The 57671-nt window shown below is 61.8% G+C and carries 46 protein-coding genes and 1 pseudogene (2 of these 47 cut by a window edge); 22 read left to right on the top strand and 25 right to left on the bottom strand.

Annotation, left to right across the window (positions count from 1 at the left end; genetic code table 11):
• Both P0D87_RS18950 and P0D87_RS18945 read right to left on the bottom strand, forming a co-directional pair.
• On the bottom strand, positions 1–1021 hold the start of the coding sequence (locus P0D87_RS18950) for a KGGVGR-motif variant AAA ATPase (RefSeq protein WP_053860287.1). 1280 nt of this gene lie to the left of the window's left edge; the window shows 1021 of its 2301 coding nt (coding positions 1–1021); the start codon lies at positions 1019–1021; its stop codon lies beyond the left edge, outside the window.
• A complete protein-coding gene (locus P0D87_RS18945; protein ID WP_149029243.1) occupies positions 1018–1692 on the bottom strand; it encodes an ArsR/SmtB family transcription factor in 675 nt (224 codons plus the stop codon). The genes P0D87_RS18950 and P0D87_RS18945 overlap by 4 nt, the downstream gene beginning before the upstream one ends.
• Before the next feature lie 899 nt (positions 1693–2591).
• Between P0D87_RS18945 and P0D87_RS18940 the strand changes: the two are divergent.
• Positions 2592–3865, top strand: a pseudogene (locus tag P0D87_RS18940) (IS110 family RNA-guided transposase).
• A 1137-nt stretch (positions 3866–5002) separates the two neighbouring features.
• Here the strand turns inward: P0D87_RS18940 and P0D87_RS18935 are convergent.
• A complete protein-coding gene (locus tag P0D87_RS18935; protein ID WP_053860285.1) occupies positions 5003–6277 on the bottom strand; it encodes a tyrosine-type recombinase/integrase in 1275 nt (424 codons plus the stop codon).
• Between the two features lie 221 nt (positions 6278–6498).
• Complete coding sequence (gene ribA / locus P0D87_RS18930; protein ID WP_053860284.1) at positions 6499–7149, bottom strand: GTP cyclohydrolase II; 651 nt, start codon at positions 7147–7149, stop codon at positions 6499–6501.
• A gap of 336 nt (positions 7150–7485) precedes the next feature.
• On the opposite strand from ribA, the gene P0D87_RS18925 reads away from it, so the two are divergent.
• Entirely contained in the window at positions 7486–7926 is a 441-nt protein-coding gene (locus P0D87_RS18925) for a CBS domain-containing protein (protein WP_006053012.1), read from the top strand.
• A 331-nt stretch (positions 7927–8257) separates the two neighbouring features.
• Here P0D87_RS18925 and P0D87_RS18920 read toward each other — a convergent pair whose 3' ends face one another.
• Positions 8258–8602 (bottom strand): DUF4148 domain-containing protein, encoded by a 345-nt coding sequence (locus P0D87_RS18920; protein ID WP_053860283.1) that lies wholly within the window; start codon positions 8600–8602, stop codon positions 8258–8260.
• Between the two features lie 272 nt (positions 8603–8874).
• A complete protein-coding gene (locus P0D87_RS18915; RefSeq protein ID WP_029968764.1) occupies positions 8875–9522 on the bottom strand; it encodes a DNA-3-methyladenine glycosylase in 648 nt (215 codons plus the stop codon).
• 426 nt (positions 9523–9948) lie between these two features.
• On the opposite strand from P0D87_RS18915, the gene P0D87_RS18910 reads away from it, so the two are divergent.
• Both P0D87_RS18910 and P0D87_RS18905 read left to right on the top strand, forming a co-directional pair.
• Positions 9949–10311 carry a BON domain-containing protein gene (locus P0D87_RS18910; protein ID WP_006053015.1) on the top strand — a complete coding sequence of 121 codons (363 nt, stop codon included), beginning with the start codon at positions 9949–9951 and terminating at the stop codon, positions 10309–10311.
• 193 nt (positions 10312–10504) lie between these two features.
• Entirely contained in the window at positions 10505–11587 is a 1083-nt protein-coding gene (locus P0D87_RS18905; RefSeq protein ID WP_053860282.1) for a calcium:cation antiporter, read from the top strand.
• Between the two features lie 29 nt (positions 11588–11616).
• On the opposite strand, the gene P0D87_RS18900 is transcribed toward P0D87_RS18905, so the two are convergent.
• Positions 11617–12510: a LysR substrate-binding domain-containing protein gene (locus P0D87_RS18900; protein ID WP_053860858.1), complete on the bottom strand. Its 894-nt coding sequence runs from the start codon at positions 12508–12510 to the stop codon at positions 11617–11619.
• 332 nt (positions 12511–12842) lie between these two features.
• On the opposite strand from P0D87_RS18900, the gene P0D87_RS18895 reads away from it, so the two are divergent.
• The 3 genes from P0D87_RS18895 to P0D87_RS18885 are packed head-to-tail and all read left to right on the top strand — an operon-like array spanning position 12843 to position 15114.
• Entirely contained in the window at positions 12843–13667 is an 825-nt protein-coding gene (locus P0D87_RS18895; protein ID WP_053860281.1) for a transporter substrate-binding domain-containing protein, read from the top strand.
• A 41-nt stretch (positions 13668–13708) separates the two neighbouring features.
• Complete coding sequence (locus P0D87_RS18890; RefSeq protein WP_029968756.1) at positions 13709–14455, top strand: amino acid ABC transporter permease; 747 nt, start codon at positions 13709–13711, stop codon at positions 14453–14455.
• A gap of 2 nt (positions 14456–14457) precedes the next feature.
• Positions 14458–15114, top strand: a complete 657-nt coding sequence (locus P0D87_RS18885; RefSeq protein WP_006053020.1) for an amino acid ABC transporter permease — start codon at positions 14458–14460, stop codon at positions 15112–15114.
• A 91-nt stretch (positions 15115–15205) separates the two neighbouring features.
• On the opposite strand, the gene P0D87_RS18880 is transcribed toward P0D87_RS18885, so the two are convergent.
• The 3 genes from P0D87_RS18880 to P0D87_RS18870 are packed head-to-tail and all read right to left on the bottom strand — an operon-like array spanning position 15206 to position 19226.
• The gene (locus tag P0D87_RS18880; protein WP_053860280.1) at positions 15206–16504 is read right to left on the bottom strand and encodes a cytochrome c; all 1299 of its coding nucleotides are present in this window, start codon (positions 16502–16504) and stop codon (positions 15206–15208) included.
• A gap of 12 nt (positions 16505–16516) precedes the next feature.
• Complete coding sequence (locus tag P0D87_RS18875) at positions 16517–18769, bottom strand: xanthine dehydrogenase family protein molybdopterin-binding subunit (protein ID WP_053860279.1); 2253 nt, start codon at positions 18767–18769, stop codon at positions 16517–16519.
• Position 18770: 1 nt separating this feature from the next.
• A complete protein-coding gene (locus P0D87_RS18870) occupies positions 18771–19226 on the bottom strand; it encodes a (2Fe-2S)-binding protein (RefSeq protein WP_006053023.1) in 456 nt (151 codons plus the stop codon).
• Positions 19227–19550: 324 nt separating this feature from the next.
• Between P0D87_RS18870 and P0D87_RS18865 the strand changes: the two genes are divergently transcribed.
• A complete protein-coding gene (locus P0D87_RS18865; protein ID WP_053860278.1) occupies positions 19551–19949 on the top strand; it encodes a hypothetical protein in 399 nt (132 codons plus the stop codon).
• Positions 19950–20348: 399 nt separating this feature from the next.
• Positions 20349–21167 carry an alpha/beta fold hydrolase gene (locus P0D87_RS18860; RefSeq protein WP_171800568.1) on the top strand — a complete coding sequence of 273 codons (819 nt, stop codon included), beginning with the start codon at positions 20349–20351 and terminating at the stop codon, positions 21165–21167.
• A gap of 30 nt (positions 21168–21197) precedes the next feature.
• Here the strand turns inward: P0D87_RS18860 and P0D87_RS18855 are convergent, their stop codons facing one another.
• The 3 genes from P0D87_RS18855 to P0D87_RS18845 form a co-directional block, all read right to left on the bottom strand.
• Positions 21198–22127 (bottom strand): peptidoglycan DD-metalloendopeptidase family protein, encoded by a 930-nt coding sequence (locus P0D87_RS18855; RefSeq protein WP_053860857.1) that lies wholly within the window; start codon positions 22125–22127, stop codon positions 21198–21200.
• Between the two features lie 474 nt (positions 22128–22601).
• Positions 22602–23018: a hypothetical protein gene (locus P0D87_RS18850; RefSeq protein WP_006053027.1), complete on the bottom strand. Its 417-nt coding sequence runs from the start codon at positions 23016–23018 to the stop codon at positions 22602–22604.
• Positions 23019–23151: 133 nt separating this feature from the next.
• Positions 23152–23907, bottom strand: a complete 756-nt coding sequence (locus tag P0D87_RS18845; RefSeq protein WP_053860856.1) for a DeoR/GlpR family DNA-binding transcription regulator — start codon at positions 23905–23907, stop codon at positions 23152–23154.
• 128 nt (positions 23908–24035) lie between these two features.
• Between P0D87_RS18845 and P0D87_RS18840 the strand changes: the two genes are divergently transcribed.
• Both P0D87_RS18840 and P0D87_RS18835 read left to right on the top strand, forming a co-directional pair.
• Positions 24036–24623: an NUDIX domain-containing protein gene (locus P0D87_RS18840; RefSeq protein ID WP_053860277.1), complete on the top strand. Its 588-nt coding sequence runs from the start codon at positions 24036–24038 to the stop codon at positions 24621–24623.
• 204 nt (positions 24624–24827) lie between these two features.
• Entirely contained in the window at positions 24828–25178 is a 351-nt protein-coding gene (locus P0D87_RS18835; protein ID WP_171800569.1) for a hypothetical protein, read from the top strand.
• A gap of 28 nt (positions 25179–25206) precedes the next feature.
• Here P0D87_RS18835 and P0D87_RS18830 read toward each other — a convergent pair whose 3' ends face one another.
• Positions 25207–26367 carry a porin gene (locus P0D87_RS18830; protein ID WP_053860276.1) on the bottom strand — a complete coding sequence of 387 codons (1161 nt, stop codon included), beginning with the start codon at positions 26365–26367 and terminating at the stop codon, positions 25207–25209.
• A gap of 502 nt (positions 26368–26869) precedes the next feature.
• On the opposite strand from P0D87_RS18830, the gene P0D87_RS18825 reads away from it, so the two are divergent.
• On the top strand, positions 26870–27979 hold the full coding sequence (locus tag P0D87_RS18825; RefSeq protein ID WP_053860275.1) for an OpgC domain-containing protein: 1110 nt from the start codon (positions 26870–26872) through the stop codon (positions 27977–27979).
• 77 nt (positions 27980–28056) lie between these two features.
• Entirely contained in the window at positions 28057–28929 is an 873-nt protein-coding gene (locus tag P0D87_RS18820) for an alpha/beta hydrolase (RefSeq protein ID WP_053860274.1), read from the top strand.
• Between the two features lie 49 nt (positions 28930–28978).
• Here P0D87_RS18820 and P0D87_RS18815 read toward each other — a convergent pair whose 3' ends face one another.
• Positions 28979–30097: an AI-2E family transporter gene (locus P0D87_RS18815; protein ID WP_029968728.1), complete on the bottom strand. Its 1119-nt coding sequence runs from the start codon at positions 30095–30097 to the stop codon at positions 28979–28981.
• A gap of 347 nt (positions 30098–30444) precedes the next feature.
• On the opposite strand from P0D87_RS18815, the gene P0D87_RS18810 reads away from it, so the two are divergent.
• The 3 genes from P0D87_RS18810 (at position 30445) to P0D87_RS18800 (ending at position 35192) form a co-directional block, all read left to right on the top strand.
• Positions 30445–30732 (top strand): DUF3331 domain-containing protein, encoded by a 288-nt coding sequence (locus tag P0D87_RS18810; RefSeq protein WP_029968727.1) that lies wholly within the window; start codon positions 30445–30447, stop codon positions 30730–30732.
• A gap of 272 nt (positions 30733–31004) precedes the next feature.
• The gene (locus tag P0D87_RS18805; protein ID WP_053860273.1) at positions 31005–33584 is read left to right on the top strand and encodes an adenosylcobalamin-dependent ribonucleoside-diphosphate reductase; all 2580 of its coding nucleotides are present in this window, start codon (positions 31005–31007) and stop codon (positions 33582–33584) included.
• Between the two features lie 129 nt (positions 33585–33713).
• The gene (locus P0D87_RS18800; protein ID WP_053860272.1) at positions 33714–35192 is read left to right on the top strand and encodes a sensor domain-containing diguanylate cyclase; all 1479 of its coding nucleotides are present in this window, start codon (positions 33714–33716) and stop codon (positions 35190–35192) included.
• Positions 35193–35211: 19 nt separating this feature from the next.
• Here P0D87_RS18800 and P0D87_RS18795 read toward each other — a convergent pair whose 3' ends face one another.
• Positions 35212–36210 (bottom strand): AraC family transcriptional regulator, encoded by a 999-nt coding sequence (locus P0D87_RS18795; protein ID WP_044022026.1) that lies wholly within the window; start codon positions 36208–36210, stop codon positions 35212–35214.
• Positions 36211–36551: 341 nt separating this feature from the next.
• Between P0D87_RS18795 and P0D87_RS18790 the strand changes: the two genes are divergently transcribed.
• Together P0D87_RS18790 and P0D87_RS18785 are read left to right on the top strand one after the other, a co-directional pair.
• Positions 36552–37604, top strand: a complete 1053-nt coding sequence (locus P0D87_RS18790) for an NAD(P)-dependent alcohol dehydrogenase (RefSeq protein WP_006052910.1) — start codon at positions 36552–36554, stop codon at positions 37602–37604.
• Between the two features lie 826 nt (positions 37605–38430).
• Positions 38431–39387, top strand: a complete 957-nt coding sequence (locus P0D87_RS18785; protein WP_006052911.1) for a LysR family transcriptional regulator — start codon at positions 38431–38433, stop codon at positions 39385–39387.
• A 57-nt stretch (positions 39388–39444) separates the two neighbouring features.
• Here P0D87_RS18785 and P0D87_RS18780 read toward each other — a convergent pair whose 3' ends face one another.
• A complete protein-coding gene (locus P0D87_RS18780; protein ID WP_006052912.1) occupies positions 39445–40581 on the bottom strand; it encodes a nucleoside hydrolase in 1137 nt (378 codons plus the stop codon).
• A gap of 162 nt (positions 40582–40743) precedes the next feature.
• Positions 40744–41715 carry a hypothetical protein gene (locus tag P0D87_RS18775; RefSeq protein ID WP_053860271.1) on the bottom strand — a complete coding sequence of 324 codons (972 nt, stop codon included), beginning with the start codon at positions 41713–41715 and terminating at the stop codon, positions 40744–40746.
• A gap of 125 nt (positions 41716–41840) precedes the next feature.
• Here P0D87_RS18775 and P0D87_RS18770 point away from each other — a divergent pair, with 125 nt between their 5' ends.
• From P0D87_RS18770 to P0D87_RS18755, 4 genes are all read left to right on the top strand, one after another.
• Positions 41841–42686 (top strand): M15 family metallopeptidase, encoded by an 846-nt coding sequence (locus P0D87_RS18770; RefSeq protein ID WP_044022024.1) that lies wholly within the window; start codon positions 41841–41843, stop codon positions 42684–42686.
• 270 nt (positions 42687–42956) lie between these two features.
• Positions 42957–46817 carry a type VI secretion system membrane subunit TssM gene (gene tssM, locus P0D87_RS18765; RefSeq protein ID WP_053860270.1) on the top strand — a complete coding sequence of 1287 codons (3861 nt, stop codon included), beginning with the start codon at positions 42957–42959 and terminating at the stop codon, positions 46815–46817.
• Positions 46814–47806: a type VI secretion system-associated protein TagF gene (tagF, locus tag P0D87_RS18760; RefSeq protein ID WP_006052916.1), complete on the top strand. Its 993-nt coding sequence runs from the start codon at positions 46814–46816 to the stop codon at positions 47804–47806. The genes tssM and tagF overlap by 4 nt, the downstream gene beginning before the upstream one ends.
• 4 nt (positions 47807–47810) lie before the next feature.
• Positions 47811–48779, top strand: a complete 969-nt coding sequence (locus P0D87_RS18755; protein ID WP_408636989.1) for an OmpA family protein — start codon at positions 47811–47813, stop codon at positions 48777–48779.
• Positions 48780–48878: 99 nt separating this feature from the next.
• Here the strand turns inward: P0D87_RS18755 and tssA are convergent, their stop codons facing one another.
• The 7 genes from tssA to tssC form a co-directional block, all read right to left on the bottom strand.
• Entirely contained in the window at positions 48879–50009 is a 1131-nt protein-coding gene (gene tssA / locus P0D87_RS18750; RefSeq protein ID WP_053860269.1) for a type VI secretion system protein TssA, read from the bottom strand.
• 35 nt (positions 50010–50044) lie between these two features.
• Complete coding sequence (gene tssH, locus P0D87_RS18745; protein WP_053860268.1) at positions 50045–52720, bottom strand: type VI secretion system ATPase TssH; 2676 nt, start codon at positions 52718–52720, stop codon at positions 50045–50047.
• 33 nt (positions 52721–52753) lie between these two features.
• Positions 52754–53848: a type VI secretion system baseplate subunit TssG gene (tssG, locus tag P0D87_RS18740; RefSeq protein ID WP_006052920.1), complete on the bottom strand. Its 1095-nt coding sequence runs from the start codon at positions 53846–53848 to the stop codon at positions 52754–52756.
• The gene (gene tssF / locus P0D87_RS18735; RefSeq protein WP_053860267.1) at positions 53812–55650 is read right to left on the bottom strand and encodes a type VI secretion system baseplate subunit TssF; all 1839 of its coding nucleotides are present in this window, start codon (positions 55648–55650) and stop codon (positions 53812–53814) included. The genes tssG and tssF overlap by 37 nt, the downstream gene beginning before the upstream one ends.
• Before the next feature lie 108 nt (positions 55651–55758).
• Positions 55759–56238 (bottom strand): type VI secretion system baseplate subunit TssE, encoded by a 480-nt coding sequence (tssE, locus tag P0D87_RS18730; protein ID WP_006052922.1) that lies wholly within the window; start codon positions 56236–56238, stop codon positions 55759–55761.
• Between the two features lie 87 nt (positions 56239–56325).
• Entirely contained in the window at positions 56326–56829 is a 504-nt protein-coding gene (locus P0D87_RS18725; RefSeq protein WP_006052923.1) for an Hcp family type VI secretion system effector, read from the bottom strand.
• A 72-nt stretch (positions 56830–56901) separates the two neighbouring features.
• Positions 56902–57671: the 3' portion of a type VI secretion system contractile sheath large subunit gene (tssC, locus tag P0D87_RS18720; protein WP_006052924.1), read on the bottom strand. The gene runs 721 nt beyond the window's last position; the window shows 770 of its 1491 coding nt (coding positions 722–1491); its start codon lies beyond the right edge, outside the window; its stop codon occupies positions 56902–56904.

Below are 57671 nucleotides of genomic sequence, written 5' to 3'. Positions count from 1 at the left end.
CATGACGTGGCTGCAATCTTCTTTTGACCGTTTCAAGCCAGTTCGCTGGAAAGGCGGGAAGATCCGGGAAAATACCAGTCAGGGAATCGGTTAGTTTCGCATAGCTGAGACTCAGCACATCTGCGCGGGGATCAACGGCTGCCAGAACAGACAGTGTCTCGTAAAAAGGTACGTTTTCCGCGGCAGGAATTGCGTTCCTGAAGTCATCTGTTGCCGCCTCAATCCGGAACCCCCCGACGCGCACCAGTTCAGTAATGGCGCGAGCACGCGCATCATCCTCTTCGCTGGTCCCCTGTCTAGCCACTCGCATTGGAACGGCGCGCAATTGCACGGCGTCTTTACGCACAGAGCGGACCGCGGAGGCTACCTTTGCAACCCCGTCGATATTCTGGCGATTCAGGGCAAAACACAGCGCAACCGTGTCTGGCAATTGCATGGTGCAGATACCGGAGACGTCAGCCATGCCCGTGCGGCTGTCCACCAGAACAAGGTCATAGTGCTTCTTGGCCCAGCGCCGCAGGGAGTCCAGAAAAACGCCACCGCCGAGCTCAAAGAATCCAGACCAGGAGAAGTTCGCAAGTGCGTCTTCGTAAGGGCTGTTTGTCGCTTGGTTATGACTGCGTCCCGGACCAATGTAATGCAATTGGCCACCATTCGGTATGCCGATCGAAGGCGAAATGGCGCGCGCGCAGCGCTCAAAATATTCGTCTGAATCCACGAATTTGGCCACGGCGTCGTCGCTTCGGCCTGACTCCTTGCTCACTGTCGCGGTCCACTCACACAACAGATCCAGCACGCCCGGCGCCTGGCGGATCTCCCGGGCGTTGACTGGGTCAAGCAAACCTCTGTAGTAATAGTGCAGGCCCGGCGCCTCAAGGTCCCAGTCCATGATCAGCACGCGCTTGCCGCTCCACGCCGAAAGAAATGCCACATTGGCCAAGGCCATCGTCCGTCCGACACCGCCTTTGAAGGAATAAAAGGTGACGATCCGACCTTTCTTATCCGTCGCTATGTCTGTCATGCCACTGCCGCGAAAGGATCACTCGCGCCTGAGAAAATCTGTCGCTGGTTCATGTGAGGGGCCAGATTTTTTTGCCGCTCTCGCACGCTGCTCGGAAGTATGGCCTGTTTGGGCTCTAGCGCCACGAGACCCAGTTGCCGGGCGACTGTTCCGGCCGGCGCTGTGAGGAAATTGATGGTGAAAGTGCCTTCGCGCCGGAAATCGGTGATCCCAAGCTGACGGAGAACTCGCAGTTTTCTGCTCACTGTCTCGGGCGCCTCCTCGATACGGCCGCCCAGCTCTGTATTTGACAAATCGTCATCTAGGAGCGCGCGGACATAGGACTGGTATTGACGGTCCTGCATAGTCGGAGCAAACAGATCATCGGCCCGCGAGAAGAGTGCCTGTGAGAGCAGATGTTGAGCCGAGCTTAGTCGCCCGAGGACGTAAGCATCTCTCAACTCAGCCCCGTCGCCGTCCTCCGGAACTTGTATGGCCGACTGGACCCGCGACGTGGCATTGCGGAAAAATCGCTCCGACATCGCTGCCACGGTCGCATTTAGATTTTCGATTTGCCCCCTTTTTGAAGACAGGAGTGCTCGCTCTATGCGCTTGTTTAGCGTGGTCCACCAGTGTCGTGGGATGTCACGGGCAGCAGTAGCTGTGGCCGTTACGGCATCGAAATTGTCCATCTTGCTCTCCATCAGATCAAGTATTTATCATTGATCGGAGTTTGATTCTACGTCAATTCTTGGCTTTTTATCGAAACCTATTTGATTTTTGATTGATTATCTCTCCCCATCACGGGTACGAATTGTATGTATACACAGTATTCTGATGGGTCCGACCTGTGGATTGGATCGGTCTGTGTTGAGACGGTGGTGCGCGCGGGCAGTTGCGATCTACGGGCCAAACCAGACGTCCATCGTGCAGAGCACGATAGACGGATTAGTCTCTGCCACATGCTCCCGGAATTCATGAAGCATCACTGCGCCCATGACGCCGGCGGTTGCCCGTGTCGTACCGACACAGCAGGCGGATCGAGCACGAGGCTGAGGTGGGCGGATCGCACCCTCGGCGGAAGTCGGTAGTTTGAGTCTTGAGTCGTTAGCGCAAAGCTTGCGAACGACCGTTGTCCGGGTAGGCCCGAAAGCTGCCATTGTCGTCGCACAAGCTCCAACGGCGGCTCAGTGTCGCCTGGACTCGTCCCGCCATTGCGGGAAACCGTTTGCGAGTGACAGCAATGCGACACACAGCCGCCGTAAAGTGCACGATCTGCGACCGTCAGCTATGGCCGACGACTTGCCGGCCGATATGCCGCGCGAATGGCCGTTCCAATTTGCAACCGGCCATAGGCCTCGCGTTGGGTCGACAGGCAGTTCAGGGTCGACAAGCGTCTCTCGCCACATCACCCACGCCCCGTTACTATCTTCATGCCCCGATAATCGGGGCTTTGGCCAGCCAGGCCCGGCATGATTCTCGCCCCCAGTCGCAGTCATGATCCGGGGGGTGTTGTCACCGGGCCTGGTGGGTGGCTGGTGATCGCTAATAGGGGCTCGGCCAGAATATCTTGAGGCCGTCCGTAACGTGGATGCCGAGACTTGCCACCGTTGTTGCAGGCCAAACCGTTCAATCTGCAAATCAACAGCAAAACCTTCGATGCAAGAAAACCAACAACATAGCTCCGTCGATGTATTCGTCGGCGTCGATGTCGGCAAAGGCCACCATCATGCCGTCGCTCTCGATCGGAATGGCAAGCGCCTGTACAACAAAGCGCTGCCCAACGATGAGGCCAAACTGCGCGCGCTCATCTCCGAACTCAAGGCGCACGGCCAACTTCTGTTCGTCGTCGATCAGCCCGCCACCATTGGCGCGCTGCCCGTGGCAGTCGCCCGTGCTGAAGGTGTCCTGGTCGCCTATCTGCCGGGTCTGGCTATGCGCCGCATCGCCGATCTGCACGCCGGTGAGGCCAAGACCGACGCCCGCGATGCCGCCAACATTGCAGAAGGCGCCCGCTCGATGCCGCATACGCTGCGCTCGCTTCGATTGGCTGATGAGCAACTCGCCGAACTCACCATGCTGTGCGGTTTCGATGACGACCTCGCCGCGCAAATCACGCAGACCAGCAATCGCATTCGCGGCCTGCTCACCCAGATCCATCCTGCACTCGAGCGCGTTCTCGGACCGCGCCTCGACCATCCGGCCGTGCTTGACCTGCCCGAGCGATATCCGTCGCCGGCCGAGCTCGCGGCCGCCAGCGAGAAGACTCTCGCTAACCGCCTCACCAAACTCGCACCCCGCATGGGCAAAAGCCTCGCGGCCGAAATCGTTCAGGCGCTTAGCGAGCAAGCGGTAGTCGTGCCCGGCACGCAGGCCGCGACCATCGTCATGCCACGTCTGGCCCAGCAGCTCGCCGCCTTGCGCAAGCAACGCGACGAGGTCGCCAACGAAGTGGAACGCCTGGTGCATGCACACCCTCTTTGGCCGGTCCTGACCAGCATGCCGGGAGTCGGCGTCAGGACCGCTGCCAGACTCCTCACGGAGGTCGCTCACAAAGCCTTCGCCTCGACCGCGCATCTTGCCGCCTACGCCGGCCGTGCACCGGTGACACGACGCTCCGGTTCGTCCATCCGTGGCGAACATCCGTCCAGACGGGGCAACAAGGTGCTCAAGAGAGCGCTCTTCCTCTCGGCCTTTGCCGCCCTGCGGGACCCGGTCTCACGGGACTATTACGCCCGCAAGGTCCAGCAGGGCAAGCGCCACAATTAGGCGCTCATTGCTCTCGCCAGACGTCGTTGCGACGTGCTGTTCGCGATGCTGCGTGACGGCACCTTCTATCAACCGAAATCCGCCCCTAATGCTTGACGAATCACATAGCCCCCCCCCCCGAGAACCCCCGCTCCGGAAACGCTCGACATGCAGGCGTGCGCGCCGACAGTCACCGACGCTGTAGCGGGACTGGGGCGCTCCGCGAGGATGCCCCGTCATGACAGCAGTGTCCCGCTGCCCTACCCTGCCTTGGCGCGAGTGATCAACGCGAGCCCGATGGCCGCAAGCGTGGCCGCTAGTTAACTGTTTATCGACTGCGAAGGCCCCTCACTGTTTCTTGAGTGAAGCGGACACGCCGCAACCAAGAGGTCGGCTGAGCGTCGTGCACAAGCGACGACCACCCGCGCGTCGTAGTCACAAAGTTAGTTGACGACTAGTGACGAAATTAGTTGTGTGAGCGGCATTCGTGTTAGCGCCGATGTAAAAATGACCCCGTGGGGCTGCTCCAGTGCTGCAGCGCATTTGCTCGACGAACAGGCGATCAGACTGAAAGGTGCAGCCTCCGTGTTAAGGGTTACCTGTCCGGGGCCCGCAGTCGCAAGGGCGACGACGCGCGTAGAGGTCGAATTCTAAAGGCGCCGCAACCGTCGGGAGACATGCAAATGCGAAGGCAACCGTTCTATTCGTCGCCCCCCGGAGGGACATGGCGGGGAATATCCGTCGATGCGGTCGACGGGACATGCACGATGCATCGATTGGTACCGGTTACGGTGAACGAAGGTTCAGCGAGTCGCAGGCCTTGTCCCGATAAAGTATCAGCGTCCCTTGTGACGTTAAGAGGGCTAGATATTGGCTGTTTCGATGTTCTTCGCCATCCCGGGTCCCGGAGGCAACGCTCCGCTCGGATCTTAACTGTCCGCCGATGCAGCGACGCGGGAAGTGCATTTTCCCCGTACTTCAGGACAATCTCACAGAAGATTGATGACTCTTTCTGCGATGCAACTGCTGACCGATCAGCTTCCGCAGAATGCAAAGCGCTGTGACGGCCTGAACAGGGGGTACACGACGACTACGCAGAACGTCGGTAGCGCGCTCACCACGGGCGGCAGCCCCCACTACCGTTTCCGGGCACGACACACGCTCGTCGATACGACGGTGAAGGCGGGCGGAAATGTGACGATGCCGAGCGTGAACCACCTGCTGAGGAACGAGGGAGTCAGGCGGCGGCGAAGGTTACCTCTTTGCAGAATATGTCGCCGCAATTTCTTCCAGCCGATGTGACAGTTTCGTGAGCCACTCGCGTCGCTCTCTGTCGTAGTTATGCCGGTTATAGATACCGATGATTCCCGACTGGGCATGGCCAAGCACGGCCTCGGCGATTTCGTTCGGACAACCAAGTGTGGCAAGAAGTGTGCGCGTAGTGCGTCGAAGATCGTGGGCTGACCAATGCGTCACAGGCAATCGCGGGCGATCATGGTTGGGTGCGATTTTGCAGTACGGCTGATGATAGTAGACGCCGTGCTGCACCACGGTCTGCTCCATCGCCTTCCCACGCGACGAAGGAAACAAGACAGTTCCCTTGGCCTGATCGAGTCGTCGCCGCACAACCACTTCGGCGCGGCCCACGAGCGGCACACGCAGATCCGTTGCTCTTTCGTTATGAAGCCCCTTTGTCTTCTGTTTGGGAATCGTCCACCAAAGACCATCGCTTTCGTCCGCGATCTCGGTGCTCTCCATAGCGACAATCTCGCCCCCTCTCGTGCCAGTCCAGAGGTAGAGCGTCAATGCGTCAGCGACGGTCAGGCTGAAGTTCGGAAGCCATCGAATCAATGTGCCGAGTTCCTCTACCGAGAGTACCCTTTTCTGTGTTCCAGTATATTGGCCCTCGACCTTGCGCCCTTTGCTCTTCAATCGCCCTCTTAGAACTACCTTCCACCAGTTAGCGGTGTTTTCAGGAAGACGACCGGCATCGAGCGCGTAGTGCCAGGCACAGCCCAATTCCATGCGAAGGCGGGCTGCGAGCACGGGAGTGGACCGATATGATTCGAGCAGATCGAAAGCCTCGGCGCGCGTAATGGTAGTCGCAGCCCGATCCGCGATAGGCCCTAACATCGCTTTGAATATACGTGCGACCTCGACTGCACCTTTGGTCTTCCGGTTGACTTCTACATACCCTTCCAGATAGTCGCGGCACAACTGTCTGACGGTGTAATTGTCCGGTGATGGACGAGTAGCCTCTGCCTGCGTCATTCGGCGCCGTGCCGAAAGCTCGGCGCCCGAATCTCTCTCGACGCGGCTCTTCTCCCACGCAGCGATGGCTCCGGCAAACGACATTGCTGGCCATTCACCGAGCTTGACTTGCCGCATGCGGCTATCGACCGGTGACTTGTAGCGGTACGTCCACGATTTCCGGCTCGTAGACGCCTGCAGGCGCAGTCCGGGAAATCCATCGAAGGTCATGTGATCGCCGCTCGGCAGTCTGGCCGCGGCGCGTGCATCGAAGCGCATTCTTCCCTCGGCGTAGGTTTTTCTGAAGGAAGAATATCCGGCGTAGGTTTTCCTGGCAACGCCGAAAAAACCTACGCCAGCGTCGCAAGTGTAGACATGCGGAGACAAGTGCAGGTGACCCGACTAGAGTCCTCGATGCGGATAATTTTTATTTTATTTTCAATCAGTTATGGACTACTTTGGCTCACCTTGGCCGCCTGCGGACAGATATCAAATTGTCGCTATTCGTTCTCGTCGAAGTAATGCCCAAACTTCAACTGCTTCGTGCGGATATAGCGCTCGTTTTCCTCGCGCATCGGAATCGCGAGCGCGACGCGTTCGCACACCGGAATGCCGTGCTTGGACAGCGTGTCGAACTTCTCGGGATTGTTGCTCATCAGCCGGACCGAGGTGACTTTCAGCGTGCGTAAAATGCCCGCCGCCGAATCGTATTCGCGTGAGTCGTCCGGTAGGCCAAGATCGAGATTGGCCTCGACCGTGTCGCGCCCCTGCTCCTGCAGCGCATAAGCGCGAATCTTGTTCGAGAGGCCAATGCCGCGGCCTTCGTGGCCGCGCAGATAAAGCAGCACGCCGCAGCCTTCGGCGGCGATATAGCGCAGCGCGAGATCGAGTTGCTCGCCGCAATCGCAGCGATATGAGCCGAGCACGTCGCCCGTCAGGCATTCGGAGTGCAAACGGGTCAGCACCGACGACCTGTTCGCGACGTCGCCCATCACGAGCGCAAGATGTTCGGCGCCGCTGTCGACCACGCGAAACACATAAGAGGTGAACGTGCCGTAGCGCGTGGGAAGCGTGGCGGTGGCGTCGAGAACGACGCATTCGCCGTTGATTGCGCCGTCTGCCGCAGGCGACGGATCGTGAGACGTGAGCATGGCGTTAGACAGTGGTGCTGGACATGAACCCGATGAAACCGGGGATAAGGTACGGACAGGAGTTTACCGCTAATCGGCGCACCGCACCCGGATGCCCATGCATGGCGCACGGTTCTTGCACCACCAAAGCGCAAGCGCGAGACGCAACGCGCAATACGCTTCACGCGATTGCAAAGCGCGCGCAAAACCGCGCGCTACATGAATTGCGTGCGTTGCGCGCTCCAGGTATTCCCGGACACACTCGCTGGCGCGTCGCGCCTATACTGGAATCGCCTGTCACCGACAGCCCGCCGCGCCGGCGTGCTGCACTGCTGCACTGCGAAAGGGAGCCGCTCCATGACAACCGTTGCACAGCTGCTAAAAACCAAACCAAACACGACCGTTTATACGATCGGAGCCGACGACTCCGTCTATGAAGCGATCAGGCTGATGGCTGACAAAGGCATCGGCGCACTGGTCGTGACGGACGGCGACAGCATCGCGGGAATCATCACCGAGCGCGACTACGCGCGCAAGGTCGTGCTGATGGACAGGTCGTCGAAGGCCACGCCGGTACGCGAGATCATGAGCAAGGCGGTGCGCTTCGTGCGCCCGGATCAAACCACCGACGACTGCATGGCGCTCATGACCGAGCGGCGCATGCGCCACTTGCCGGTGATCGAAAACGACAGGCTCATCGGCATGGTGTCGATCGGCGACCTCGTGAAGAACATCATCGCCGAGCAGCAATTCACTATCCAGCAGCTCGAGTTCTACATCCACGGCGAGCGTCCCTGACGGGCCACGCTTCTCGCCTACCCGCCGGTTTTAGCCGCAAAAAAAGCCCAATCGCTGAACGGTTGGGCGAAGCTACCTTGCGGCAGCGGAGGTTCTCGCATTCTGGTCAGCCCATTTGAACAAGGGGCTATAGGGATCGTGTGTCTAGCGCCTGCTTCTGCAAGCGCCAAAGTGCGCTCACGTATGCGCGCTGGGCGAACTGAGATCCGCATCGCTAGCTGCGGCGCGCCGCTTTTATCGCGGCGCGCTCGCTGCTATCGCAGATGACATTTCTACTGCCACCAGCGCAAACCAGCTACGAACTCAACTTCCGAAACTTAGTGGCCGAAACTTAGTTGCCGAAATACACCGACTTCGCGCCGGTCATCGACTCACGCACGCCGCCCGATTGCGACGAGCCGCTCGTCGTGCCGCCATAGCCGCTCGTGTCCGCGACCGGCAACTGCGTTTGCGCCACTGCCGGGTTTTGCTCCTGCACGCGGCGTTCCGCGGCCTGAATGTCGGCCGGATAGTACGGGTCGTTGCTGACCGACGGGTTGTAACCCGCGCGCTCCAACTGAATCAGTTCGTTGCGCACTTCGGCGCGCGTGACCGGTTGCTGGCTCGACTGCGCGAACGACGCGACCGGAGCGGCGAGAACGGCTGCAATGGCGACTGCCTTGACAAGCGATTTCATGATTATTACCTCCAGACCTGGTTTTATTTGCCGCGCTTGCCACACCATGTGGAAGCGAGTGATTCCAGTCTAGTCATCGATTCACCAAGGGAAAACACCTATTTGTGAGATACATAATTGTCGTCACTGAAAAAGTGCGGCGAAGTTTCCGGCGATAGCAATGCGCGGCGCATCGACCGCGTAATAATTGGGCAGCGCGTAGCCGCGTGTAGCCTTCGCTTTGGAACAAGCGCGCCGACGTGCAGACCTTGCCGCAACGGCTTTGCACGCGGTCAGATTTGCGGACCGTCGCCGAGGTCCGCGTGCGGCGCAACCAGCAGCTTGCGCGGACCGCTCACGAACGCGCTGCCGGGCTCGAAAAAGCGCAACGGCCGATGCATCTCGCGCGACAGGCCAATGCGCGTCGTCACGCCGACCGGCACGTCGCCTGTCTCGATGACGCCGATCCACAAATCGCGGCCGGTGCACAAATCGCGGCCGTCGAACGATTGTCCGATGCCGAGCGCCACAGTCAGCCGGCCGGGCCCGCGCGCGAGATCGCGCAGCGGCACGCCGGGGCGGCGCGCTTCCATCAGCGGCAGACCTTCGAGCGGCTCGATCGCGCGGATCAGAATGCCGGCGCCTACGTCCTCCGCTTCGGCGGACATGTTGAGCATGTACGAGAGACCATAGGTGAGCCGGACGTACGCATAGCCGGGCGCGAGGAACATCGAGCCGTTGTGCGGACGCCGTCCGATAAACGCATGGCTCGTCGAATCGCCCACCGGATACGCCTCCGTCTCGACGATGCGGCCGCTCATGCGCCCTTCCGGCACGTCGTGAACGAGATACTTGCCGATCATGAAGCGCGCGAGTTGCGTCGCGCCGACGGGCAAATCGTCACGCGACAAGGGGATGATGGGAAGCGACGGTTTGCGCATGCATTGGGCCTTTGTTTTTGCGTCGGTTTTTGCGTCGAGTTTTGCGTCGGTCGGTGCATCGGTGGGTGCGTTCATTTATGCCCCGATTCGCGCATCTTGCGCAAGCACCGGGCAGCAAGCACCATCTCAGAGCGCCAGACCGTGCAGTCACACATCGCGGCCCATCGTCGCGAGCGTTGTAGCGACGCCTCACTTCCAGGCAGCGGCAGCCTCATTCTGGAACCAATTGGAGTATCGTGTCTTTCGGCCCGCAGTGCGCCTCGCCGGCCGCGCGCTTCGGCCGCATCCGCAGCATCCAGCAGTCTCTGTCAACCTGAAGCATCCGCAAGACCCGCAGCAACGTCCTTTCCGTTCCATTGCGCTTTACCGTAGTCCAGCACACGTTCCCGCAAGGGGACGAATTATTCACGACAAGGAGAAATTCGCATGAAAGCATCCACGGCAATGAAGATGGTCGGCGGCGCGCTGATCGTACTGGCATCGCTCAACGCATCCGCGCAAAGCAGCGACGCGGCGGCCGCACCGGCAGCGGCGGCATCATCGGCGACAACCGGCAAGCAGGCCAAGGCCGCCAACCGCGCGCTCGGGCGCAAGGTGCGCAGCGCGCTCGCCAAGACCAAGGGCGTCAGCGTCGCGAACATCAACGTCCGTGCACGCGGCGGCGCTGTGACGCTGGCCGGCACGGTGCCGGACCAGTCGCAAGTCGACCTCGCCACGCAAGCGGCGCAAGGCGTGGCAGGCGTGACGTCGGTCAAGAACGCACTGACCGTTCGGCCGGTCGGGCAGTAAAGCTCGGGCCGGCGCGTGATCGCGCCGGCAGTCGCATGGACGGATGCCCACTTCCGGTTGCAGGGACGTTGGCATCCGCCAGACCTGAAGCCTCGATTGCATCGCCCGCGTCTTTAGAATCGCATGCTGTTCCGCGGGCCGGGAACACTCACAGAAGTCACAGAAATCACCGAAGTCACAGACCAACCAGCCGATGACCATGTCTGCAACCGTCTTGCCCCGCTGGACTCTGGCCGTGCCGTTCGTCGCGTGGATCGTGCTCGGCGCGTCCTACGCGTTGCCGGGCAACGGGCTGCTGCTCGCGCTGGTGGGCATCGCGCTGTGCGCGGCGGTATTCGCGGCCGTGCATCACGCGGAAGTGGTCGCGCATCAGGTCGGCGAACCCTTCGGCACGCTGGTGCTCGCGATCGCGGTGACCGTGATCGAAGTCGCGCTGATCGTGTCGGTCATGCTGACAGCCGGTCCCGAGAAAGCGGGCCTCGCGCGCGATACGGTGTTCGCCGCCGTCATGATCGTATGCAACGGAATCGTCGGGATGTGCCTGCTGGTGGGCGGCATTCGCCATCGCGAGCAGGATTTTCAGATTCGCGGCGCGGCTGCGGCTCTCGCGGTGCTCGCGTCACTATCGGTGCTGACGCTCGTCATGCCCAACTACACGACGACCAACGTCGGCCCCATGCTGTCGTCGTCGCAACTGGCGTTCGCGGGCGTGTCGTCGCTGGTGTTGTACGGCGTGTTCGTGTTCGTGCAGACGGTGCGGCATCGCGACTATTTTCTCGCCGACGTGGCCGACGAAGACGTGCATGCCGCGCCGCCTGGCGCACGGCTCGCGCTGACGAGCGGCGGCTTGCTGCTGGTGTGCCTCGTCGCCGTCGTGCTGCTCGCCAAAGTGCTGTCGCCGGTTGTCGAGACGGCCGTTGAAAACGCGGGCGCGCCGGCGGCGGTGGTCGGCATCGTGATCGCCGCGCTGGTGCTGCTGCCCGAAGGCCTCGCCGCGGTGCGCGCGGCGCGCGCCGACCGCTTGCAGAACAGCCTGAATCTCGCGCTCGGCTCGGCGCTCGCCAGCATCGGCTTGACGATTCCGACGGTGGCCGCCGTGTTTCTGACGACGGGGCAACCGCTCGTGCTCGGCATCAACGGCAAGGAAACGGTATTGTTGGTGCTCACGCTGCTGGTCAGCACGCTGACGATCAGCACCGGCCGCACGACGATCCTGCAAGGCGCCGTGCATCTGTCGTTGTTCGCCGCCTACCTGTTTTTATCGTTCGCGCCCTGACACACGCCGTCGCGCGACGGCGCCCTCGCCTACTCTTCCCAATGCGCCGCGATCCAGTCGCGAAACAGACTCAGCTTGTGCTGATGCGCGACTGAATCCGGATAGACGAAGTAGTAGCGCCAGCCGGTCTTCAGCACCGTATCGAACGGCCGCACGAGACGCCGCGCGGCCACGTCCTCGTCGATCAGCGCGAGGTCACTGATCGCCACGCCGAAGCCTTGCAACGCCGCGTTGGTCGCCATGTCGAGCGTGTCGAAGCTCGGGCCGTGCTCGGCGTCGATCGCGCGCGCGTCGGCCGGGTCAGCTTCGGCGACCCTCGCGAGCCACATCTTCCAGTCGCGATGATCGCGCGTCGGATGCAGCAGCGTATGGCGCGCGAGATCCGCGACCGATGCCAGCGGCTTGTCCTTCAGCAGATCGGGCGCGCAAACGGGCGTTAGACGCTCCTCGAAGAGCGGCACGGACTGCACGTCCGCACCCGGCGACGATCCGTAAATAATCGCCGCGTCGAACGGTTCGAGCTGGAAGTCGACGTCGTGCTGCCACGTCGTGGTGATCTGCACATGCAGCTCGGGATACTCGGTCTGAAAGCGCATGATCTTCGGCAGCATCCAGCGCATCACGCAGGTCGGCACCTTCAGCGCGAGGTCCGTGCGCTGCCGCGTGAGCCGCAGCGAAATCTCCTCGATACGCGCGAAGCTTTCCTTCACCGCGGGCAGCAGCAACTCACCCTCGGCGGTGAGCGTGAGGCCCTTCGCGTGACGCTTGAAGAGCGGAAACTTGTAGTAGTCCTCGAGCGCGATGATCTGCCGGCTCACCGCGCCCTGCGTGAGACACAGATGGTCGGCCGCGCGCGTGAAGCTGCGATGGCGCGCGACGGTTTCGAAAATTTGCAGCGCGTTGAGCGGCGGAAGACGTCGCATCGACATATCGGGATCAGAAAAAGTCATTGAGGCGGCGCGGCGAACTGCTGTCGGGACACGCCTTCCAACCCCACAGGATACGCGATCGCGCGTCGCGCCACGAGTTGCGGCGGACCCTGGCTGCATGCACTGTGCTCATACGTCCAACGATTCATCGCGCCGTTCGCGTCGCCGCGCAACTGCCGGCGGGCGATGCGGCGAGCATGAGCTTACGTCATGGCCTCCATGCGCATATTTCGTTTGTTGAGGGATTTTGGCAAACCTAGAGTCCACTTCATCCTTCCACCTCATCCATCTCACTCCAATAAGCGTTTTTCGACAGAGGACACACCATGAACCAGCACCAGCCCGTTCAATCGACCGCCCGCCGCGCGTTCGCCACGCTCGCCGCGGCCCTCGCGTTCACCGCCGCGGGCGCGCTCAGCGCGTTTTCGCCCGCCGCGCATGCCGATGCGCTCGACAACATCGCGAAGACGGGCACGGTGCGCATCGGCGTGTTCATGGACTATCCGCCGTTCGGCTCGATCGGTCCGGACATGAAGCCGATGGGCTACGACATCGACGTCGCCAATCTGATCGGCCGGGCGCTCAACGCTAAAGTCGAACTCGTGCAGGTGACGGGCGACAACCGCATGGCCTATCTCGCGGACCACAAGACCGACATGCTGCTGTCGGTCGGCCAGACGCCGGAACGCGAGAAGGTGATCGACTTCTCGAAGCCCTACGCGCCGTACTACCTCGCCGTGTTCGGCCCGAAAACGCTGCCCGTGAAGAACGCCGCCGACCTCGCCGGCAAGTCGATTTCGGTCGCGCGCGGCACGCTGGAAGACCTGAGCGTGACGAAAATCGCGCCGCCCAGCGCGAACATCAAACGTTTCGACGATCCCAACGGAGCAATTTCGGCGTTTATTTCTGGTCAGGTACAGTTGATGGTGGTTGGCAACGACGTCGGCGCCACGATTCTCGCGCGTCATCCCGCGAACGATCCCGAGCAGAAGTTTTCGTTGTTCAGCTCGCCGGATCACGTCGGTTTGAACAAGAACGAGCCGCGTCTGAAGCAGAAAGTCGACGAAACCATCGCCAAGGCTCGCAGCGACGGCACCATGAACGCGATCTCGCAGAAATGGCTGCGCACGCCGCTGCCCGCCGATCTCTGAATTTACCGCCCGGAGTTTGACCTCACGATGAGCGCCACGCCATGACCTATGCGTTCGATTTCAGCGGCTTCGGCCTTTATGCGGGCATGCTCGCGCGCGGCGTCGCGGTCACCCTGGGGCTGACCGCGATCTCGACGTTGCTCGGCGCGCTCGTCGGCATCGCCGGCGCGAGCGTCGCGGTGGCCGGGCCGAAGTGGGCGCGCTGGGTCGTGGCGAGCTACGTCGAACTGATCCGCAACACGCCGTTCATCGTGCAACTGTTCTTTGTGTTCTTCGGCCTGCCGACGCTCGGCATTCATATCGACGAAATGCAGGCCGCGATTCTGGCGATGACAGTGAACCTCGGCGCCTATGCGATCGAGATCGTGCGCGCGGGCATCGATTCGATCTCGCGCGGCCAGGTACAGGCGGCGCAGGCGCTCGGCCTGCATGGACGCCAGGTGTTTCGCTATATCGTGCTGCCGCAGGCGCTCGCCAATGTGTTCCCCGCGCTGCTGAGCCAGGTGCTGATCGTGATGCTCGGCTCAGCGGTCGTGTCGCAAATCTCCGTGCCGGACCTCACGTACGCGGCCAACTTTGTCCAGTCGCGCAACTTCCGCTCGTTCGAGAGCTACCTGATCATCACGGCGACGTATCTGCTGCTGTCAATCGTGCTGCGGCAAATCCTCAACCGGTTCGGACGCGGTCTGTTCGCGGGACGCGCGGCGCGCGGCTCGGACAGCGCGCCTCGCGCCTGGCGCAGCCGCCTGATGTGGCGCGCCGCCCGCACTGTACCGACGGAGCGTTGATCATGGTCGAATTCACGCTGTGGGACATTGCCCGTAATCTGCTGCTCGCCGCGCGCTGGACCGTGCTGCTCTCGCTGATCGCTTTCGTCGGCGGCGGCGTCTTCGGATTGATCCTGCTCGCGATGCGCGTGTCGCCGATCGCCTGGCTGCGCCGCATCGTCGTGCTGTATGTGGAAGTGTTCCAGGGCACACCGCTGCTGATGCAACTGTTTCTCGCGTTCTTCGGCTTGCCGCTGGTGGGCGTGGACGTGTCGCCGTGGGTCGCGGCGACCGTCACGTTGACGCTGTACACGAGCGCGTATCTGGTCGACATCTGGCGTGGCTGCGTGGAAGCGGTACCGCGCGGTCAATGGGCTGCGGGCGCGAGTCTCGGCATGACGTTCGCGCAGCAATTGCGCTATATCGTCTGGCCGCAAGCGCTCAAAATCGCGGTCGCGCCGACGGTCGGTTTTCTCGTGCAGGTGGTCAAGAGCACGGCGCTCGCGTCGATCATCGGCTTCACGGAATTGACGAAGACCGGCACGATGATCACGAACGCGGCGTTCCGGCCGTTCCCGATCTACGGCATGGTGGCCATGATCTACTTCGCGATGTGTTTCCCGTTGACGTGGTATGCGCGTGTGCTCGAAAAGCGCAACAAGGTTGGTCAACACCGTTAGCCGCGTCTTTGCAAGCGACACAACAAAAAGCGTCAACCGCCGAAAGACGGTTGACGCTTTTTTCATGCACGGCCGGTTCGAGTAACTACTGCTAGCGGGCCGCTTGAGTCGACTTGCGCAGCTTCGTGACATCGGCTGCGGTCACGGCCGGCGCGCCGTTGTTCCAGCCGGCGCGCACGAACGTCAACACCTCGGCGATCTGCTGGTCGGTCAGCACCGGTGCGTACTTCGGCATCGGATACGGCGCGGGAATGCCGCCGATCACGAGGTCTTCGGTGCCGTTCAGCGTCACGTTGATCAGCGACGACGCATCTTTCTCCAGCACGTTCGGATTGCCGGCCAGCGGCGCGAGCATCGGCGCGAAACCGCGTCCGTCGACGCCGTGGCAATGCATGCAATACGCGGTGTAGACGCGCGCACCGGCGTCGTTCGCGGGACGGTTCAGCGACACCTTCGTCGCCTGCGGATCGTACGTGTAAGGCGGCGCGCCGTTGCCGCCCGCCGGCGGCAGCGATTTCAGATACGTCGTCATGGCCGCGATGTCGGTATCGTTCAACGCCTGCGTGCTGTTGTTAATCACGCTCGTCATCGAGCCGAACGCCGTAGCGTGACGATTCGCGCCGGTCTTCAGGAACGCCTGCAAGTCCTGATCGTTCCAGCGTCCCAGGCCGACGTTATGCTCGCCGGTCAGGTTGGTCGCGAACCAGCCGTCGAGCAGGCTGCCGGTGAGAAACGCGCTGCCGCTTTCGTCGAGCGCCTTCTCCTGGAACGCGATGCCGCGCGGCGTGTGACACGAGCCGCAGTGGCCGAGGCCCTGGATCAGATACGCGCCGCGATTCCATGCGACGTCCTTGCCCGGCTTGTTCTGATACACGCCTTTCTCGAGGAACACCATGTTCCAGAGCTTCAACGGCCAGCGCATGTTCATTGGCCATGCGATGTCGGCCTCGCGATTCGCCTGCTGCACTGGCGCAACACCGCTCATGAAGTACGCGTACAGCGCCTTCATGTCGTCGTCGTTGACCTTGGCATACGACGGATACGGCATCGCCGGATACAGGTTGTGCCCGTCTTTCGCGACGCCTTCGCGCATCGCCCGCGCAAAGTCCTGTTCCGTATAGCCGCCGATGCCGGTTTGCGAGTCCGGCGTGATGTTGGTCGTGTAGATCTGACCCATCGGCGTGTTCATCGGCAGGCCGCCCGCGAACGGCTTGCCCTTCGGCGCCGTGTGGCAGGCGGCGCAGTCGCCGGCCTTCGCGAGATAAGCGCCGCGCTGCACGAGCGCGGGATCGAAAGCGGATGATGTTGCCGCTGCTGCCGCCGATGCCTGCATCAGCAACGGCAGCGCCACGCTCAGTGCCGCGCCGAAACCCTTGAGTATGTTTTTCATGTCGGGCTCCCGTTAAGCGGTTTGCAACTGGCTGCCGACCGGCAAATGCCGCAGCCGCTTGCCGGTGGCCGCGAAGATCGCGTTGGTCAGCGCCGGCGCGAGCGCCGCCGTGCCAGGCTCGCCGATGCCGCCAGGCGCCTCGCTGCTCTTCACGATATGCACGTCGATAGGCGGCGTCTGGTCGATACGCAGCATCCGGTAGTCGGTGAAGTTGTTCTGCTGCACGCGGCCGTCCTTGATCGTGATCTCGCTGTAGAGCGCGCCCGTAATGCCGAAGATGATGCCGCCCTGCACCTGCGCCTCCACCGTGTTCGGATTGACGACCATGCCGCAATCGACCGCGCAAACCACGCGCTTGACCGCCACCTCGCCCTGCTCCACGGCGACATCGACGATGATCGCGAAGTAGCTGCCGAACGCATGCATGACCGACACGCCGCGCCCTTGCCCCTTCGGCACCGCGCTGCCCCAGTCGGCCGCCTGCGCCGCGACGTTGAGCACGTTCAGCGCGCGCGGCGTCTTGCCGAGCAGATCGCGCCGGTATTTGACGGGATCGACCTTCGCCTCGGCCGCGAGTTCGTCGATGAAACTCTCCACCACGAACGTGCTGCGGGTGGGACCGACGCCGCGCCAGAACGCGGTGGGAATAGCGTGCGGTTCCTGGCGCACGTAGTCGACGAGCTGGTTCGGCAAGTCGTACGGCAGGTCCGACGCGACCTCGACCGCGTCGGGGTCGAGCCCGTTCTTGAACGCGGGCGGCGCGAAACGCGCGAGGATCGACGAGCCGACGATCCGGTGCTGCCACGCGAGCGGCTTGCCGTTCGCGTCGAGACCGGCGGAGATCTTGTCGTAGTAGTACGGACGGTACATGTCGTGCTGAATGTCTTCTTCGCGCGTCCACAGCACCTTCACGGGCGTCGACACCTGCTTCGCGATCTTCACTGCCTGCGTGACCATGTCGAATTCGAGCCGCCGCCCGAAGCCGCCGCCGATCAGATGGTTATGCACGATGATCTTGTCGGCGGGCAAGCCGGTGACGGCCATCGCCGCGTCGCGCACGCGCGTCGGCACCTGCGAGCCAAGCCAGACTTCGCAACTGTCCGCGCGCACGTGCACCGTGCAATTGATCGGCTCCATCGTCGCGTGCGCGAGAAACGGCTGCTGGTAGATCGCATCGACACGCGTCTTCGCGTTCGAAAACGCGTGCACCACGTCGCCGTCCTTGCGCGCGACCGCGCCATTGCGTTGCGACGCGTTGGCCAGATCGTCGACGATCTGCTTCATCGACAGCTTCGCGTCCGCGCCTTCGTTCCACTTGATGTCGAGCGCCTGCAACCCGCGTTTGGCGGCCCACGTGTGATCGCCGATCACGGCCACCGCGTTGTCGATCTTCACCACCTGACGCACGCCGGGAATCTTCTTCGCGTTGGTATCGTCGACGCTCGCCAGCGTGCCGCCGAACACCGGACAGTTCGCGATGGCCGCGTAGACCATGTCGGGCACACGCACGTCGAGGCCGAACATCGCGGTGCCGTCCACTTTCTCCGGCGAATCGAGCCGCTTGACTGCCGTGCCGATGATCTTGAAGTCTTTCGGGTTCTTCAGCGGCACGTTCTGCGGTGCGGGCAGTTTGGCAGCCGCCTCGACCAGTTGACCATAGCCGATGCTGCGATTGCTCGCCGCGTGAATGACCTGGCCGGCCTGCGCATGACAGCTCGCGGCGTCGACCTGCCATTGCTGCGCGGCCGCGCTCACGAGCAGCGTGCGCGCGGTCGCGCCGGCGCGGCGCATCGGCTCCCATGCATAGCGGATCGACGTCGAACCGCCGGTGAGCTGGCCGCCGAGCAGCGGGTCGGTGAAAAGCTTTTCGTCCGGCGGCGCGTGGTCGAGCGTAACCGTGTCGAGCGGCACTTCGAGTTCTTCTGCAATCAGCATCGGAATCGACGTGTACACGCCCTGGCCCATCTCGACCTTTGGAATCACCAGCGTGACCTTGCCTGCCGTGTCGATCTGGATGAACGCGTTCGGTGCGAACACGCCGTTCTGCGGCGCGTCGTTCGCGTCGCCGCCGATCACCGACTTGCCGCTCTTCTGATCCTGACTGACGGCCGGCAGACTGAAGCCGAGCAGCAGACCGCCGCCCGCCGCCGCGCCGACGCTCACGCCGAACTTGAGGAACGTGCGGCGCGACACGCCGCGCGCTTCATCGGCTTCGGCTTGCGGGCGCATCGCGCCTTTGTATGCATCGAGCAATCCCTGGGACATGTCAGACTCCCTTCGCCGCGTGCTTGATCGCCGCGCGAATGCGGTTGTAGGTGCCGCAGCGGCAGATGTTGCCGGCCATCGCGGCGTCGATGTCCGCATCGCTCGGATTGGGATTGCTCGCGATCAGCGAGGCCGCCGACATCACCTGCCCCGACTGGCAATAACCGCATTGCACAACGTCCAGTTGACGCCATGCCTGCTGCACTTTCTGGCCGGCCGGCGTGTTGCCGACTGCTTCGATCGTCGTGATCTTCTTGTCGCCGACAGCCGCCGCGGGCAACACGCACGAACGCACCGCCACGCCGTCGAGATGAACCGTGCACGCGCCGCATTGAGCGATGCCGCAGCCGAACTTCGTCCCGGTCAGGCCGACGAGATCGCGCAGGACCCACAACAGAGGCATGTCAGGCGGCGCATCGACGGTATGCGTTTCGCCGTTGATATTGAACGTTGTCATGAGCGGTTCCTTGTCGAGTTATGTTTTATCAGCCTGTTTAGAACGGGACGCCGATCAAAACGCAACGACTTGCCGCGTTTATTCGAGAGCCCGGACTAATGCGCAATGCCGATGCGCGGCGTCGCCAATGCGTCGCCGCACGACTTCGGACCAGGCATTGCGCGAGTGTGCTGTGAGGGTCCGGCGATTGTAGCCGTGCATTAAGAAATTCGCCTGCACCCCGGCATGCGCCGTTGCGAAGGCGCCGAAGGCGGTTCGTCGCCCGCAATTTTGCTAGCATGACGCGACTGCACTGACTATCTGACTATCCGAAGGAGACGCATCATGAACGACCCGCAATGCACCCAATTCCTCTCGGACATCCGCAAGCCGCTGCTCGCGCTGCATAAGGCGATACTCGATCACGAACGCGCGGCCTATGAAAAAGAATTCGGCCCGGTCACGCCGGCGGCTTTTCTGCAGGTGCTGATCAACGGTTCGGGGTTTCGCTGGCTGACGCCGCTGTCCACCATCATTGCGAACGTGGACGAGATACTCGACGACAAGGAAGCCGATGCCGCCGACCGCCTCGCCGCGGTCGAAGCCGTCACCGGTCTCTTTTCCGCCGATCAGCCGAACAACAGTTTTCTGCCGCGTTATCTGCCGCTGCTGCAGGCCGATCCGGGCATCCTCCATCTGCATGGCCAGGTCTCGCAGGTATTGCGCGGGACGCAGACGAAGTAGGCTTGAGTTGAGCGCGCTGCGTTTGGGCTCCCGGATTTCCTCACCGTTAAATGTGGGTGAGTCTGCGGAGTTTGGGGCGGTGAGGCGTCGCGGTTTAGGCGCGGCCTTGGTTGTTGTATAGAGGATTACCAGGCTTTCTTCAATGTGCACGTGGAAAATCGCTGTATTTGAAGGTGATTCGTGCGCGATTCGTAAGGATCATCGAGGCTGTGTGTTCGTATGAGCATGCGGCCTGAGCGCAGCGAAGCATGTCATCGTCTGAATTGCCTGGTTTTGCTGAACAAATCAATGGTGAGCTTTTGCGGGAAGTGCTTGCGCGTTCGATTGTCCTTGGTGCGTCCTGCAGCCAATCACAAGCCCTGTTAAGGTAAGCGGACCTCGTCACCACCGATCACCGCCATGACCGACTGGCCGCTTCCCGAGACCTACACGTTCCGCGATCAAACCGCGCGCTTCAATGTGACGGGCACCGGGCCACCGCTCGTACTCGTGCACGGCACGCCGTTCTCATCGTACGTGTGGCATCGCATCGCGCCGCATCTGGCGCAGATTCGCACGGTGCACTATTACGATCTGCTCGGCTACGGTCAGTCGGAGATGCGTGACGGCCAGGACGTGTCGCTCGGCGTGCAAAACACATTGCTCGCCGCGTTGCTCGCGCATTGGCAATTGAAGAACCCGGATGTGATCGCGCATGACTTCGGCGGGGCGACTTCGTTGCGCGCGCATCTTATCGACGGTTGCGACTATCGCAGCCTGACGCTGATCGATCCGGTCGCGCTGGCGCCGTGGGGCTCGCCGTTCGTGCAGCATGTGCGCCGTCACGGCGATGCGTTCGCCGGCTTGCCGCCGTATATTCATGAAGCCGTGGTGAACGCCTATGTGCGCGGCGCGATTGCACGCGACATCACGGATGAAGAACTCGCGCCGTACGTCACGCCGTGGCTCGGCGCGACGGGACAAGCCGCGTTCTACCGGCAGATCGCGCAAATGGATCAGCGCTATACCGATGAAGTCGAATCGCGCTATCCGCAAATGCGTTGTCCGACGCAGATTCTGTGGGGCGAAGAGGATCAGTGGATTCCGCTCGAGCGCGGCCGGCGTCTGGCCGCGCTGATTCCTCACGCGCGCTTTCAGGCGGTGCCGCGCGCGGGCCATTTGATGCAGGAAGACGCGCCCGAGGCGATCGTCGCGGCGGCGCTGCGGTGGCTCGACTGAGGCCACCCACAGCACAGCCGCGCGCTGCGTTTAGCCGCGTCCTTGCGGCAGATACGGCATCGGATCGACCGGTTTGCCGTCGCGGCGCAACTCGAAGCCGACCGACACGCGCGAGTTGTTTTCGTCGCCCATCTCGGCGATCTGCTGGCCCTGTCGAACGATCTCGCCGGTTTTGACCAGCAGTTTGCGGTTATGCGAGTACGCGGTCAGGAAGTCCTTGTTGTGCTGCACGATGATCAGACTGCCGTAGCTGTTCAGGCCCGTGCCGGCATACATGACCTTGCCGTCGGCGGCCGCGCGAACCGGATCGCCCGCCTTGCCGCCAATCTCGATGCCGCGCGTCTCGCCCGGCTGGAAGGCTTCGACGACCCGGCCGCCCGCGGGCCATGCCAACGACAAGCCGTTTGCGTGACGCATGCTTTGTTGCGCGACTTCGCGCGCTTCGGCGGCACTGGGAGCGGGCGAAGGCTGCGCGATAACTGCCGCTGCCGCCGACGCCTGCGCGCCAGACGCACTCGACGCCGCAGCGGCATTAGCCGCAGCCGCATTAGCCGCATTAACCGCCTGCACGGTCTCCGGCGATGCAACGCGCAGCACCTGGCCATTCTTCAATCGCGACGACGCCTTCAGGCCGTTCCATGCCTGCAACTGCTTGACGCTGCAGTGATGGCTCTGCGCGATGCGCGCGAGCGTGTCGCCGCGCTTCACCCGATAAACGAGCGGCGGCGCCTTTTTGAGGGGCGCAGCCAGAGGCGTGTCGCCCGAAGCGGCCGCACTCGCCGACGCGGACATCCCCGCCGTGCCTTGCAGATTCGCCGCGCCTGCCGCGGACACACCCGAAGCGGCTGCTGCGCCGGTCTGCGCGCCCGGCTGCCCGACGCCGGCGCAACCGCTCATCGCGAGCGCGAGCCAGGCGCCGGCGATGCCTGCCATCACTGCCCTGTCGAAACCCTTTCCCATCATGTTCGGCTCCTGCTTGTTCTGTAGGCGGGCCGGACGCCGCCTTGCCGCCTGCACGCGCGCGTCGCGCTGACGCGCCGCCGTTCGCATCGCGGCCTGGCGAGCGTGCTGGCACCCTCACCGTTGTATTGCCGGCTGGCCTTGTTCGTTGCATCGCTCCGTACGTCGAATCTTCGCGCGGGCGACGGCGGATTCAGGCGCTTACACAGCCACTTTTCCGCGGACGGCCAGACTACGATTAAATTTCCAGCCGGATTGTAAAGTGCGATTAACAGAAAACGCGTGCGCCACACAGTCTGATACAAACGTTACCAACAGCGTCTGCGTGTCTCGTTGTGCGCACAACCACGCGGCAAAACCGGGCCGCATGGGCAGCGCCATCGACGCCATCTGCTTAACGGCACGCTGGCGCGAGAACTTGAATTGCCGGTTCGAAAAACGCGATGGTGCTCGCGCGGAACGCGCGGCGAGCCGCTAGCTGTAGTAATGCCCCGCGTATGACACGTAGCCCACGGGGTGATGAGTGAAGTGGAGCACGGGCAGTACAGGGTTGGAGTTGTCGTCGGTGGGATAGGCGCTTGCCTCGGGGATGTATTCGCCCTGCGCCTCGATGGGCTGCCCGGCTTGGAGTCCGGGGATTTCCTCGGCAAGCCCTTCGTTATCGCCGAAGCGCACCGCAATGAACACCTTGGTGCCGACGAGATTCTGCGTGCCGCCTTCAAACTTCAACACCTTGTCGATCTTCACGATCAGGTGCTGATGATTTGCGCCGTGGTGGTTGTCCGGGCTCGCGAACACCTTCGTGATCGTGCCTTGCACGCAGGCAAGCGGCGCACCGAGCGAATGAACATAGCGATGATGAGGAAGGATCTGCGTCGCGCGATTGCTCATGAAATCTCCGTGGAAGAAGCCAGGCTGAGACGGCGGAAGAACAGGCGCATGCGGGCCTGCTGCGCGATCCGTTTGAGCGGCTCGACGGGCGGGAGTTCAGGGCGCGTGCCGAAGCGATTGCAGCGGCCAACCTCTACGCGCGCACAACCGTCAGGCCCAGCGCTTCGAAAGGCGCGGTAAGTGTCTCGGCCGTGCCGCGTTCCACCACGATTGTGCTCGCCGCCGATACGTCCGCGATCCGGTACGCCGACGCCGCATTGAGCTTTTCCGCCGATGCGAGCACCACCGTCTCCGCCGCGTGCTCCGCGAGCGCGCGCTTCACGTACGCTTCCTCGATGTCGCCGGTGCTGAGGCCGGCTTGCGGATGCACCCCGGTCACGCCCATGAAATACAGATCGGCGCGGATGTGGCTGAGCGCTTCGATGGCGGCCGCGCCGACATTGACCATTGAATGCCGGAAAAGCCGGCCTCCGATCATCACCACTTCCAGTTGCGCATGCCCGGCGAGTTCGACGGCGATGCTCGGGCTATGCGTGACGATCGTCGCACGCAAGTCACGCGGAAGGTGTCGCGCGAGTTGGACAGCAGTCGTGCCGCCGTCGACGAACGCGATTTGCCCCGGCGCGATCATGCCCGCCGCAGCGCGCCCGATCGCCGCCTTCGACGCCGATTCGATCCGCTCGCGCCCGGCGAGATCCACCGCTGCCGGCGACGCCGGCAAAGCGCCGCCGTGCACGCGCTGGAGCTGCCCTTCCGCCGCGAGTTCGCGCAGATCGCGGCGAATGGTGTCCTCGGACACGTCGTACTCGGCGCTAAGCGTCTTGGCGACGACCTGCCCGTCGCGCCTGAGCACCTCGAGGATCAACTGTTTTCTCTGCGATGTAAGCACGGTCGTCTCCGGCAGACGGATCGCACGATCCGTCCGTTGCACGAAATTTCTTGTTTTTGCACGATACTGCACGATACCATGATTCGCGTGTCGGCCTAACCACCACCAACCAATTAAAGGTACGAGCCATGAATGAAACCGCGGAACGAGTACGAATCGTGGACGTGAAAGTGCTCTCCGACGACTGGTATGTGCTGAAAAAGACCACCTTCGACTATCGCCGCGCCGACGGCTCCTGGCAGCGCCAAAGCCGCGAAACCTACGACCGCGGCAACGGCGCGACCTTGCTTCTGTACGAGCCGCGCCGGCGCATGGTTGTGCTGACGCGGCAGTTCCGCTTGCCAGCGTTCGTCAACGGTCATCACGGCATGTTGATCGAGACACCCGCCGGTCTGCTCGAGTCCGCTTCCCCCGAGGAGCGGATTCGGGCCGAAGTCGAGGAAGAAACCGGTTATTGCGTCCATGAAGTGCGCAAAGTGTTCGAAGCCTTCATGAGCCCCGGTTCGGTCACGGAGAAACTGCATTTTTTCGTCGCCGAATACGATGCGCTCGCGCGGGTCGGCGCAGGCGGCGGTCTTGAACACGAAGGCGAAGATATCGAGGTCTTGGAACTGCCGATCCGACAAGCGCTTGCGATGGTCGAGCGCGGCGAGATCGTCGACGGCAAGACGATCATGCTGTTGCAGTACGCACAGTTGAACCTGTTCGACGCTTGATCGCGTCGGGTCACGTCGCGCCACACTCGCTTTAGGAATTTTCCCAAGCCCGATTAGGAAACGGACGATAGGTTGAGGAACGCAAAAAAAATATTCTTACGTTGCTTTGACGTTGACCGGCGGCGCGCCACGCTCCCGCCGGAAAACTCAAACGGAACCCTTCCCTTCAGAATATTTTTGCTTCGTCAACCTGCATTCCGGGCGATGAAGAAGTCGAGGCTCAACGTGGATTCTCTTACATCGGCCAACCGCTTCATGGGCGGTTTTTTCTTTGGCGCTGTCGTCGCTACCGCGATCATGGTCGTGCTCTGCGTCAGCGGCGAATTTGTGCCTCTCATGGCGAAGCTGCATGCAATCCAGCAAGTCATTGCAACTGCTGTCATTTCAGTGCTCGTCGCCGGCACCAAACCGCTTCTGTATAAAACCGTCTGGCGCGAGCGCCGCTGCAGTTTCATTCTCGACGAAGACTTGAGCGCCACGCTTCGCGGCAGAAGCTTTGGTATTCCCGCCGGCGTGATGGTCGGCATTCTGGTTCAAAACGTTTTGATGAATTGAACGCAGTTCAGGCACCCGGCATGAAACTCTAGAATTTATGCCGGATCGCAGCGCGCACCACAACCTGTTTCGACGTCGATGACGGCGCTTGCGCGCCTGGTATAAACGCCTCATCGAGTATCGAATATGTCGAGTCGCCAGTCACTTGCTGGTATTCGCCCTGAATATAGACGTCGGTGCGCTTGGACAGGTTGTAATCCGCCATCAGTCCAAATGAGTGGATTTTCGGTTTGACGCCGCCACTCGACGCATCGAAGTTTTCAATCGTATAGACGTATTGCGCGCCGACAAACAGCATCGGCGAGATCTGATACTTGCCGTTCAATTCAAAGTTCTGATATTTCAACGAGTTCAGCAATACGCCGGGCGGCACGAGTGGCGTAATGCCGAGATAGCCATTGCCGGTCGGATTCAAATAGCTCGATTTGCTATACGCGAAACCCGCCGTGGCCGGACCGAAGTTATAGGTAATGCCGCCGCCGAACACGCGCATGCGAGCCGCGATAAAGCTTGCGTCGTTAGCCGTAATCGCACCATTCGCACCATTGCCCGGATTATTGGCCTGCAAATACGCGGCGCTCACCAGCAGGCCGCCATACGCATACTGCCCGCCCACGCTATAGGCGCGGTTATTGCCGAAATTCGTGTCGTTGCTAAAGCTGTACGTGCCGCCGAATTGAAAGCCGCTAATCGACGGGCTTGTGTATTTGACGGTGTTGTCGAGGCGAAACGAGTTATCGGTATTGTCGTTATCGTAGGGATGCGAGAAAAGCGAGCCGGCCCAGTTTCCATTCGCCGTGGTCTGCGCCAGATAATCGACCACTGAATCGTATTGCCGCCCGAACGTCAATACGCCATAGCGCTCCGCGCTCAAGCCCACAAAAGCCTGTCGCCCGAACATCCGGCCGCCCTGATTCAGGCGCCCCGAACTGACGTCGAAACCGTTTTCGAGCTGGAAAATGGCTTTGAGGCCGCCGCCCAGTTCTTCGGCGCCCTTCAAGCCCCAGCGGCTGCCTTGCGCGTAGCCGCTTGCCAGCTCGTACACATGTCCTCGGCCCGCGTTGTTCGTGTAGTTGATGCCTTCGTCGAGTACGCCGTACAGCGTGACGCTCGTCTGCGCCGAAGCCGGCGTGCTAAAGGCGGCGGACACAGCGGTGGAAACGGCCAGCGCGAACACTTGCTTGTTCATGACGATCCCCCTGCACTCGAGTAATCGGCCTAACTCGATCTGACGCGTTCTTCTTGACCCTACGACAACGCGCTTCTTCAAGTCCGACGCGCTTACGGGAAATCCTCACACGCCGGAACGCGTCCGTCCATTGGGTGTCGCCTGGATGTGTCGAAACGTTGCGAAATCTCCACTGTCTTTAAACGTCCATTCCGCCGAGGCTCCGCCAGCACTGCGTTTGCAATGTGCGCTGCCAAGCAGACTTGTCACAGAAAGAAATATAATTGCCGACTTTCGCGGCACCGAGGCGGAACTCCGCCGTGCTGTCAGGGTCATTTTTACTGCTTCATGCAAGCGCGTGCGCGCGCCGGCTTTGAGGCAGGTCCGTTACGGCGGCAACGCGCGGTTCAGCGCAGCAACGCCGCTGCAGCAACAGCATCAACCCACTATTCCAAAGCCTTGTGAGACGCCCGACGCGCTAAAGAGCGCGCCGTCGCACGGGGCTGCTTTCGGCATAAAAACAATGCAAGCTTCGCAATCGCGTTTAATCGAGCTCGACTTTTTCCGAGGACTCGTTCTGCTGATCATCGTGGTGGACCACATCGGCGGAAGCATCTTGTCGCGCGTCACGCTGCATGCGTACGCGCTGTGCGACGCCGCGGAGGTGTTCGTGTTTCTCGGCGGCTTCGCAACCGCGACGGCCTACGCGGCGCTCGCCGAGCGGCGTAGCGAATCGATCGCGCGCAACCGCTTCCTGCGGCGCTCGCTGGAAATCTACCGCGCCTTTCTCGTGACCGCCGGGCTTATGCTGCTCGTGAGCGCGGTCCTGAACGCGTTCAACGTCGAGGCGCCGAATCTCGCGATCACCGATCTCGACGACCTGATGGACACGCCCGTCGCCGCGTTGCGCGATATCCTGCTGTTCCGCCGTCAGCCTTATCTCGCGTCCGTGCTGCCGATGTACGCCTTCTTCGCGCTGCTGGTGCCGATGATCCTGCCGCTCGCGCGCAGCAAACCGTGGCTGCTGCTGGCAGGCAGCGTCGCGCTGTGGGCCGGCGCGCCGGCCATCAACGCGTATCTGCCCGCCGCGCCGGACATGCATTGGGACTTCAACCCGTTCGCCTGGCAGTTGCTGTTCGTGCTCGGCGCGCTCGTGCGTTGCCAGCCGGTCTATCAGCGCGTGAGTCAGCACCGTCTCGGCTGGCTCGTGACGCTCGCGGCCTGCTGTGTGGCGGCGGTCGCGGCGTACTACAAGCTCTTTGTCGAAGTCGAGCCGCTCGATCCCAGCTTCAAACAGAATCTGTCCTACTTGCGCGCGGTCAATTTCCTCGCGATCGCGTGGCTCGTGGCCAAGCTGATCGAGGCGGGCTGGGCAAGAAAGCTCGCGCAGTCTCTGCCGCTGATTGGGCTCATCGGACGCAAGGGCTTGCTGTGCTTTATCGCCGGCGCGGTGATCTCGCTCGTGGTGGACTCGGTGCTGTATGCCGCCACCGACGGTTACCTGAACTATCCGCTAGGCTTGCTCGCCGACGCGTGCGCGATCACGGCGCTCGTTGCCGTCGCGTGTGGGACGGAGGCGCTCAAGCGGCTCGTGATGCGGATGGTAGGCACACGGCTTCGGACGTCGCCGTAACATGTGTGGGTCAGCTCTGAGCTCTGAGCTTTGACTCAGCGTTGGCCGCCGTCCGCCGTGACTGTTTCCACCTCGACATGCGCCTATTCCTACACCTTGCGCTGACTGTTCTGTGCGCCGCGTGCGGCACTTCGTCGTTCGCCAGCACGGTGACGACCCGCAGCTTCCATTCGTCCGCGCTCGGACGCGATTGGTCCTACACGCTTTATTTGCCGACCGGTTATCGTCCCGACGCCGCGCGCATTCCGGTGATCTATCTCCTGCACGGCAACAACGGCGATGCCAACGACTGGATCAGCCGCGGCCATCTGCAAAGCACCGTCGACGCGCTCATCGAACATCGCGATATTCCGCCGCTCGCCGTCGTGATGCCGCAAGGCGGCACCGACTGGTACGTGGACCGCAAGGAAAAAATGGAGACGGCGTTCTTCGACGATCTGCTGCCCGAGATCGAAACGCACTACGCGGTGTCGACGCAGCGCGCGGGGCGCATGATCGGCGGCGTGTCGATGGGCGGCTTCGGCGCACTGCGCTACGTGATGACGCAGCCCGAGCGCTTTTGCGGCGCGCTGCTGCTGAGCCCGGCCATCTACGCCGACGAACCGCCGCGCGGTTCGGCCGCGCGCCGCGTCGGCGTGTTCGGCGAACGTCAGTTCGATCCGCGGATCTGGCACGAGCTGAACTACCCGGCGCAGTGGGAGCGCTATATGAGCCGGCCGTATCGCGTGCCGGTCTTTATCGCTGCCGGCGACGACGACCTCGCGATCCAGGCCGATGCATCACTGCTTTATACGCAGCTTCGCCTGGCGGGCAATCCGGCGGCGCTGCGCATTATCGACGGCGGCCATACGTGGGACGTGTGGAGCGCCCTGCTGCCCGGCGCGCTGAAATACACGCTCGGTTGCACGAGGCTGCCGGCGCAGGAACATCCGTCGAACCAGCGGCCTTGAACAAATAAAGCACTCGCGAAAATCGCGAATCGGACGACACCCGGCCGGGCTATTGCACGAGGTCGGTCCACAGCACCATCAAGACCGTCATCAGCGCGGGGCCGATGAAGAGGCCGAGCAGCCCGAAGGTCTCCGCGCCGCCCAGAATGCCGAACAGCACGAGCAGAAACGGCAGTCGCGTGGAATTCCCGATCAACACCGGCCGCACGAAATGCTCGGCGACGAAGACCACGATCGACCCGAACACCAGAAGACCGATCGCGCTCGCGACCGATCCCTGCGAGAACAGCCACAACGCGGCGAGGCTGAAGGTTATCGGCGCGCAGAAGGGCAACATCGCGGCGATCGCGGTGATGAGCGCGAGCAGCGCGACGTGCGGCAAGCCCGTCACGAAATAGGCGACGCCGAGCAACGCGCCCTCGCCGAGTCCGACCACCACCAGCCCCGACACAGTGCCCCGCACAGCCGTGGCCATCCGCTGGACGAGCTGTGCGCCGTCTTCGCCGAAACCGCGCTGCAAACCTCTCGCCAATGCGCCCGACAGACGCGGCCCCGCCTGGAAGATCACGAACAGCGTCACGAGCATGAACGCGAAGACGGTGACCGCATGCACGGCGCGCGCCCCGAAATGGCGGCCAAGCGTGACGACCGTCGTGCTGTGCAAGCCCTTCATCGCCGCGGAGTCGCGCAACGGCGGCGTCAGATAGGCTTGCCACCACGCCTCGGCCTGGTGCGCGCCGAACGGCAAACGGTGGATGAAGTCCGGCATCGCGATGCCGTTCTCCTGCGCGGCCTTGAACCAGTCGGTGAGGTCATGCGCTTCGCGCAACGCCTGCGCAATGCCGACGCCCACCGGCAACACCACCAGCAACGCGATCGCCAGTGTCAGCACGGCAGCGATCAGCGTGGTGCGCCCGGTCAGCCAGCGGCTGCCTTCGACCTTGCGCAGAAGCGGCCATAGCGCGATCGCCAGCACGGCGGCCCAGCCGACCACCGGAAGAAAGTCGCGCACGACCCACAACGCGAGCAGCACGAGCCCGATGTACAGCGCGAGCGAAGCAGCCCTCTGTTTTTTGACGCGCTCGGGCGTCAGCAGCGACTGAGTCGGATGCGACGAGCGCGGCGGGTGCGTCGATCTGGACGGGCCGACGGGGGGACGTGAATTCATGTGGTTCGTGTGTGGATGCCGGTTTGCGCGCGAGCCGACCCGAAAAAAGCAAACCCGCTAAACTGCGGGACGCGCTCGCACAATAAACAACGACATCTTAATGGAAGCGCGCAAGGCCCTTGCGGCCCGCTTTTGCTGTCTCACCAGCTACAACACTGCGTTGCAAAAAGCGCTCTTATCTCATTTTTGGGCGACACGCCCTTCGCCAAGCCCCGCCAATTCAAGTGCCGTCGAAAGTCAAGTCGGATTGTTGCTAATTGGGGAACAGTGTTTCAACGTAGACACAATGGCTCTGCAGCCGTTGGGGGACTAAATTCGGGCACACCACAAATTCGGAGCCGACGATGATGACCCTGGAGTCCATCCCCCTTGACGGTACTAACGGCATACGCATCGAGATCCTCGAGCGCTCCGACACCACGCTGGTCATCCGCTGGGTCGAGCCCGGACGATGTCATTACGGCGAGCAGCGGTGGCGTCGCAGGTCGGCGCATACGTCGGGAACCTGCGCGGTATCGCGCCGCAAGATTCGCCGCGGCGATGCCGTCTTCAAGCCGGCCGAGCGCCCGGCGCCGTCGAATGCGTCCGCGATGATCTGCGCGGAAATTCTCGGCGCGCTGCCCGCCGAAGCCTGATTTCGCCGTCAATCCTGCCCACGCGCGCCGTCGCGCGTGCCGTCACGCGTGCCCTGCACCTGCCCTGCGCCTGCCCGCTCGCGCTGACTCCGCCATCGAGTCCCTAACGCCGCCGCGCGCATGAAACCGCCCCGATTGCGGCCCTTCGTCGCGTGCGTTAAGGTGGACCTGCTTGCGTCAAATCACCCTGCCGGCCCGACGCCCGGCGGTAAAGTGACGCGCATCTCCACCCATCGCGCCGTGCGCGGCACGGCGCCGTTTGAGGGCACACCATGGCAGAAGACACGCCGCACACGTCGACCCGGCCGGAGACTCGCGCAGCCAGCGCGCCCCCTGCTCCGCTCATCGCTCCCCAGCAGTTTTCCACCGACGTCCTGCTCGAGAAATACGCCAAAGGCGACGAGCAATCCGCCGACGACGTCTTCAAGCGCGTCGCCCGCGGCGTCGCCGAGGCGGAACCGGAAGCGCTGCGCGAATCGGTCGAGGCGCTCTTCGTCGACAATCTGCGGCACGGTGCGCTCGGCGCGGGCCGCATCATGAGCGCGGCGGGCACCGGCATTGCCGCCACGCTGATCAACTGTTTCGTGCAGCCGGTCGGCGACGCGATTCAGGGCGTCGACGAACAAGGGCTGCCGGGCATCTACGTCGCGCTGCTGCAAGCCGCGGAAACCATGCGGCGCGGCGGCGGCGTCGGCTACAACTTCTCGGCGATCCGGCCGAAGGGCGCGCGGGTTCACACCACGAGTTCGTCGGCGTCCGGCCCGTGCAGTTATATGGATGTGTTCGACGCGTCGTGCCGCACGGTGGAAAGCGCCGGCTCGCGGCGCGGCGCGCAGATGGCCGTGCTCGACTGCAATCATCCCGACCTGCTCGAATTCATCGAAGCCAAACATTCGAAGGGACGCTGGAACAACTTCAACGTGTCCGTCGGCGTGACCGACGAATTCATGCGCGCCGTCGAAGAAGACCAGCCGTGGCAACTCGTGCATCGCGCGGAACCGTCGCCGGCGCTGCGTGCGGCCGGCGACGTGCGGCAGCGCGACGACGGCCTGTGGGTCTACAGCGAGCGGCCGGCGCGCGAGATCTGGGATCGCATCATGCGCTCCACGTACGACGTCGCCGAGCCCGGCATCGTGTTCATCTCGCGCATGAACGAGGACAACAACCTGCGTGCCGTCGAAACGATTCGCGCGACCAATCCGTGCGGCGAACAGCCGTTGCCGGCTTACGGCTGCTGCAATCTCGGGCCGCTCAATCTGACGCGTTTCGTGATCGACCCGTTCGCGCAACTCAAAGGCCGCGAGCCTTCGTTCGATTGGGACGGCCTCGCTCGACGCACGCGCACGCAAGTGCGCTTTCTCGACAACGTACTCGACGTCACGCTGTGGCCGCTGCCGCAGCAATACGACGAATCGCGCGCGAAGCGCCGCATCGGCGTGGGCTTTACGGGTCTCGGCGATACGCTCGTGATGCTCGGGCTGCGCTACAACTCGCAGGAAGGCCGCGACTTCGCGGTGCGCATTGCGCGGCTGATGCGCGACGAGGCGTATCGCGCGTCGGTGGAACTCGCGAAGGAGCGCGGCGCGTTTGCGCTTTTCGATGCCGCGCACTACCTCGAAGCCGGCACCTTCGCGTCGCGGCTGCCCGAGGACATCAAGGAAGCGATTCGCCGCGACGGCATCCGCAACAGCCATCTTCTGTCGATCGCGCCGACCGGCACCGTGAGCCTCGCGTTCGCGGACAACGCGTCGAACGGCATCGAGCCGGCCTTCTCGTGGACCTACACGCGCATGAAGGTGATGGCCGACGGCGGCCGCGAATCGTTCGATGTCGAAGACTACGCGTACCGGCTTTATCGCGAGCTCGGCGGCGACGTGACCAGGCTGCCCGACTACTTCGTCAGCGCGCTGGAGATGTCGGCGCGCGATCATCTGGACATGATGGCCGCGGTGCAGCCGTATGTGGACACGTCGATCTCGAAGACCGTCAACGTGCCCGCCGACTATCCGTTCGAAGCCTTCGAAAGCCTCTATTTCGATGCATGGAAAAGCGGCCTGAAAGGTCTCGCGACTTATCGTCCGAACGAAACGCTCGGCGCCGTGCTGAGCGTGAGTCCGGCGCAAGCCGACGACACGCTCGCCGAAAGCGACCTCGATCCATTGCGAATCGCAATCGATCATCGGCCGAAAGGCGAATTGCCGGCGATCATCGAAAAGGTCGAGTACCTGACGCAAGCCGGCAAAAAATCGCTGTACGTGGCGGTGTCGTTCATTGAAGTGACCGGACGTCTCGGCGGTGAAGACGTGACGATCGAGCGGCCCATCGAGTTCTTCATTCCGACCGGTCAGCGCGACGAATCGCAGCAATGGATCACGGCGACCATGCGTTCGCTGTCGCTCGCCGCGCGTGGCGGTTTCGTCGCGCGTAATCTGCAGGACATGCGCAAGGTCTCGTGGGATCGCGGGCAAGTGCGGCTTGGCGAAGTGCAGCGTCTGGACGGTCATCGCACGCCGCGCTGGCACGATTCGGAAGTGGCCGCGCTCGCGTTTGCGATCCAGCAGATTCTGCATCGCCGCGGTTTTCTCGACGCCGAGGGCAATCAGGTTCCATCGCGTCTGCTCGCACGTTTGCCGCGCGGACAGATGAAAGCGGAAACGGCGCTGTCCGCGGACTTCGGCATCCGTCCCGCTCCCGCCGATGCGCACACAGCGGAACTGACGCAGCCTGGCATGGTGCCGGGATTGCATACGATGCTCGGTCGCAAATGCGGATCGTGCGGCGCGAACGCCGTGATCCGCAAGGACGGATGCGACTTCTGCACGGCCTGCGGCGAAGTGGGAGCGTGCGGGTGAATTAGCGTTAGCGGGTCTCTCGCCCCGCTATTGCACCTGTCGAAAGTGCTGACACTGGAAAGCTGGTTGTTTTTTAGACCGATGCGCAACCAGCCGTAGAATAGCCGCACTTTCCGCGACGAGACTCTCATGCTGGATATTTCGCCAGGCGTTACCAAGCCCGCTAACGACGATTCGAAAATGTTCGATCTCGCGCCCGTCTCGCTGTGGGTCGAGGACTTTAGCGGCGTGCGCGATCTGTTCGATACCTGGCGCGCCGAGGGCGTGAGCGATCTGCGCGCGTACTTCGCCAAAGCGCCCGAACAGGTCGCCGAATGCGCGCGCAGCATTCGCGTGGTGAAGGTCAATCAGAAGACGCTGACGCAGTTCGAGGCCGCGGACTTCGACACGCTCAACGGCAATCTCGCCGCTGTGTTCCGCGACGACATGCTCAAGACGCATCTCGAGGAGCTCTGCCAGTTGTGGGCCGGGCAATCGCATTTCACGAGCCAGACGGTCAACTACACGCTCGCTGGACGGCGACTCGATGTGCTGCTCAAAGGCTCTATTCTGCCGGGCCACGAGGAACGCTGGGACCGCGTGCTGGTGTCGGTGGAAGACATCACCGAACTGGAAAGCGCGCGGCATCGTATGACGCTCGCCGAGGAATACGCGCGCGGTCTCTTCGAACATTCTCCGGTGTCGCTATGGGTCGAAGACTTCAGCGCGGTCAAGCAACTGCTCGATCAGGCGCGCGCGGCAGGCATTAGCGATTTTCGCGTGTTCACCGACGTGCACCCTGAGTTCGTCGAGCGCTGCATGCAGGAGATTCACGTACTCGACGTGAACCAGCACACGCTCGAGATGTTCGCCGCACCCGATAAAAAAACGCTGCTCGCGCATCTGCCCGATGTGTTCCGCGACGACATGCGTCCGCATTTCCGCGAGCAGTTGCTCGATCTGTGGGAAGGCAAACTGTTCCAGCAGCGCGAGGTACTCAACTATTCGCTCGACGGCAACGAGGTGCACGTGCACCTGCAATTTTCGGTGCTGCCGGGGCATGAGAACAACTGGGACCTGGTGCTGGTCGCATTGACCGACATCACCGCCCGCAAGAAGGCGGAGGCGTACCTGGAGTTTCTCGGCAAGCACGACGTGCTGACGAAGCTGCGCAACCGCTCGTTCTATGTCGACGAATTGAATCGGCTCGAACGCAAGGGGCCGTGGCCTGTCACGATCATCATCGCCGATCTGAATGGGCTGAAGCGCGTGAACGATCAGCTCGGCCACGCCGCCGGCGATGCGCTGCTGCGCCGTGCGGGCGAAGTGCTGGCCAAAGCGATGGAGCCGCCGTTTCAGGCGGCGCGCATCGGCGGCGACGAATTCGCGATTCTGATGCCGGGCACCGACGAGCGCGGCGGCGCGGCGATGATCGATGCGGTCGGCAAACTCGTCGAAATGAACAACCAGTTCTATCCGGGTTCGCCGCTCAGCTTTTCGATGGGCATGGCGACGTGCCAACGCGGCGACCGTCTTGAAGCCGGCGTGCAACGCGCCGATCTGCAGATGTACGACGAAAAGCGCTCGCATTACGCCAATCAGGCGGATGCGAAAATTAGCGGTGGTTGATGAACGCGAAGCGCTTTCTCTACACCGCCGTCACATAACGCGCAACGGGCTTCACGATGCGCGGCGGCGGCGAGTCGTAAATTGCGCGCATGCGCTTTACTTCGTCGACGGGACTCAGGCCGAAAAGACGCTTGAATTCGCGGCTGAATTGCGACGCGCTTTCATAACCGACTCTTGCGGCCGCGGCGCCCGCGTTTAAACCATCCTGCACCATCAGCAAACGCGCGTGATGCAAACGCGTGGTCTTCACGTATTGCATCGGCGAGGTCGCCGTGACGGCCTTGAATTGCGCGTGAAAAACCGCGAGGCTCATGCCGGCTTCGGCGGCGAGCGTATCGACGTCGAGCGCGCCGTGATAGTCGGCGTGAATGCGGCGCAGCGCCTTGGCAACGCGTCCAAAATGATTCTGATGCGTGAGCGCCGCGCGAATTGCATCGCCCTGCTCGCCGGTCAACACGCGATAGCAGATTTCGCGCACGATGCCCGGCGCGAGAATGCGCGCGTCGAGCGGCGACACCAATGCGTCCAGCAGACGCTGCACCGCGTTGCTCAATGCCGGATCGAGCGGCGTCGAGTAAATGCCGAGGGGTTCATTTCGCGCCGCGCCCTGCGTTTCGTTGAGCGCCATCAGCAACTCGGCAACCATCGTCAGATCGACTCGAATGGAAATGCCGAGGAACGGCTCGTCCGGGGTCGCCTCAGTCTCGCATTCGAACGGCAGCGGCACGGACAGCACGAGGTACTGCTGCGCGTCGTACTGGAACACCTGGTCGCCGAGATAGCCGCGCTTGCGCCCCTGGCATACGATCACAATGCTCGGCTCGTACATCACCGGCATGCGCGGCAACGGACTATTCGCGCGCATCAGATTGACGCCTTCAAGACTCGAGCGCGTCATGCCCGGCTTGGGCGCGAGTGCGTCGAACACTTCGATCAGACGTTGCTGCGCAGCATGAGCGGCGTGCGCGAGTGGAAATTCGGCGGAAGACAACGACGGTTGCGAGAGGCTCGGCGACATGACGAAATAGTGACGTACAAGAGAATAGTGCTTGAAATTTAGCATCAAACTGCCTGGCGCGCTTCGCCCCAGGAGTTTTAGGCAAATCTTCAAGACATTCAGGTATTCACTGGCTCGCCGTCGGCTTCTACTATGGGAACCCTGTCGGATGAGCTTTGCTGCGCGACGTTTGTTGGACGACCTTCATTCGCGCTTTCATCACGCGCCGCGACCCGAACCGTGCGGTTAGGCGCATGCGCGACATGCGTTGTCCGTTGCCGATTGCCATTACCGTCGCCCGTCGCCGATTGCCCATTGCCGGCGCCTTCTGACATCACCCATCTTTTGCTGGAGAACTACCCATGAGCACGACTTATGCCTATGCCGCGACCGACGCCAGCGCGCCGCTCGCCCCGTTCGAAATCCAGCGCCGCGAACTGCGCGCTCATGATGTGCAAATGGAAGTGCTGTTTTGCGGCGTGTGCCATTCCGACCTGCATCAGGCTCGCAACGAATGGAAGAACACGATGTATCCGGTGGTGCCGGGTCATGAAATCGTCGGCCGTGTGACCGCGGTGGGCCCGGACGTGACAAAGTACAAGGCGGGCGATCTGGTGGGCGTCGGCTGCCTCGTCGATTCGTGCCGGACCTGCGCGAGCTGCGCGGAAGGCCTCGAGCAGTACTGCGAGAACGGCTTCGTCGGCACGTATAACGGCGTGGACCGCGTCGACGGGCAAGTGACCTACGGCGGTTATTCGACGCAACTCGTCGTCGACGAGGAATTCACGCTGCGTGTGCCGCAAAACCTCGACCCTGCCGGCGTCGCTCCGTTGCTGTGCGCGGGCATCACCACGTATTCGCCGCTGCGCACGTGGGGCGCGGGTCCTGGCAAGAAGGTCGGCATTGTCGGCCTGGGCGGCCTCGGCCACATGGGCGTGAAGCTGGCGCGCGCAATGGGCGCACATGTGGTGCTGTTCACGACATCGCCGTCGAAGATCGAGGACGCCAAGCGGCTTGGCGCACACGAGGTGGTGATCTCGAAGAACGCGGAAGAACTGGAAGCGCATGCGAACAGTTTCGATCTGATCGTGAATACGGTGGCTGCGCCGCACGACCTGAATCCGTTTTTGAACCTGCTGAAGCGTGATGGAACGATGACGCTGGTGGGCGCGCCCGAGCACGATCATCCGTCGCCGCAAGTGTTCAACCTGATTTTCAAGCGCCGCCGGCTGGCCGGTTCGCTGATCGGCGGGATTGCCGAGACGCAGGAGATGCTGGATTTTTGCGGCGAGCATGGGATTACTTCGGATGTCGAAATTATTCCGATGCAGAAGATTAATGATGCTTATGAGCGGATGTTGAAGAGTGATGTGAAGTATCGGTTTGTTATTGATCTGGATTCCATGCGGAAGTGATTTTGGTTTTTTTTGCCGTGCGGCTGGGGGCTTTTTTGGGTGAGCCCTTGGCCTTTCCTTGAATTCATAGTGGTCTATTTGCGTTGCCCCTGTGCGGGGCGGCACCTACTTTCTTTGCCGCCGCAAAGAAAGTAGGCAAAGAAAGCGGGCTCACACCGCTAGCTTATAAGTGGGTCCCTCGGTTCGGAGCGGGTAGTGGTGCGTTTGACATCCGTGTTCTCGCACATTCCGCGCTCGTGACAAAGCAGTCATTCTTCCGGCGGCGCTTCGCGCGCCGTGCGGTCGTTCCCCAACCCGTCGGGTGGTCGGTGGTGTCTGGGATTGCGAGCCATTAGCGCGTTGCGCCCTCCTCGCTTTCATCGAGGGTGCTCATTCAAATGCGCGATTGAATGCAGCACGATTGGATGCAGCCATTAAGAGCCCTGCCACGCAACGCGATCGCCCCAACAGCGCCACGCCGAGGCGCAGTCGACGGCCCCCGCCGCGCGAAAACGCGAGCGGATGGTGTAAGCCAACCTTTCCGGCGAGCACGTAGTGCGAGGCGGGAAGCATGACTGCCTTGTCACGAGTGCCGAATGCGCGAGGGCACGGATGTTAAACGCACCACTCCGTTCTCCGAACGAGGGACCCACTTATAAGCTGGCGGTGTGAGCCCGCTTTCTTTGCCTACTTTCTTTGCGGCGGCAAAGAAAGTAGGTGCCGCCCCGCACAGGGGCAACGCAAATAGACCACAACGAATTCAAGAAAAGGCCAAAAACAAAAGCCGAAAAAACCCAACCAAAAAAAGCCCCGCCGCAGGCAAAAAACCCAACACCGAGAGGCCCAAATGCTAGACCGAATAACAGCAATGCGCACCTTCCTAAGAATCGTGGACACCAACAGCTTCACCCGCGCAGCGGAATCCCTGAACATTCCGCGCGCGACGGCGACCACCATTGTCCAGAACCTGGAAGCCCTACTCGGCACGCAACTGCTCGCACGCACCACTCGGCGCATCAGCGTGACGCCCGAAGGCGCCGCCTACTACGAACGTTGCGCGCAAATTCTCGCGGACATCGACGAGATGGAAGCCAGCATCCGTCACGCCACCGATAACCTCACAGGCCGCCTGCGCATCGAAATGCCGGGCTCGGTGGCGAGCGCAATCGTGCTGCCCGCTCTCGACGACTTCCACGCGCGCTATCCGAATCTCGATCTCGCCATCGGCGTCAGCAACCGCACCGTCGATCTGGTTGCCGAAGGAATCGATTGCAGCATTCAACTCGGTGAACTGCCCGATTCGAATCTCGTCGCGCGACAACTCGGCACGCTCGAACATGTGACCTGCGCGAGTCCGGACTATCTCGCGCGTTACGGCACGCCCACCGACCTCGACGATTTGCGCGGACATGTGGCTGTCAATTGCATGTCGCCAAATAGCGGCCGCGAAGTGGCGTTCGATTTCGAAGTCGACGGCGAAGCGCAAAGCGTCAAGGTGAACGGCTTTATCAAAGTGAGCGACGAGCAGGCGTATCTCACCTGCGGACTGCAAGGCCACGGGCTCATTCAACCCGCGCGAATTGCCGCGCAACCGTACCTCGACTCAGGACAATTGCGCGAAGTACTGCCGCAATGGAAACCCGTGCCGATGCCGGTTTCGGTCGCTTATCTGAAGAATCGACGTGTGTCGCCGCGCGTGCGTGCTTTCGTCGACTGGCTTGCGGAGCTGTTCGAAAAGACCGAGCACGTCGATCAGGATCTCTCGCGCGTGCGCCAGTTGTTGCGCGGCCTGCATCCCGCCTGAAGCGGATTCGATGCAGGCTCGCAGCACGTTCAACGCATCAATCAATCAATCAATCGATCAGCCCGGCACCGGCACTGGCCGCGTCAGCAAGTCCACATAGAAATTGAAGAAGTTCTGATTGTCGAAGCGCTTGATGATCGTCATCTTCTGCAGACCAGCCGGCGGCGAACTCGTATAGCCGGTCGCTTTTCCATCATTCGCGCCGAAGCTCATATCGACATCGACCCACTCGTCGACCGTTTGCGTCGCGAACGAAGGATGCATCAAATAGCCGAGAGTCAGCGTGTCCCAGATGTTCGTGGTGTAGTTCGGGTTCGTCTCGAAACCGTTCTTGCCGTCGAAGCCATAACCGTTCAACGTCTTGAACAACTGGGTAATGATGGTCTGCTTCGACGGGTCATGCGCGATTCGATCATAGAGCGCTTTATCCATTTTCACTGTGTCGGTCACATCGAGCGGAACGACAACCTGCTTGATCGGCAGACGCAACACCTCTTTCGCGGCTTGCGGATCGAACCACCAGTTGAACTCGGCGGTCGGCGTCGTATTGCCCGGCACGTCGATCGCGCCGCCCATATAAATGATCTGCTTGATCAACGGCACGATCTCGGGATGCCGACGCGCGGCAAGCGCGATGTTCGTCAACGGTCCGATCGCAAGAATCGTCACCTCGCCGGGATTCTGCTTCACCGAGTCGACGATGAAATCCACCGCGCTTTTGCTTTGCACTTTCGTATGCGTTGCGAAGCCGTCAGGCGGCGCGACGAGATCGCTATCGGACTTGGGCTCGGGTGTTCCCCACGCGCCGAGATAACCGTCGCCACCGGGGAATTGGGCCATTTCAGCCTGGATCGTGGCGAAATCGTGCGACAACGCATAGTTCGCACCGGCATAGACGCCGATCTGCTTTTCGACGCCGAGCCGTTCGACGGATTTCAATGCATCGGCAACGCCCTGCTTCAACCATTGATTGCCCGACACGACCGTAATGCCGAGTACTTTCAACGATCCCTGCGCCTGCAATTGCGCGGCCATGACGCCAAGCTGGCCGTCGTCGCTCAGCGTGTTGTAGTCGCTGTCGATAATGACTTTCGGGGGATTGGTTGCGTTCAGATTGTCGCCGCCGCAGGCCGCGATTGCGAGAGCAGTCACGACGCTTGCTACATAGCTCAATGCCACGAGAAACCGCTTCATTGATGTCTCCTGTTCTATCGCATCGGTGTGCGACTAAGGAGAGTCATCATAAACGCAACGGCGGCCAAATCAAACATGCGTCAAACGTGTGCGTCGACGAGGCTCGCAAACAACACGAGCCTCACGATCCGTCTTTCGAGTAAACCGCCCGCGCGGCGAACGTCAGGGCTGACGCGCTTGCGGCGTCGAGCCGGGGCATGCGGGGTCTTTGCCCCAATGACCATCGCACACACGCCAGCGGCACAACTGGTCCTGGAAAAAGCCTCGCTGCCCACATTCTTTGACGCGCTCGGCGAGCTTCGCATTGCCGGGCGCTGCCGAGGTTGCGACCTTCGTCGCCGGATTGCCGGTGCTTGTCTTGCTATCGGCGGGCTTCGTGCGTGCGACGAGCGCGGCCAATAGATCGGCGTCCGAATCATCTTTCGACGCTGCGTCCGGCTTTGCTTTCTTCGATTGCGCGGCGGCAGTCGTCGTACTCGAACGATGACTGCTCGCACTTGCCGTGGCACTTTCCTTCTTGCCGTGCGTGCCGGCCTCATGCTTGCTCTTGCTCGCGATTGCCGGACTCTTGTCGTGCTTCGCCGTCGATGCAACGTGCGCCGACGAGGCCGAAGCGCCGGAAGCAACCGAAGCGACTGAAGCAACCGGCACGGAAGCGCCGCTCGGCTCCGCACCATCGGCCAACGCGCGCGACAAACGGCTTTCCGCGGCGCCCGCCGATGCAGACGACGCAGTTGCCGCTTTACTGTCACTGTCATCGGCGATGATCGTCGCGGCTTGCGACGAAGCAGGCGCCGGCGCTTGCGCATTCGCGGCGACCTGCACCGCGCCGTTCACCGCCGATGCCGGCACCGCCGCCTTGCCGATGTTCACCGCGCTCGCCGGCGCGGCCGCAGCCAGTGACTCGTTTTGCCCGCGTTGCTGCATGTGCCACGCGCCCCAACCGCCCGCCGCTATCACGAGCAATGCGACAAGCGCAAGCGGCGTTCGGGACCGGCGTGGTTTATCGGCAGGCGGCGCGACGCGGCCTTCCAGATTCGCGAGAATTCGCGAACCATTGCCGTCGGCGCCTTTAGCCTTATCGGATAACAGGCTTGGCGGGGCTTTGGAATTTGAATTTTCCGGCGCACTCATTCACTGTCTCATTGAATCCTGGATTATTTCGCCGTGATAATACCGCTCCGGCTCCTCTCCGAGCAGGCCTGATTCTAAGAGCAAGCATTACAAAATACAATTGTTTCCAATTTCCGGGGTCTCCATTGATTGCCGTAGTACTTCTTGCCTATTTCGCCGTCGCAGTGCTCATCGCCGCAATGCTGCTTTTGCCGGCGGTGCGCGCTTCTTTATTAGGCGCCGCGCAGACAATTCACGGCCGGGTTATGCGCGGGGCATCGCGCCGTGCATCGCATGCGCGCGGTCAATTAGCACGCTCGGCAAGAATTTCGCAATCTACCGTAGTGGATATGAAAAAATTACTGGCGCGCCGGCGCTTGCTGATTTTTACCACCACAGGTATTCTTGCGACGCCGCCATTGGTGGCATTGGGATTACGGGGTCGTCAGTTATTCCAATTCGACGAAACCGCGCGGGTGCCGGACGAGAAAATTGCCGCATTATTGAACGGCGAACAGCTCGTGCCCCCGCCGCCGCTGCCGCCGGAGGTATTCGCCACGCGGGAAGTCGAGCAGATCCGGCCAGCGCTAAAAGACGCAAGCCGCGACTGGAATTTGCTCGATGCGGATTTCCGAACCCGTCTATTGCTCGTCTACAAAATCATGCACGAGCAGTACGGCTACGAAATGGCCCTGCTGGAAGGTTATCGCAGTCCGGAGCGGCAAAACCGGCTCGCGCAAATTGGGAGCAATGTCACCAATGCCGCTGCGTTTCAAAGCTATCACCAATACGGCCTCGCGGCGGACAATGCGTTTCTGCGCGACGGCAAGCTCGTCATTTCAGAAAAAGATCCCTGGGCCATGCGAGGCTATCAGTTATATGGACAAACAGCCGAGCAGGTCGGCCTGACATGGGGCGGCCGCTGGAAAATGATGGATCTCGGGCACGTTGAATATCACAAACCCGGCTTCGTTCTCGGGCGGGGTCATTAAGCGCGGCGGCACAAGAGGTTGGAAAATGGGGCGTTCAATCAATATTTCTGGCAAAAAGCGGCAATACCAACCGCAATCCGGCATACAGCGTCGCATTCGTCCGCCCGCTTTTGCAGCGCCGGCAATCGCGGATTTAACAATTCGGCCGTTTTACCGTTCCGCGTGAATCGGCTTTCGATTTCTTTCGCTCCATTTTCAAACGCCGCACGCGCGTGATGCCGTTTGCCACAGCACGCGCCACAACACATATCACCAAGACCTGAACGGCTTATGCGACGCTTTCTCAACGTGTTGACCCATCCACGCACGCTCTCGATCATCGGCCTGCTCGCGCTCGCTGCTGTGTTGTTCGTCGGCGCCGATACCTTGCAGATCGACCTGATGTGGCCGGCCATCGCGCTCGGCGCGGTCGTCGCGTTATGGCTGCTGGTATGGGCGGTGCGCCGCCTGCGCGCGCGTCGCGCGAATAACAAACTCGGCGAAATGCTCGAGCAGCAGGCTGAAAAACAAAGCGTCGAAGCCGGACCCGCGCCTACGCCGGCGCGTCAGGCGGAACTCGACGTGCTGCGCACACGCCTCGTCGATGCAGTGAAGACGATCAAGACCTCGAAGATCGGCCAGGTGTCGGGCGGCTCCGCGTTGTATGAGTTGCCGTGGTACATCGTGATCGGCAACCCCGCAGCGGGCAAGAGCAGCGCCGTGCTGAATTCGGGCTTGCAATTCCCCTTCGCCGACAAGAACAGCGCGGTGATTCACGGCATTGGCGGCACGCGCAATTGCGACTGGTTCTTCACGACGGAAGGCATTCTGCTCGACACAGCAGGCCGCTATTCGGTGCATGAGGAAGACCGCACCGAATGGCTCGGCTTTCTCGGCCTGCTTAAGCGCTTCAGGCCCAAAGCGCCGATCAACGGCATCATCGTGACCGCGAGCATCGCGGAACTCACCAGCAGCAAGCCCGAGTTTGCGATCAATCTCGCGAAGAACCTGCGCCAGCGCGTGCAGGAATTGACCGAGAAGCTGGAAGTCTTTGCGCCCGTCTACGTGATGTTCACGAAGGCCGATCTGATTACCGGCTTCACCGAGTTCTTCAGCGGCAGCGAGCGTCACGAATACGACCGCGTATGGGGCGCCACCCTGCCCTACGAGCCGGACGAGAAGCGCGACGTGGTCGGCCTTTTCGATGAACATTTCGAGGAGCTCTACGACGGCCTGAAAGAAATCAGCGTCGCGCAGATGTCGATCAATCGCGGCAATAAGCTCTCGCCAGGTCAACTGAGTTTCCCGCTCGAGTTCTCGACGATCAAGCCCGCACTCCGCGCATTTCTCGCCACGCTGTTTGAAACGAACCCGTTCCAGTACAAGCCGATTTTCCGCGGCTTCTATTTCACGAGCGCATTGCAGGAAGGCGAAACCAATAGCGCCGCGGCCACGCGCATCGCGAACCGCTTCGGTTTGAGCGCGGACAGCATGCCGAAACCGCACAGCGCGTTTTCGAAGAACGGCTTCTTCCTGCGCGATCTGTTTTCCAAAGTTATCTTCGCCGACCGGCAAACGGTCAGGCAATTCGCCAGTCCCGCGAAGACGCGTATGCGTTACGCGACCTTCTTCGGCTTTGTCGCGGTCCTCGCGCTCGCGTTGGGCGGCTGGACGTGGTCGACCATTAACAATCAGCAACTCGCGGAGAACGTCAAAGCCGATCTGGACAACGTCGTGCGTTTGCAGCAGAACCGCAACGATCTGCAATCGCGCCTGCAGGCCATGGATGTTCTCGAAGACCGCATCGACCAGCTCGAACAGTTCCGCCGCGATAAGCCGCTCGCTGTGTCGTTCGGTCTTTATCAGGGCGATCGTCTGGAGCAGCGTCTTCTCACCGAGTACTACAACGGCGTGCGCCAGATCCTGCTCGATCCGGTTTCGCAAAACCTCGCGTCGTTCCTGAAGGACGTCAACGCGCATCCCGATCAGCTCACGCCGCTCAATCGCACGCCGGATGCGGCCGCGATTCCGGTCTCCGCGCACAACGCAATGGCGGCGAATAGCCAGGGCGGACTCTACAGCGACGCATCGCCGACCAATGTGGAAGACGCGTACAACGCGCTCAAGACGTATCTGATGCTAAGCGACAAGCGTCATGTGGAAACGGCGCATCTGACGGATCAGGTGGCGCGCTTCTGGCGCGGCTGGCTCGAAACGAATCGCGGCAACATGCCTCGCGACGAGATGATCCGCAGCGCCGAGCGCATGATTACTTTCTACCTGGCGCGCGTATCCGACGACGACTGGCCGATGATCGACCAGAACCTCGGCCTCGTCGATCAAACGCGTGAGAACCTGCGCCGTGTCGTGCGCGGCATGCCGGCGCGTCAGCGTGTTTATGAAGAGATCAAGGCACGCGCGTCGACCCGCTTCGCGCCGATGACGATCGCGCGCATCGTCGGAGAAAACAACACGGCGCTGGTGGCGGGCAGCTATGCGATTCCCGGCACGTTCACGCGCGAAGCGTGGTTCCAGTATGTGCAGCCCGCGATCCGCGAGGCCGCAACAAAAGAACTGCAAGCAAAGGACTGGGTGCTCAATACCTCCGCGCACGACGACCTGACGCTCGAAGGCAGTCCCGAACAGATACAGAAAGCACTGGTCACGATGTACAAGACCGACTATGCAATGCACTGGCAGAAGTTCATGCAAGGCATTGCGGTGCAGAGCTTCGGCAGCTTCGGTCAGGCAGTGGATGCCATGAACCGTCTCGGCGATCCGCAAGATTCGCCGATTCGCAAAGTACTCGAAACCGCGTATGACCAGACCTCGTGGGATAACCCGTCGCTCTTCAATGCAAACCTGAAGCGCGCGCAAAGCGGCGTGACGAGCTGGTTCAGGCAATGGTTCTCGCGCGCGCCGACGGGTCAGTTGAACGCGAACATCGACATCAACGGCAATCCGGTCGAAATGCCGATGGGACCGATTGGCCAGGAGTTCTCCGCGCTCGGCCGCATGGTTCAGACCGGCGATAACGGCTCGATGCTGAAGGGCTATATGGACACGCTGTCGAAAGTCCGTACGCGCTTTAACGTGATCAAGAATCAGGGCGATCCTGGACCGGGCGCGCGTCAGCTCATGCAGCAGACGCTCGACGGCAGCGGCTCCGAACTTGCCGATTCGCTGAAGTACGTCGATGAGCAGATGCTGACGGGCCTCACCGATTCGCAACGCAAAGCCCTGCGTCCGCTGCTCGTGCGTCCGCTGATGGCCGCATATGCGGTCGTGATCCAGCCGGCCAGCGTCGAAGTCAACAAGGTGTGGAACGCGCAGGTGTACCAGACGTTCCAGAACTCGCTCGCCAACAAATATCCCTTTGCCGGCGATGCGAAAGTCGAAGCGGGGGCCGGTGAAATCGCGCAGGTGTTCGGACCGGACGGCTCGATTGCGAAGTTCGTCGGCACCACGCTCGGACCGCTTGCAGTGCGCCGCGGCGACACGCTCACTGCCCGCACGTGGGGCGACATGGGCCTCGCGCTCACGCCTGACTTCACCAGCGGATTCGCGCGCTGGGTCGCGCCGCTCGCCGGTGGCGCAGCGGGCGCGTCGGCAGGCCAGGGCTCCGCAGAACCGCAGACCGTGTTCCAGATCCTGCCGCAACCGAGCAGCGGCACGACCGAGTACACGCTCGCGATCGACGGTCAGCAGATGCGCTATCGCAACACGCCGCCGCAATGGACCAACTTCGTGTGGCCGAATCCGTCGGGCTCGCCAGGCGCGACGTTGAATGCCACGACTTTCGACGGCCGCACGCTGCAGCTCGTCAACGAGCCGGGCCGCTACGGTCTCGAGAAGCTGATCAATTCGGCGCAGCGCAAGCGCCGGCCTGACGGCACCTTCGACCTGTCGTGGACGCAAGGCAACATCACGGTGGCGGTCAGCATGCGCATCATCAGCACGTCGCAAGCATCGGGCGGCAGCAGCGACGCGCCGCAGCAGCAGAGCCTGCGCGGCTTGCGGTTGCCTTCGTCGGTGGCCGACGTCAGCGCGGCGGCGAATTCGGTCACGGCCACGGCCGCGAGCGCAACGCCGGCGGCAACAGCGGCGCGACCGGCGACGACCGCGGTTTCGAACACAGGAGGTGCGCAATGACGCAGACCGTGCAGGCGCAAATCGCGTACTTCGGCAAGATTCCGTCGCGCGGCGACTTCGTGAAAAGCGCGCATAACCCGCAGTTGCTTGCGACGCTCGATCGCTGGATCGCCGAAGCAATGGAACTGCTCACCGACGACCCACGCTGGAAGATCGTCTACGAAAACGCGAAGCCGATGCATTTCGCGTTTCTCGGTTCGCGCAGCAAGCTCGCGATTGCGGGGCACATGGTCGCGAGTCACGATCAGTCGTCGCGACGCTTTCCGTTTCTCGCCGCGACCGCGCTCGAAGTCGAAAAGCCGCTCACGTTCCTCGCGCACAGTCCGCTTGCGTTCGCGCGTTTGTGGTCGCGCGTGTCGGCGCAAATGAAGCCCTTGCTTGGCGTGAGCGAGCCGGCCGGCGCATTGCAGGCGCTCGGCGAAACGCAGGTGCCGATCGAAATCGGCGGCGGTCCGGGCAATCCGCATGACGGCACGTTCAACGACTTCGTCGAACATCAGACGCTCGCCGGACTCGAACAGATGCTGCTCGCAAGCGGGCATCCGGTGCGCTTGCGCGGCGCGATGCTCGCGCTCGGTTCGCTGCTGCGCCCGGTGATGCAAAGCGGTTCGTCGCATCTCGAACGCGGGCTCACGCTGCCGTTGCCGAACGATCCGTTCTATCGCAGCCTCGTCGCCGCATTCTGGCTCGAACTGATCGCGCCGTTCGTCGCGCAAGCGGATTTCGAACTGGCGATTTTTATCGGCACGATCGCGGAGCGCGAGCGGCTCATCATCGGCTTTAACGGTGCGTCCGCGAAAACGCTGCACAGTGTGGTCGATCCGCAAGCATACGCAGCCCATAACATCGATATCGACGACCCCGAGTGGATCGACGAACACGCACAGAACGATCATGGCATCAGCAAGCTCGTCAGTTACCTCGACCAACCGCAACTGTCCTTGCGCGTCAGCATCGACACGTTCCGCGAAGCCTTCACGGGAGCGTGACGCGATGACTTATTCACGCACCGCGATCAGCGCGCTGCTCGCGAGCCTGCTGGTTAGCGGCCTGTTCAGCACGCTCGCTCACGCCGACAACGACGGCCCCGCACGCGTCACGCCGGTCGACAACAGCGGCATTTCGATTCGCACGACGGCGCTGCCCTCGCCTTCGTCCACTACGGCAGGCAGTGCGGGTCCCGCAGTGAATACGGCGGGCCTCGCAAGCGGCACGACCGGCGCCGGCACCGGCGCGGTCACGGCTTCGCCTCCGCCCGCGAACGCGGCGCCGGGCCAGGTCGTGGTCGGTGGAAAAGTACCGGACGAGGCGACCAAAGCCGCGGTGCTCGCGCGTTTGCGCGACACGTATGGCGCGGCCAACGTAGTGGATCAGATCGAAGTCGCCGACGTCGCGACGCCGCCGAACTGGTCCGCCAATGTGCAAAAGCTGATTGGTCCGCAACTCAAGCAGATCAGTAAAGGACAGTTGAAGATCGACGGCACGCAGATCGACGTGAAAGGCGAAGTGCGCAACGAGTCCCAGCGTCAGCAACTCGCAAGCGACATGGCGAATGCGCTGAATCCGACGTACACGATCAAGAACGGCTTGCGCGTCAGTGCATCCGAACAGGGCCTGCTCGATCAGACGCTAGCGAATCGCACGATCGAATTCGAAACCTGCAGTGCAACGCTCACGCCGCAAGGCCGCGCGATTCTCGATCAGATGGCGGCGGCAATGCTGAAGATGGCGACGAAGACAGTCGCGATCATCGGTCACACCGACAACTCGGGTAATCGCACGTCGAATATCGCGCTGAGTCAGGCACGCGCCGATGCCGTGAAGGGCTATCTCGTCGCCAAGGGCATTCCGCCGCAACAGATGAGCACGACCGGTGTCGGGCCCGATCAGCCGATTGCATCGAACGATACGGCCGATGGACGCGCACGCAACCGGCGCATCGAGTTCCGCGCCGGATCTTAAACACATCGTGCTTGCTGCAAAGGCACGCATGAAGCATGAAAAAAGCTTGGCCTGGGTTCTCTCGACCCAGGCCAGGCTTTTTAATTTCGACGCGGACGTCTAGCTGTTTTCTTCAGGCTTCACACCTAGCAACTCGCGAATGTGCGCGAGCGAACCGTCGTCTTTCACCACCGTCGACAGCCATTGATGCAACGGCATGTCCGCCGCTTCCGCAGCCTTCTCGGCAAAGTACGCAGCCGGATTGTGCGGCTCCGTACTGCGAAAGAAACGGGCCACCGCGCGCAACTGCGCGACGGCTTGCGCGCGGCTCTGGATTCCTGCGACTGCGTGGGTCGGCGTGGTCGTCAACACAGGTTCCTCGCGTTGCGGTGAGGTCTTGAAAGTGGGCTCGGCGCGTTCGTGTTCGTGCGCGTGTTCATGAGTCGCCGAAGCACTCGATCCACTACCGGGCGTCTGCTGCGCTTGTGCGGTCACACCGAGTTCGCGCGCAAAGCGTTCGGCGAGACGATAGACGCTTTCGTAGGCGTCTTTCGCCTGACGGAAACTTGGCGCAAAGTCCGCAGCGCGACGATCCAGTTCCTGTTCGAGCGCGAGCATCGCCGTTTCGAATGCCTTGAGATCGGCCAGCAGCGTCGAATAGAACGCGGGCAGCGTCGCACGTTTCGACGCGTCGATCTGCTCGATGGACGGCTTGCCGCGCGCGATGTCGTCGGCATGATCGGGATCGCGCTTTACCGCTTGCGCGACATGCGTGGCGACGTCCCAATCGATCGTGCTGTACGCATTCCCTTGCGACGACGTGAGCGGCATTGCACGCAGCAGATCGCCGGTTCGCCCGACGAGCCACACGACATTGCCAAGGCGATATTCGGTGTCGTCGCCTTCCGGCAGCGGATGAACGGTGTCCCAGTACTTCTCGCACAGCGCCGTGAGCAGTGTGTAGCCTTGCGTGAGACCGCCCACGCCTTCTTCAATCGCGAGCGCTTCGGTGAGCCACACGGCAAGGCGCAAGTCTTTCGTTTGCGTCTGCAGTAACGCACTGGAGCGCTCGATCACCAGCGGCCAGTCGGCTTCCTTGATTTCGGTGACCCATTCGCCCTGGTCGAGCGACGGGTCTTCGAAACGCCGGGCGTGCTGGATTGCATCGAAGTCGGCGGAGAACAGAAGATCTTCGCCACAGGGCGCGGCTTCACTGATTGGAGCAAGCAGCGTATTCAGATCGATCGGCATGGCATGGAGCTTTCAAGTTTCATTCATCAAACCGCTTATACGACGGCGTAGTCGAACTCGCCCGCCTCGGTCGCACGCACCGAAATGCGCTCGATGGCCGCGCCGTTGGCAATGCGCTCGAGTACCTGCTGCGCGACTTCGGGCAGCAGCGTGCCGTTCAGAATATGGTCGACATTGCGCGCGCCCGAATCCACTTCGGTGCAGCGCGCGAGCACCGCATCGATCAGCGACTCGTCCCACTCGAACACCGCCTTGTGATTCGATTCGATGCGGCGGCGAATTCTTTCCAGCTTCAACTCGATGATTTCAGCGAGCACGTCGTCGGAAATCGGATAGTACGGCACTACTTTCATGCGGCCGAGAAACGCCGGCTTAAACGCTTTATACAGTTGCGGACGCAAGGTTTCCGCGAGTGCGTCAGCGTCGGGCAACTCGTCGGCACTTTTATTCAGGCAAGCCTGCATGACCGCTTGCGAACCGACATTCGACGTGAGAATGATGAGCGTATTGCGGAAGTCGATCTCGCGGCCTTCGGCGTCGTCCATCGTGCCTTTATCGAATACCTGGAAGAACATTTCGAGTACATCGGGATGCGCCTTTTCGACTTCATCGAGCAGCACCACCGAATACGGATTGCGGCGCACCGCTTCGGTTAGTACGCCGCCCTCGCCATAACCGACGTAACCGGGCGGCGAGCCTTTCAGGCCCGAAACGCTATGCGCTTCCTGATACTCGCTCATGTTGATCGTCACCATCTTGCGCTCGCCGCCGTACAGCACATCGGCGAGTGCGAGCGCCGTTTCGGTCTTGCCGACACCCGAAGGCCCGACGAACATGAACACACCGCGCGGCTTATTCGGATCTTCGAGATTCGCGCTGGCCGTGCGCACTCGCTGCGCGATGGCTTCAAGCGCATGATCCTGACCGATCACGCGCGCGGCAAGGAGCGGCTGCAGATTCAGCACCGTCTGGATCTCATCCTTCACCATGCGGCCCAGCGGAATGCCCGTCCACGACGCAACGATTTCGGCGACGACGTGTCCGTCCACCTGCAACGGCACCATCGGCTGAGTACCTTGCAATGCATGCAATTCGGCCACGCGCAGCGCGAGCGTTTCGCGCGCTTGCGCCGCTTTCTGCGCCTGCTCCGCGTCCGCACTGCTCACGCGAGCCGCGTCGATGTCCGAACGCAAGCCGACGATCTCGGTCACCAGCGCACGCTCCTTGTCGTAGCGCGCTTCGTCGGCGGCGAGATGCTTCAGATCTTCTTCGCGCAGTTCGCGCAATTGCGCGAGCCGTTCGTCGTGCTGCGCCCCGCTCGCGACCTCGCGTTCGAGCGCGGCGATTTCCGCGTCGATGCGTTCCAGGCGCTTTTTCGTATCGTCGATTGCGGCCGGTGTCGAGCTATGCGCGAGCGCCACTTTCGCGCAAGCGGTGTCGAGCACGCTGATCGCCTTATCGGGTAATTGCCGCCCGCTAATATAGCGATGCGACAGGCGCACCGCTTCCGTGATCGCGTCGTCGAGCACGCGCACGTTGAAGTGCTTTTCCATTAGCGACGCCATGCCGCGCAACATCGCCGCGGCAAGCGCCTCGCTCGGCTCTTCGACCTTCACGACCTGAAAGCGGCGCGCGAGCGCCGCGTCTTTCTCGAAGTACTTCTTGTACTCGCTCCATGTCGTCGCCGCGATGGTGCGCAATTCGCCACGCGCCAACGCGGGCTTCAGCAGATTGGCCGCATCGTTCTGCCCGGCCTGGCCGCCCGCGCCGATGATCGTGTGCGCTTCGTCGATGAAGAGAATGATCGGATGAGGGCTCTTCTTCACTTCATCGATCACGTTCTTCAGGCGGTTCTCGAACTCGCCCTTCACACTCGCACCCGCTTGCAAGAGGCCCATGTCGAGCACATGCAGTGCGACGCCTTTTAGCGGCGCGGGCACGTCGTCGGCGGCAATGCGCAGCGCGAGTCCTTCGACCACGGCCGTCTTGCCGACGCCCGCCTCGCCCGTCATGATCGGATTGTTCTGGCGGCGCCGCATCAGAATGTCGATGGTCTGGCGAATCTCGCCTTCGCGTCCGATCACCGGATCAATCTTGCCTTCACGCGCGCGCTGCGTGAGATTGCTGGTGTACGTATCGAGTGCGGGCGTTTTTGACGGAGCGCCAGGCACTGATTCGGAACCCGCTATATCGCTCGTACTGTGTTCCGTGTTTTGCGCGTCATTAGCGCGCTCGACTTCGCGCGAGCCCGCGGTCAACTCGTCGAAGTTATGCTTCAACTCGGTCACAGGCACATCGCGCAGCAGCGGCGACATGCGCTCCGCGAATTGCGCGAGATCGGGCGCACTCAGCAACGCAAGCAGCAAATGCCCGGAACGGATGCGCCCAATCTGCGAATCGAGCGATGCGATCAACCACGCCTGCTCGAGCAGATCGATCAAGTGCTTCGAGAACACCGGCGTGCGCGTATTGCCGTTTTTCAGGCGCTGCAATTCGCGCTCGATGTCCGCGCGCAACGCATGCGAATCGATTCTGCTCGCACGCAGAACGAGCGCAACATCGCTTGCCGGCTCGTCGAGCAGCGCAAGCAGCAGATGCTCGAGGTCGACCTCGTAATGACCGCGCGCGAGACAGTTGTTCGCCGCCAGCAACGCTGCTTGCCGGCAGGTCGGATTGAGTTTCGCGATCAGGGTGTTGAGGGACGTGCTCATGTCGTGCGATCCGGTCAGGTTCTATCGTTATGGTCAGTGAATCACATGCAGTTCGTAGCGGGCATCCGCGCGATCGCGGTCGGCATCGCGCGTGCAGAGGAATGCGTCCCAGCCGAGGCGCGCCCCGTTGCTCAGCAGCGCCGGTCCGACCGCCTCGCGGCGCAGTACCAGCGACACTTCGTACTCCAGCGTAATACCGGCGAGCAGCGTCAGCATGCGTTCGAGTGCAACGGCGCGATCCGCCCCCGGCAGGAATGCTTCGTAATCGGCTTTACCAAGCGGGCCGATCACGAGCCGCGCCCGCATGTCGCGCTGCCAGACGCGCTCGCCCGCCAGCGCAGTGGCGCCGAGCGTCGCGTTGACGCTGCCCAGTACCGTCAATTGATCGCGCGGCACGTCGTACCATTTGCCGACAAACTGTTCGACGCGCACAGGAACCTTGAAGTAGTCCGACAGCGTGCGTTGTAAATAAGCTGCCGACACCGGTCTGTGTCGCGCGGGCAATGCGTAACCGGCAATCGCTTCGTCGAATAGCGCGCCGTCGCCGCTTTGCAGGCTGCTGCGCGTATCGTTGTCGGCCACGCCCGCAAGCGCGAGCAGCAATGGCAAATAGCGCTCGTCGCGATCCAGTTCGTAATGAAACGGCAAACGGTACTTCTTCCACGCCGCATAAAAGAGCGCGGTGGCGCGATTCGAAAATACATCGAAGAACTCGCGCGCGGCGCGGTCTCGCTTGATCTGCTCTCGCGCGATGATCTGCTCGGTGTAATGCAGCGGCAACGCACCTTGCCCGCCGAGCAAACCGAAAAACGCGGGGGTAATGTCGACTTTATCGAGTGAGCCCGCCTCGAGCGCCGTGGTGCGCTGCGCTTTTTCTTTTAGCGGCAAGCCTTCGTCGTCGTAGGATTGCGCGCCGTGAATTTCGCTCGGCGGAAACGACAGGGACAGCGAATTGCGAAAGGAAATGCGCTGCGCGACGATGTCGCCCGAACGCCCGACCGTAGATGGCGATTGCTGTGCGAACCACTTCTCGAGCAGACGCACCGCCTGAAAAAATTCAAAGCGGTGCGGCTCGTCGAGAAACTGCTCGACTACGCCAGGATCGATTCGCCGCTGCGCGGTTTGCATCGCAAGATCTCCTCGCCCGTGCGCTTCGACACGACGACCAGTTGCACAAAGCTGTTTAGATGCACGTACAGCCCGAAGAATGTGTCGATCACCCGCACGAACGACGCGAGACTCGTGCCGACAAAATGTTCTTCGTCGATCGTCAGGCGAATCTCTATGCCGCGCACGAAAGTGGCGAACGGTTTGCCCGGCAGCCATTGCACGGCTGCGCGCTGCTCGATTCCGACGAGCCCGTCGATATGCCGCGCCGATACCGCCGTGCGCCGCAAATCGTAGAGCACCAGCATTTCCTTCAACGCGGAAAGACCACTATTCGCGAGCGACACGTGATTCAGCGCGAGATGCGAAATGAGCCGCCAGTGCGCCGCGCGCCCACGTTCGAAACGCACAGTCGGCGTGGGCCGGCGCAACATCGCAATGTTGCCGGTCAGCGAGCCGCCTTCGAGAAACAGATCGCCGCCTTCCAGACCCACCGCGAGACCGGCGGGCAAATCGCGATTCGTACACGTCAGGTCGAGACTCAGCGTGTCGGTTTGCGGCGCGGCCGGTTCAAAGTCGATATCGACAATGGAGATTTCCGTCTCATAGCCGGGGCTTTTTTGCGCGACCCAATCGTTGCGCCGTGCGAACCAGTAGTGTCCGGCGCGGGCCGCTTCACCGTGATGCAGCGAATAAAATGGCCGGAATTCAGTCACCGATTCCTGATGCGCCTGTTGCCTGACGAGCTTCACCGAATCGATCGAATAGACTTCGTAAGCGAATGCGCGGCGCGCTTCGGCGATCACCGGATAGGAGATCGCCTGATGATTCACGCGAATGGGTTCGCCGTGCTGTTCGAACAGATTGACCACCGGCGTGCAAAAGAGCCGCAGGTGATGTGCGGACAACGCATCGAGAAGCCGCGCGACATGCGAATCGCTGCGTACTTCCTTGAGCACGACGTGTAGTGTCAGACGCTGGCAGCGGCCTGCCGCACGCGTCATTGCCGCGAGATCGAAGTCGGCGAAACTGAATTTTTCCGGGAACGCAAAGTACTCGGTGAGAAGCCGGTAAGCCGGATGCGATTTGGCCGGATAGTCGATTAGCGCGTCGTCTTCGTCAAAGCCTGCTTGCGCGAGCGGCGACGTGCGCAATGGCGTCCATACGCCGCGCCGGTCCGCTTCGACATACGTGGCCATTGCATTGACGAACAGGCAATCCGCGAGCGCCGCAATGAACGACTGCTCGCCGTGCAGATGCGCGCGCAAGGTACTGACTTTCAACGCGGACAGATCGAGTTGCGCAGCGGTCGATTCGAAAGTGATCGACACAATGGCGGTTGCATTGCCGGGCAATACCGTCGCGCTCGGCGCCATCGCCACTGACGTGTACTTTGCCTCGGAAATGCGAACCGGCGCGAGCGTGACGTCGTACGCGGTACGAAAGCGGCATTGCACACCGCGTATGGGGCGCGATTTGAGTTCAGTGCCGCGCTCTATCGTAACGGGCTCGGTCAGATGACTCAGCGCCGCGGACGTGCCCAGTTGCGCGATCGAGCATGAAGGAAATGGCCGCAGATAGTGCGGATACAGCACTTCCAGCAGCGCTTCGGTGAATTCGGGGTAATCGTCGTCCAGCTTCTTGTTGATGCGCGCGCCGAGCAATGCGAACGATTCGATCATCCGCTCGACGTGCGGATCTTCGCAATGCTCGCCGGACATCGCCAGACGCGCCGCGATCTTCGGATAGCGCTCCGCGAAATCGCGCGAATAGCGCCGCAGAAATGACAGTTCGCGCTCGTAATACGGCAGCAATTCTTCCATCGATCTATCCCCGAACCCGAACCCTCTACGCCTGAACTAATGCCGCCGTTGCGCGTCACGGCGGCGCTCAGGCGGTATTGAAGCCAAGCGTATTAAACAAAACAGCGTCTACAGTTTCGCGCGTGCGCGCGTCACCGAGTATTGCAATGTGGACGGCTGCAACATCGCATCGAAACTGACCGGTTCTTCTGCCGGATGAACGACCAGCAACGCCTGAATCGCGAAATAAAGCGCGTTGGTCGATTGTTCGTTCAGTTCGAGTGTGACCGATACCTGCTGCAAGCGCGGCTCATGCCGTGCAATGGCCTGCTGAATCGATTTGCAAATGAACGTGCGGTCATAGTGACTCGCGAGACTCAAACCCGCGAAGTCGTTCAGACCATAGGTCAGCACCGAGCGCTGGCATTCGGGCAAGGCCGCGAGTTCATGCTCGGTCAGCGCAATTCGCGTGTTGAGAATCGCCTCGACGTCGCGCGCGACGGTGGCCTTCAGTTCCTCCAACGACAATTGCCGCATCGCCGGTGAAGCCGGCAGATGCGGTTCGTCGTCGAACAGCTTGTCGAGAAAGCTGGGCTCGAAGCGTTTCATCGGCGTCCGAAGAAGCGGTTCATGACAGGCGCACGCCGCGCGCGCCAACCTTTTCAGGCAATGCGCGCCGCGGCGTGCGCCCGTGCATTACACCGCGTACGTCTTGTCGTTCTTCGTCAGGCTCCACGCGCCTTGCGCATTGCCGCCCTGATTGCCGCCGATCTTCTGCTGCGTGTACTTCCACTGCACCGCGGCGTACTTCAGCGAGAACTGCTCGCTCGGCAATCCTTCGCCGACGACGCTCGGCGTCACGCTCGAAATGATCACGTACTTCAGCTTCACTTCCAGGTACTTGATGCGATTGCCTTCGCCGTCCGAACGCATGAAGTCGATGGTGACTTCGTCGAACGTCGTGCCGCCCGATGCATGCTGATAAATCAGCGGGCTCACCACGTCGATGTCTTTCGTGAACTGCATGTCGGCGTGTTCGCAACGCTCGGACGTATGACCGCCCGCCGTCGAAGCCGTCGCCGAACGCGGTTGCGTGATGGAGTGGCTCCACGAATCGATCTCGATCCAGCCAGCGTGATCTTTATCGGCAGACTCGCCTTTGATCGCCGGATTGCCGAATTTTAAATAGATGTCCTTCATAACTCATCGACTCCCCAAAGAGGTGGTTTTAACAGCTACCCCGGGCGGCCCGCCCGGGTATTCTGACTTCGTTTATGAATTGGCCGGTTTCGGCAGATCGGCGACGAGCCGCAAGGAAATGGACAGTTCGTCGAGCTGGAAATGTGGGCGCAGGAACGCCACGGACCGATAAACACCCGGCTTGCCAGGAATCTCCGAGACCTGGATCGATGCTTCACGCAGCGGGAACTGCGCTTTCTGCTCCTGAGTTGCGTTGTCATCCAGCAGCACGTACTGCGAGATCCAGCGGTTCAGGAAAACTTCCACGTTCTGCGCGGATGCAAAGCTGCCGATCTTGTCGCGCATCATCGCCTTCAGGTAATGCGCGACGCGCGATACCGAGAAGATGTACTGCAATTGCGCAGAGAGAACCGCATTGGCATTCGCGCTGTCGGTGCTGTATTTCTTGGGTTTCTGCACCGATTGCGCGGCGAAGAACGCGGCATAGTCGGAGTTCTTGCAATGCACGAGCGGAATAAAACCGAGGTCGCTCAGTTCTTTTTCGCGGCGGTCCGTAATGGCGATTTCGGTCGGGCACTTCAGCGCGATTTCGCCGTCGTCGGTCTTGAACGTGTGCGTCGGCAGATCTTCGACAAGACCGCCGCCTTCCACGCCGCGAATGGCGGCGCACCAGCCGAAGTCGTCGAATGCGGCCGTGAGACGTGCGGCGAATGCCCATGCCGCGTTACACCACAGGTACTTGCTGTGATCCGTGCCGTCCACGTCCTCGACGAAATTGAAGCCTTCCGCGGTGGCGCCGTCTTTCGGATTGAACGGCAAGCGGCCGAGAAAACGCGGCAGCG

Source organism: Paraburkholderia sp. RL17-368-BIF-A (assembly GCF_046054045.1).
In the GTDB taxonomy this organism is placed as follows: domain Bacteria; phylum Pseudomonadota; class Gammaproteobacteria; order Burkholderiales; family Burkholderiaceae; genus Paraburkholderia; species Paraburkholderia graminis.
Note: the sequence above shows the minus strand (reverse complement) of the source record. Positions and strands in the feature narration are given on the sequence as shown.

What these genes read in the sequence shown, in the direction of transcription:
- P0D87_RS18825 (WP_053860275.1), top strand. Translation starts at nt 26,870, where the DNA reads ATGCAAGCTTCGCAATCGCGTTTAATCGAGCTCGACTTTTTCCGAGGA.
- P0D87_RS18945 (WP_149029243.1), bottom strand. Translation starts at nt 1,692, where the DNA reads ATGGACAATTTCGATGCCGTAACGGCCACAGCTACTGCTGCCCGTGAC.
- P0D87_RS18875 (WP_053860279.1), bottom strand. Translation starts at nt 18,769, where the DNA reads ATGTCCCAGGGATTGCTCGATGCATACAAAGGCGCGATGCGCCCGCAA.
- P0D87_RS18840 (WP_053860277.1), top strand. Translation starts at nt 24,036, where the DNA reads ATGAATGAAACCGCGGAACGAGTACGAATCGTGGACGTGAAAGTGCTC.
- tssM (WP_053860270.1), top strand. Translation starts at nt 42,957, where the DNA reads ATGCGACGCTTTCTCAACGTGTTGACCCATCCACGCACGCTCTCGATC.
- tssG (WP_006052920.1), bottom strand. Translation starts at nt 53,848, where the DNA reads ATGCAAACCGCGCAGCGGCGAATCGATCCTGGCGTAGTCGAGCAGTTT.
- P0D87_RS18855 (WP_053860857.1), bottom strand. Translation starts at nt 22,127, where the DNA reads ATGGGAAAGGGTTTCGACAGGGCAGTGATGGCAGGCATCGCCGGCGCC.
- P0D87_RS18890 (WP_029968756.1), top strand. Translation starts at nt 13,709, where the DNA reads ATGACCTATGCGTTCGATTTCAGCGGCTTCGGCCTTTATGCGGGCATG.
- P0D87_RS18835 (WP_171800569.1), top strand. Translation starts at nt 24,828, where the DNA reads ATGAAGAAGTCGAGGCTCAACGTGGATTCTCTTACATCGGCCAACCGC.
- P0D87_RS18865 (WP_053860278.1), top strand. Translation starts at nt 19,551, where the DNA reads ATGAACGACCCGCAATGCACCCAATTCCTCTCGGACATCCGCAAGCCG.
- P0D87_RS18800 (WP_053860272.1), top strand. Translation starts at nt 33,714, where the DNA reads ATGCTGGATATTTCGCCAGGCGTTACCAAGCCCGCTAACGACGATTCG.
- P0D87_RS18910 (WP_006053015.1), top strand. Translation starts at nt 9,949, where the DNA reads ATGAAAGCATCCACGGCAATGAAGATGGTCGGCGGCGCGCTGATCGTA.
- P0D87_RS18850 (WP_006053027.1), bottom strand. Translation starts at nt 23,018, where the DNA reads ATGAGCAATCGCGCGACGCAGATCCTTCCTCATCATCGCTATGTTCAT.
- P0D87_RS18920 (WP_053860283.1), bottom strand. Translation starts at nt 8,602, where the DNA reads ATGAAATCGCTTGTCAAGGCAGTCGCCATTGCAGCCGTTCTCGCCGCT.
- P0D87_RS18725 (WP_006052923.1), bottom strand. Translation starts at nt 56,829, where the DNA reads ATGAAGGACATCTATTTAAAATTCGGCAATCCGGCGATCAAAGGCGAG.
- P0D87_RS18815 (WP_029968728.1), bottom strand. Translation starts at nt 30,097, where the DNA reads ATGAATTCACGTCCCCCCGTCGGCCCGTCCAGATCGACGCACCCGCCG.
- P0D87_RS18935 (WP_053860285.1), bottom strand. Translation starts at nt 6,277, where the DNA reads ATGCGCTTCGATGCACGCGCCGCGGCCAGACTGCCGAGCGGCGATCAC.
- P0D87_RS18830 (WP_053860276.1), bottom strand. Translation starts at nt 26,367, where the DNA reads ATGAACAAGCAAGTGTTCGCGCTGGCCGTTTCCACCGCTGTGTCCGCC.
- P0D87_RS18900 (WP_053860858.1), bottom strand. Translation starts at nt 12,510, where the DNA reads ATGCGACGTCTTCCGCCGCTCAACGCGCTGCAAATTTTCGAAACCGTC.
- P0D87_RS18785 (WP_006052911.1), top strand. Translation starts at nt 38,431, where the DNA reads ATGCTAGACCGAATAACAGCAATGCGCACCTTCCTAAGAATCGTGGAC.
- P0D87_RS18780 (WP_006052912.1), bottom strand. Translation starts at nt 40,581, where the DNA reads ATGAAGCGGTTTCTCGTGGCATTGAGCTATGTAGCAAGCGTCGTGACT.
- ribA (WP_053860284.1), bottom strand. Translation starts at nt 7,149, where the DNA reads ATGCTCACGTCTCACGATCCGTCGCCTGCGGCAGACGGCGCAATCAAC.
- P0D87_RS18795 (WP_044022026.1), bottom strand. Translation starts at nt 36,210, where the DNA reads ATGTCGCCGAGCCTCTCGCAACCGTCGTTGTCTTCCGCCGAATTTCCA.
- tssE (WP_006052922.1), bottom strand. Translation starts at nt 56,238, where the DNA reads ATGAAACGCTTCGAGCCCAGCTTTCTCGACAAGCTGTTCGACGACGAA.
- P0D87_RS18860 (WP_171800568.1), top strand. Translation starts at nt 20,349, where the DNA reads ATGACCGACTGGCCGCTTCCCGAGACCTACACGTTCCGCGATCAAACC.
- P0D87_RS18755 (WP_408636989.1), top strand. Translation starts at nt 47,811, where the DNA reads ATGACTTATTCACGCACCGCGATCAGCGCGCTGCTCGCGAGCCTGCTG.
- P0D87_RS18905 (WP_053860282.1), top strand. Translation starts at nt 10,505, where the DNA reads ATGACCATGTCTGCAACCGTCTTGCCCCGCTGGACTCTGGCCGTGCCG.
- P0D87_RS18775 (WP_053860271.1), bottom strand. Translation starts at nt 41,715, where the DNA reads ATGAGTGCGCCGGAAAATTCAAATTCCAAAGCCCCGCCAAGCCTGTTA.
- P0D87_RS18880 (WP_053860280.1), bottom strand. Translation starts at nt 16,504, where the DNA reads ATGAAAAACATACTCAAGGGTTTCGGCGCGGCACTGAGCGTGGCGCTG.
- P0D87_RS18870 (WP_006053023.1), bottom strand. Translation starts at nt 19,226, where the DNA reads ATGACAACGTTCAATATCAACGGCGAAACGCATACCGTCGATGCGCCG.
- tssH (WP_053860268.1), bottom strand. Translation starts at nt 52,720, where the DNA reads ATGAGCACGTCCCTCAACACCCTGATCGCGAAACTCAATCCGACCTGC.
- P0D87_RS18925 (WP_006053012.1), top strand. Translation starts at nt 7,486, where the DNA reads ATGACAACCGTTGCACAGCTGCTAAAAACCAAACCAAACACGACCGTT.
- P0D87_RS18915 (WP_029968764.1), bottom strand. Translation starts at nt 9,522, where the DNA reads ATGCGCAAACCGTCGCTTCCCATCATCCCCTTGTCGCGTGACGATTTG.
- P0D87_RS18790 (WP_006052910.1), top strand. Translation starts at nt 36,552, where the DNA reads ATGAGCACGACTTATGCCTATGCCGCGACCGACGCCAGCGCGCCGCTC.
- tssA (WP_053860269.1), bottom strand. Translation starts at nt 50,009, where the DNA reads ATGCCGATCGATCTGAATACGCTGCTTGCTCCAATCAGTGAAGCCGCG.
- tssF (WP_053860267.1), bottom strand. Translation starts at nt 55,650, where the DNA reads ATGGAAGAATTGCTGCCGTATTACGAGCGCGAACTGTCATTTCTGCGG.
- P0D87_RS18805 (WP_053860273.1), top strand. Translation starts at nt 31,005, where the DNA reads ATGGCAGAAGACACGCCGCACACGTCGACCCGGCCGGAGACTCGCGCA.
- P0D87_RS18810 (WP_029968727.1), top strand. Translation starts at nt 30,445, where the DNA reads ATGACCCTGGAGTCCATCCCCCTTGACGGTACTAACGGCATACGCATC.
- tagF (WP_006052916.1), top strand. Translation starts at nt 46,814, where the DNA reads ATGACGCAGACCGTGCAGGCGCAAATCGCGTACTTCGGCAAGATTCCG.
- P0D87_RS18895 (WP_053860281.1), top strand. Translation starts at nt 12,843, where the DNA reads ATGAACCAGCACCAGCCCGTTCAATCGACCGCCCGCCGCGCGTTCGCC.
- P0D87_RS18885 (WP_006053020.1), top strand. Translation starts at nt 14,458, where the DNA reads ATGGTCGAATTCACGCTGTGGGACATTGCCCGTAATCTGCTGCTCGCC.
- P0D87_RS18820 (WP_053860274.1), top strand. Translation starts at nt 28,057, where the DNA reads ATGCGCCTATTCCTACACCTTGCGCTGACTGTTCTGTGCGCCGCGTGC.